Raw genomic sequence first — 57,671 nt, forward strand, 5'->3', positions numbered from 1 at the left:
ACTGGAGCTATATTAATAAACGGTACATATGGGCTTGAAGAAATACCTGTCCATAAAGCCACGTTATTTACACCAGACATTCTTGAAGATCCAACTCCCATTGTTCCTTTGTCTGCAATTAACATTACACGTTTATTAGGATGCTTTTCTTTTAATGCTAATAATTCTTGTTGCATTTCTTTATTATGCTCAAACATACACTGACCATGTAATTCACGATCTGATCTTGAGTGTGCATCAGCACCTGGAGATAATAAATCTGTAGAAATATCACCAATACCAGCAACAAAAGTTACAATTTCTATTTCTTCTTCAACTTCTGGTAATTTTGTAAAGAATTCTGCTTGAGCATAACTCTCTATTAATTCTTTAGCAATAGCATTACCTGCTTTGTATGCTTTTTCTAATTTCTCTGTATCTGCTTCGTATAAGAAAACTTGTGTTTTTAATACTTTAGCTGCTTCATTTGCGATAGCAATATCACTACCTAGAGCTAAGTCTAACAAAGCTTCAACAGAAGGACCACCTTTCATATGAGATAATTGCTCAAAAGCAAAAGCAGGAGTAATTTCTTTTACTAGTTCTTCTCCTAAAATAATTTCTTTTAAATACTTAGCTTTAACACCTGCAGCACTAGTTGTTCCTGGTAAAACATTATAAATAAAGAATTTAAGAGATGCTTCTCTATATTCATTATCTACATCTTTTATCTGATCAATAAGAGCGCTTGTTAATTCAGCACTATCAATTGGCTGTGGGTGTAGCCCTTGACCTTTTCGGTCTTCTATTTGCTTAAGGTAATCTTTATAAATACTCATGTAGGAAATCTTTAATTACAGAATCTTTTAAATTTAAAAAAAATAAAAAATTACAGTAAACGTTTTTTGTTAATTTTAGTCTGACAAACTTACATTTTTTATCTTAATTTTAAAAGATAAATAATAGATTGCTCTAATTAATGAATAAAAAAAAATTATTTAAAAAATTGTTGAATTAAATTCAACAAAAAGAGGGTAATACAATAAAATAATGAAAGGTTCATAAAATTATAGTAGCAGACTAATAAGCCGAATTCTGTCCCTTAAAAGGTTCTTATCATTTATCTAGTTCTAAAATTACTTTTAGAATCTATCTGCCTACCCTTTAGAATCGAGCGAGTAGCTCTCAAGTTCTAATATACATGGCATTGCACCTCATAGAGTTTACCTGGTTTCACTACAGCCTAACTGTACTTGCTTTCTGTTGCACTTGTCCTCAACTTACGTTGGACGGATGTTATCCGCTATGATACTCTTTGGTGTCCGGACTTTCCTACTTATTAAAATAAGTCGATAAGATAAGTCTGCATTTCCTATAATTTATTTAACTTCTTTGTCATAAAAAAACCCACTCAAAATTTGAGTGGGAAAAATTGCTATGAAAAAGAAAAAGTGTTGCTGATAAATCAGCAACACTGCAAATATATATTAAAAAGCCTTATAAAAAAATAATTCCATAAAAAAATGGCTTTTTTTTATTATATCTTAACATATGTTTAAGAAAACATATCTTTTACTTTTTCAAAAAATGACTTGTCAGATTTGTTTGGACTTGGCTTAAAGTTTTCATTATCAGCCATTTTCTCAAAAAACTGCTTTTGTTCTTTATTTAATTCTTGAGGTGTCCATACATTAATATGTATTAAAAAGTCACCATTTCCATATCGTTCAATACTAGGTAAACCTTTTCCTTTTAATCTTAAAATTTTACCAGATTGGGTACCTGAGTCTATTTTAATCTTAACTTTTCCTGTAACAGTTTCTACTTCTTTACTAACTCCTAAAACAGCTTCAGAAAAGTTTACATATAAATCATAATGAATATTTGTACCTTCTCTTTTTAAAGTATTATGTTGAATTTCTTCAATTAAAACTAATAAATCTCCAGCAATAGAATTCTTACCTGGAGCTTCATTTCCTTTTCCTCCTACTTTTAATTGCACGCCTTCTGTTACACCTGCAGGAATATTAATAGATACTGTTTCTTCTTTTGTTATTAAACCTTGAGCATCTGCTCCATTAGGTTTACTATTTATAATTTCTCCAGCTCCAGAACAAGTACCACAAGTTGTTGCAGTTTGCATTCTACCTAATATTGTATTAGTAACACGCATTTGTTGTCCAGAACCATTACAAGTAGAGCATGTTTTATACGTTACTCCTTCTGCTTGAACTTTTCTTCTAACTTTTACTTTCTTTTCTATACCTGTAGCAATTTCTTCTAAAGTAAGCTTAACACGAATACGCATATTACTTCCTTTAACTCTGGCTTGACGTTGGCCTCCACCACCAAAACCACCAAAGCCACCTCCAAAACCACCTCCTCCAAAGATGTCTCCAAATTGGCTGAATATGTCATCCATATTCATACCTCCACCACCAAAACCGCCTCCACCTTGAGGGCCATCAAAAGCTGCATGACCATATTGATCATAACGTGCTTTTTTGTTTTCGTCGCTTAAAACCTCATAAGCTTCAGCTGCTTTTTTAAAGTTTTCTTCAGCAGTTTTATCATCTGGATTTTTATCTGGATGATACTTAATTGCCATTTTTCTATATGCTTTCTTAATTTCTGATTGAGTAGCAGATTTAGAAATACCTAATATTTCGTAAAAGTCTTGTTTTGCCATTTTTATTTCAATTATCAATTAACAGTAATCAATGATCAATGGTAATTGTAAAATGTTAATTGTAATTATTTACTGTCCTATTACCACTTTTGGGTAACGAATAATTTTATCTCCTAATTTGTATCCTTTTTCAACACAATCAATAACTTTACCTTTTAAATCTTCTGATGGTGCAGGTATTTGGGTAATTGCTTCATGAATTTCTGCATCAAAAGTATCTCCTTGCTTTGTTTCAATTCTTGATAAACCTTTTTGCTCTAAAGTGTTGTAAAATTTATTATAAATTAATAAAACTCCTTTTCTTAATTCTTCTGCTTCTTTGTCTTCTTCTATATGTGACAAAGCACGCTCAAAATCATCAACAACTGGCAGTAAAGATGTCATTACTTCTTGACCTGCTGTCTTAAATAATTCTACTCTTTCTCTAGATGTTCTTTTTTTATAATTTTCGAACTCAGCAAATAAACGTAAAAACTTGTCTTTTTCTACTTGTACTAACTCTTCTGCTGTAGGCTCTTCTTTTACCTCTTCTTTTTCAACCTCTTGATTATCTTCAGTTTGTACAGCTTCTTGTTCGTTTATAATTTCTTCTTCTTTTATATTATCTTTCTTACTCATTATCTTGTAATCGTTAAATTGTATACAATTTATAGGCAAAAATGTTGCCAACAAAAAAATAGTGTCAAATTGACACTATTAAAACTTCTAAATTTTTACATGAGACCAATTCTCACCTGATTTTATTCTATGAATTTGCATATCTGAAACCCCAAATCTTTTGGCAATCATTGTTATTCTTGTTCTATTATTTTTAAGTTGTCGCTTAATAATTCTTACCTTTCCTTCTGTTAGTTTCCCAATATTTCTACTTCTTTTTTCTACTATTTCTTTCCAATTAGGGTTACTAAATTGATGTAATTCTTTTTCACGTTTTGTTACCCATTTTAAATTTTTGATATGATTATCTTTTTTGTCATAATTCAAATGAATAACAAACTTTTGATCATCATTATCTTTTTTAATAAAATGTTCTGCTACTAATTTATGTACATATCTAGCTGTTGTTTTTCCGTTTACTTTTTGCTTTAAAGATATTGACACATAACCATTTGTTAAACATTCTTTTTTTAAAAAATGCTTATTTTTATTTTTAAAATTTATAACTCTTCCGTAGTTAGATATTTTAAACTTTTCTTTTTCTGAAATTTTTTCATCAAATTGAATGTCTTTCCATTCTTCATTCCATAAATTTCTAATCATATTTTAAAAGTTAAATTAAAAAAAAATTAATTCAACTTTTTCATAGCTATTATTAAATAAATCAAATTTATTTAATCTTCAATTCTTTCAATTTTTGCACCAATAGATTTTAAACGAGCTTCAATGTTTTCATAACCTCTATCTATTTGCTCAATATTATTTATAATACTTGTTCCTTTTGCAGATAAAGCTGCTATTAATAAAGAAATACCAGCTCTAATATCTGGTGATGTCATTTTAGTTGCTTTTAATTGCGACTTAAAATCATGACCAATTACAGTTGCTCTATGAGGATCACAAAGAATAACTTTTGCTCCCATATCTATTAATTTGTCAACAAAAAACAAACGGCTTTCAAACATTTTTTGATGAATTAAAACAGTTCCTTTTGCTTGTGTAGCTATTACTAAAACTATACTTAATAAATCTGGAGTAAACCCAGGCCAAGGTGCATCTGCAACTGTTAAAACAGAACCATCTATATAATTTTGAATTTCATAAGATTCTTGTTCTGGAATGTAAATATCATCACCTTTTTTCTCTAATGTAATTCCTAATTTTCTAAAAACATTTGGAATTTGTCCTAAATTATCCCAAGATACATTTTTTATTGTTAATTCAGATTGTGTCATAACTGCAACACCAATCCAAGAACCAATTTCAATCATATCTGGCAACACATTGTGTTCACATCCACCAAGAGAATCTACTCCTTCTATTACTAATAAGTTAGAACCAACTCCCGAAATTTTTGCTCCCATAGAATTCAACATTTTTGACAATTGTTGAATATAAGGTTCACAGGCTGCATTGTAAATTTTAGTGGTTCCAGTTGCTAAAACAGATGCCATTAATATATTAGCAGTACCTGTAACAGAAGCTTCATCTAACAACATTTCTACTCCATGAAGTTCTTCTGCTTCAACTCCGTAAAAATGTTCTTCTTTATTGTATCTAAATTTTGCACCTAATCTAATAAAACCTTCAAAGTGTGTGTCTAAACGTCTACGACCAATTTTATCTCCTCCTGGTCTAGGTATATAACCTCTTCCAAAACGAGCTAATAACGGTCCTACAATCATAATAGAACCACGTAATGAGCTTCCATCTCTCTTAAAATCTGCTGATTCTAAATATTCTAAATTAACTTCATCTGCTTGAAAAGCATAAGAATTACTACCTAGCTTTTCAACTTTTACACCTAATTCACCAAGTATAAAAATTAATTTATTTACATCTATAATATCTGGAACGTTGTTTACTACTACTCTTTCTGGAGTTAATAAAACCGCACAAAGTATTTGTAAAACTTCATTTTTTGCTCCTTGAGGAGTTATTGTTCCGTTTAATTTATGTCCTCCTTCAATTTTAAATGATGCCATAGACTAATATCTTTTTCTGTTTTTGTTTTTATTTTGGTGATTATGATGTGGTTTTTTATGATTTTTAGAATGATTCTGGCCTTGAGAATTTCTTTTTCTTAAAAGGTTTTTACTTTCAGAAAGTTTTTCTTCAGAATTTCTTAAATCTAATTTCCCATCTGACAAATCATATAAGTGGTTAAAAATTACAGCATCATCTACTGTATCTTTGTTCCAGTTTAAGTAGCATTTTTTCATATGATTTGCAATGGTAAAAACCAATGCTTCTTTTTTATCTCCATCTTCCCAACTCAAGGCTATATCTATCATTGTTTGAATATTGTTACCATAATAACGATATCTTGATGCTGATTTTGGATATGCTAAACCACTTGGTTTTTCTTGCAATTCTTCTCTTGATGGCTGAGGATAAGGAGATTCTGCATCTAATTTAAACTCAGACATGATGTATAATTGATCCCAAAGTTTGTGTTTAAAATCTGGAACATCTCGTAAATGTGGTTGTAAATTACCCATAACATCTACTATAGCTTTTGCCATTTTATCTCGCTCTTCTTTTGTTTCTAAAGCAACACAATGGTCTACTAATTTTTGTATATGTCTACCATATTCTGGTATAATCATTAACGGTCTTTCTGAATTGTATTCTAAATCGAATGTCATTTATTTATTTTTGAAGTGTGTTCGTAATTATTAAAAATTAATTTAATAATTAAGGTCTAAACTGCATTAGACCAGACAAACTAATGTCTATTTTTTTAACGTTGCAAAATAACATTTTATTTTGAGTAATTAAGATGATTTTTAACCAATCACTTTTAATTTTGCAAATTGAAGTAAAAGCTTCTTTTTACCTACAGTTCCAAATTTAATTTCTGCTTTTTTATTTGGCCCATTTCCTTCTAAAGCTATTACTTCTCCTGTACCAAATCTATTATGTTCTACAATATTACCTACTACTATTTTACCATCAAATAAATTAGCTTTTGATGTTGCTTGCGAAACTTTTTTTAAGTTTTTAGGAATGATAATTTCTTTCTTTTTCTTTAAATCACGTTCCATTTTTTTACGCTGAATCGGTTTTTGAAAACGAATTCCTTTTGGAGCATCATCAAAAATACTTTTATCTATAAAACTATTTACGGCTCTTTCTGGTACTTTTGGTGTTATGTAATGTAGGTATTTATCATCAATTTCTTCTAAAAACCTACTTGGTTCAGAATCTACTAATTTTCCCCATCTATAACGTGTTTGTGCATACGTTAAATATGCTACTTTTTCGGCTCTTGTTAATGCTACATAAAAAAGTCTTCTTTCTTCTTCTAATTCACTTCTTGTGTTCATACTCATTGCAGAAGGAAATAGGTTTTCTTCCAAACCTACTACATACACATATAAATACTCCAATCCTTTAGATTGATGAATGGTCATTAAAGAAACACTTGGTTTTTCATCATCTTTTTTAGCGTCAAAATCTGTTGCAAGAGCAACATCTTCTAAAAACGATGTTAAAGAAGCATCTTCTCCTTGTTCTATTTTATCTGTAATAAAGTCTTTAATTCCGTTTAAAAGTTCTTGAACATTTTCTACTTTACTTACACTTTCTGGGGTTCCGTCTTTTTCTAAATCTTTTATTAATTGCGTTTGTTTTACAACTGTTTCTGCAATTTCAAATGCGTTGTTTGTTTGCGATTCTATTTGCAAACGTAAAATCATGTTCATAAAATTCTGTAACTTATTTTTAGTTCCAGAGTTTATTTTTAAATCGATTTTATCAATATATTTTAAAATATCAAAAATTGATTTTTTATAATGATTTGCAGCTATTGTTAGCTTATCAATAGTTGTTGCACCAATTCCACGTGCAGGATAATTGATAATTCTTTTTAATGCTTCTTCATCATTTGGGTTGATTAAAATACGTAAGTAAGATAAAATATCTTTGATTTCTTTTCTTTGATAAAATGAAATTCCACCATAAATTTTATAGTCAATTCCTTTTTTACGTAAAGCATCTTCTATAGCTCTAGATTGCGAATTTGTTCTGTATAATACACAAAAATCATCGGGTGTTAATTGATGATTCATTTGGTTTTCCCAAATAGATTGTGCTACAAAACGACCTTCTTCTCCATCAGAAATTGTACGCATAACATTTATTGCTTCTCCAGCATCATTACTTGTCCAAACTTCTTTATCTAACTTGGTTTTATTTCTTTCTATTACAGAGTTTGCAGCATTTACAATATTACTTGTAGATCTATAATTTTGTTCTAGTTTAAATGTTTTAACATCAGGATAATCTTTCTGAAAATTTAATATATTCTGAATATTTGCTCCCCTAAAACTATAAATACTTTGGCTATCATCTCCTACAACACAAATGTTTTGAAAACGATCTGCTAAAGCTTTTACAATTAAATATTGTGAGTGATTTGTATCTTGATACTCATCAACCATAATATACCTAAATCTATCTTGATATTTTGCCAAAGACTCAGGAAAACGAACTAATAATTCATTGGTTCTTAACAACAAATCATCAAAATCCATTGCTCCTGCTTTAAAACACCTATCTACATATTCTTTATAAATATTACCAACTTCTGGTCTGCTTGCATGTAAATCTGCTTCTTGCAAATCAGAATTATTAAAATAAGCTCTAACTGTAATTAAACTGTTTTTAAAAGATGAAATTCTACCTAAAATCTGTTTTGCTTTGTATTGCTCTTTGTTTAAATTCTTTTCTTTAATAATTGCAGATATTAATCTAACAGAATCTTGTGTATCATAAATAGTAAAATTGGTTGGAAAACCTAATTTATCTGCTTCAGAACGTAAAATACGAGCAAAAACCGAGTGAAAAGTTCCCATCCAAAGATTTTTGGCTTCACTTACACCTACTACTCCAGCAATTCTTTCTTTCATTTCTCTTGCTGCTTTATTAGTAAAAGTTAGCGACAAAATATTAAAAGCATCTACACCTTGTTGCATTAAATGTGCAATTCTATAAGTTAACACACGTGTTTTACCAGAACCTGCACCTGCAATAATAATCATAGGTCCGTCTTTTTGTATAACCGCTTGTTTTTGAGCTTCGTTTAAAGTATTTAAGTAAGTATTCAATTGTATATTTTGAAAGAATTTTAAAACGTGAAATTAACAAATCTATGTGCTTATATATTAAAATTCATTTTTTTTTATTCACAAGTTATCCATTAAAAATTCGTCTTAAAACCCGAATACTTAAAAATTCGTCTTAAAACCCGAATATTTATAAATTCGGCTTAAAACCCGAATATTTTTATATATTTGTAAAAACAATACAAATGACCAGTATAATAACAGGTGATATTATCAATTCTAGAAATATAGATTCCAATATATGGATACCTTTATTAAAAGAGGTACTAAACTCTGTTGGTAAAACTACTAAAACTTGGGAAATTTATAGAGGCGATAGTTTTCAAATAGAAATAGAAAAAATTGAAGATGCATTATTGTTTGCCTTTAAATTAAAAACAGTTTTAAAGAAAGTTAAAAACTTAGATGTTAGAATTGCAATAGGAATTGGCTCTAAAAATGACAATTACAATAATATAACAGAAGCAAGTGGAGAAGCTTTTATAAACAGTGGTAAAGCTTTTGACGTTTTACTAAAAAAACAACGTTTAGCAATAGCTTCTACAAACCAAGAATTTGACACAATACTAAACACAAGTTTAGCTTTGGCTTTATTAATTATGGATAATTGGACTGTAAATTCGGCTACATTTGTTTTAAAGTATTTGAATAGCCCAAATACTTCACAAAAAATGATTGCTAAAGAATTAAATATTTCTGAAAGTAGTGCAAGTGAACGAAGAAAAAGAGCAGGTTTAGATGAAATTTTGCAATTAGAAAAATTATACAGACAATTAGTAAAACAAAAATTCATCAACTAAATATGATTCTTTTTTTAAAATTTTTATTAGCACATATTTTAGGTGATTTTGTTTTTCAACCAGAAAAATGGGTAAAAAACAAAGAAGAAAAAAAGATAAAATCTTCTAAACTTTACTATCATATTGGTTTACATGCAATATTTTTAGCCATAATACTTCAATTTAATCTTAAAGAATATTGGTTAGGATTTTTCTTAATTATCGTTTCTCATTATTTAATTGATATTCTTAAATTATACTTTCAAAAGAAGAAAACAAAACGATTTTGGTTTTTAATAGATCAAATATTACATGTTTTCATGCTTTTTGTTGCAACTACAATTTACACAAATTCAAAAATTTCAATTGAAAATTTAGTTACTGATAAAAACCTATTATTAATCATTTTTTTACTATTAGTTAGTTCTGCTTCTGCAATTATTATAAAAATAATTATTACACAATGGAACCCTGAAAGTAAAAAAGAAAATGATGATTCTTTAGCAAAAGCAGGACGTTATATAGGAATTTTGGAGCGTTTATTTGTATTTACATTTGTAATTACAAATCATTGGGAAGCAATTGGTTTTTTTCTGGCAGCAAAATCTGTATTTAGATTTGGAGATTTAACATCATCTAAAGACAGAAAGTTAACAGAATACATTTTAATAGGAACTTTATTGAGTTTTGGGTTGGCTATTTTTTTAGGAATTTTATATTTGTACACACTAAATTTACTCTAATATATGGAAGACAAATTAATAGAAAGTATTGCTTATATATTACCTGCAATAGTTACAGGTTTAGTTGCCTTTTACATGTTTAATGGGTTTATAAAACAACAAAATTCAGAAAAAAAACTAACACTTTTAGCTGATAGAAAAAAAGAATCTTTGCCTATTAAATTACAAGCTTATGAGCGAATGTTATTGTTTTGTGAACGTATAAATCCGATAAAAATATTGGTTAGAGTAAAACCAATATCAGAAAATACAAACGATTACTTACAGCTTTTAATAGCAAGTATAGAACAAGAATTTGAGCATAATATGGTACAGCAAATTTATATTTCTGATGATTCTTGGACAGCAGTTTTAGCAACAAAAAATGCCATTATAAACAAATTAAAGCAAGTGGCTGAAACTTCTGAAAATGCAAATAAATTTAGAGAAAATGTAATTATAGAATATTCTAATACATTACCACCAACAGATACAGCAATTTCATTTATTAAAAATGAAGTTAAAAAATTATTATAATAAAAAAGGCTCTCAAATGAGAGCCTTTTAATTTTCTTTATACTAACAATATTCCCTTAAAATAAATTTTACTTTTAATTGAAATAAACTTTACCAGGTATTAAACCAACAGTAAATTCTTTTAATTCTAAGTTTGTAGATGCATCAAATATTTTTAAACTACCATTAGATTGGTAATCTTTAGCATCTGTTACATAAATTTTTCCATCATTTACAGAAAAACCATAAACTGTTGTTGTAATAACTTCAGTAGTTGGAATTTGAGTTGAATTTTCTTCCATTTTATAAATTTTAGAAGAAGTAGATAAATAAATTGATCCATCACTAAAACTCATACTATTTGGATGAAATTCAGTATTAAAATTAATTGTAGATTCAATTTCATTTGAAGAAGTATTAATACGTACTAAACTACCTAAAACCTCTGTAGGATTCCAAGATGTAACCGCTTTTCCTTCGCAAGAAACTACTAATCTTCCACTATTATCAATAAACATTTCATCTGGTAAAGTACCTACAGAAATATTTTTAACAAATGCATCTGTTTCTGCATTTATAACAGATACAGAACTACCTGTTCCCCAACCTCCTTTATGCGAAACATATAAAGTATTACCATTAGCAATTATTTGCTCTGGTCCTTCAGAAACAGAAATTGTAGAAGTAACTGTATTTGTTGATAAATCTATTACAGCTATAAAATCGTCTGTAGTATCAGAACCAGCACCCCAGTTAGTTACATAACCTTTACCATTTGCAAAAGCAATATATCTTGGGTTATTTAAATCAGAACTAATTTCTGTTATTTTTTTCATAGTATATCTATCTGCAACAGAAATTTTATTAGCAACATTTGCTATTAAATATGCATCATCTCCATTAAAACCAATAGATTGTAATACTGTACCTATATTAGCACTGTTAACTTTATTGTAAATTGCTTCTTCTTCTGTTAAATAGTCGTTTGAAATATAATTTACTGTTCCTGTTCCTCCAGAAAAAGCTCCTTCATTAGATACTAAAATTCCATTATCATAATCACCTTTTGGTAATTCTGGTTCATCGTTTTTACTACATGATGCAAATAATACACCTGAAAGTGCTACTAAAAAAATTGTTTTTTTGATATTCATTACTTTTAAAAATTAAAATTTGTTGTTATTTGATAATTCACCCCAGGCATAGGCCTGCTTAAGGTATTCTGATAATATTTATTGTAGATATTATTTATTTTAAAACCAATTATAGGTTTGTTTTTTAGAAAAGGTAATTGATAATTTACTCCCAAATTTGCTACTGAAAATGATGGTATTGTATTAACTAAATACTCTACATTTCCATTAAATAAGTGTTGATAATAAATTTTAAATTCTTTAAAAGAATAATCGAATAAAAAGTTTGCCCTATTAATAGGTACAGAAATTAATCTTTTATTAGTTTTTAAATCTTTAGCATTAGTATACGAGTAATTTGATTGTAAGCTAAAGTTATGATCACCTAAAGATTTCTTGAAGTTTAACGCTAGTTCTAAACCAATATTTTTTGCACTGTTTACATTTAAAGGACTCCAGTTTCCTGTTTGGTTTGGTACCCATTGAATTAAATCTGATGATTTAATATAAAATCCATTTAAGCTAACAGATAGGTTTTTAAAAGTTAGAGAATTTCCAATTTCAAACTGATAAGATTTTTCTGGTTTAAGATCTAAATTGCCTCCAGGTTGCCAATACAAATCATTAAACGTGGGTATTCTAAAATTCTTAGAAGTATTAAAAGATATGATGTAATGTTTATTTATTTTTTGTTCAATTCCTAATGAATATAACAGAGGAGAATTAAACTCTTTTAAAAACTCTTTTCTAAACTGAAGACCGTAACTTAATTTTTTTGATAACAAATGATTGTAAGAAAATATCGCAGAAAAAACATCTCTTTTATTAGTCGAAAAACTTGTACCTTCTGCTTTTGTTGTTTCAAAACCTAAAATTCCATTTAATTGAATTTTTCTAGATATGGAGTTATTATAATCTAGTTTTAAAATCTTTCTTTTTGCAGATCCTATAGAAAAAATAGCTTCGTTTGTATAATCATCAAAGAACTTATACTCATCAAAAATATATGCAAACCTAGTATTCAAAGATTCTTTAGGCGAAAAATAATGAACCCAATCTACAAGGTTTTTAAGACTAATATCTTTATAAGAATCGTTAGATGGCGCATTTAAAGTTCTTGATAAATTTCTATCTGAAAAAAATGAGTTTGAGAATATTTTTAACTCATTATTACTATTTAATTTATAACCAAAATTAACATCAAAATTATAATTGTAAAAAGAGCCGTTTTCATTAATTAAGTTTGAATTTAAATATTCAAAATCATTATCAGAATTATTATAACCTACACCTAATTTTAAATAACTTTTAGCGTTGGCTTTCTTAAAGTTATAACTAAAATGAGAAGTATTAAAACTTCCATAATTTAATAGAATTTGATGATTTTGTTGCTTTAAAAATTCAATTGTATTATTTAAATAAACAGTACCTCCTATAGCACCACTTCCAAAGAGCACACTTCCTCCACCACTTCTTACTGTAATATTATCAAAAGAATTTGAAGAAATCGTATTAAAATCTGTTTGACCATTTAACTGAGAATTAATATTTATTCCGTTCCAAATTACAGCAGTTTGAGAAGCATTGGTTCCTCTAAAAGAAGGAGATGAAACCATACCCAATCCATTTTCTTTAAAATAAATGAACGAATTAAACTTTAAAATATCTGTTAAAGAGTTTATATTTCTACCTATTAAACTATCTGAAATTTTAGTTTTAAAATACCCTTTAGAGAAATCTTTTACTTTAGAAATTGGCAAGAAAATTTCATCTAATTTTACAACAACAGAATCTTTCTGTGCAACTAAATTCACAGAAATTAAAAAACATAAAAAGGTTACATATTTTTTTACCATACCTTAAATAACTTTTATCCCGAAAGTTTTTAAAAATTTAAATATCTGGCAGGTTTCCTGACTTGCGTCTTGTAACAAACCTTCCCATTTAAAAAAACAGTGGTTAAAGAATTAGTTACAAGCGTTATAGCTTACAGTTGCGGGTACAGTTCTGGTTTTTAACCAGATTCCCTTTTAATTTAATGCAATTTGATTATTACATTAAAACCAATATCGGTACAAATATATATGCATTCTTATTAACAATCTAATAAAATCGTACACAATTTTAATATCTTTAAACTCTAATTATTTTTAAAATATATGAGAATAGAAAATGATTTAAAATTAGGTTTTAAAGATGTTATGATTCGTCCAAAACGATCTACTCTAAAATCGAGGTCGCAAGTAAATTTAGAAAGAGAATTTACCTTTTTACACAGCAATATAGTTTGGAAAGGAATACCAATTATGGCTGCTAATATGGATACTGTTGGTACTTTTGAAATTGCAAAAGCTCTAGGTAAACATAATATGTTTACTGCAATACACAAACATTATACTATAGAAGAATGGAGAGATTTTGCAAGTAAAGCTGATGAAAAAATTCTAAGAAATTTAGCAGTTAGTACTGGTACAGGAAAAAATGACTCTAATAAAGTAAAACAAATTTTAACAGAATTTCCATCTATTAATTTTATATGTATTGATGTTGCCAATGGATATTCTGAACATTTTGTAAATTTTGTTCAGAAAATGCGAAAGAATCATCCAAACAAAGTAATAATTGCTGGTAATGTAGTTACTGGTGAAATGGTAGAAGAATTATTATTAGCAGGAGCAGATATTATTAAAGTTGGTATTGGACCTGGTTCTGTTTGTACAACTCGTGTTAAAACTGGTGTTGGTTATCCTCAATTATCTGCAATTATAGAATGTGCAGATGCTGCTCATGGTATGGGAGGTCAAATAATTTCTGATGGTGGATGTAAAACACCTGGAGATATTGCAAAAGCATTTGGAGGTAGTGCCGATTTTGTAATGTTAGGAGGTATGCTTGCAGGTCATAAAGAAAGTGGAGGAAACTTAATTGAAAAAGACGGAAAAAAATATAAGATTTTTTACGGAATGAGTTCTGAAACTGCTATGAACAAACATGTTGGCGGTGTTGCAGAATATAGAGCTTCTGAAGGGAAAACTGTTGAAGTTCCTTATAGAGGAAAAGTTGAAGATACAATTATAGATATTTTAGGAGGAATTAGATCTACCTGTACATATGTTGGTGCAAGTAGACTTAAAGAATTAACAAAAAGAACTACTTTTATAAGAGTTCAAGAACAAGAAAATCAGATATATTCTTAATGAAAAATTTAAAAATTATTTATGCCATTTTAATCTTTACTTTAATTTCTTGTAAAAAAGAAGTAGCTAAAACTGTAAGTATAAATAAGACCGAAAGTAGTATTAAATATGCAAAAGGATTTGATATTATTAATGAAAACGGAATTAAAAAACTAATTATAAAATCTGCATATCAGAATTCTAAAGAAGTTACTAAATACTCCATTTATCAAAAAAATTCAAAAAAAAACATTAAAGAAACTCAACTAAGTATTAAAGTTCCTATAAAGCAAATAGTTGTTACCTCTACTACTCATATACCAATGGTAGAGTTGTTAAATGAAGAAAAGGCTATTGTTGGTTTTCCTTATTCTAAATATGTTTCTTCAAAAAAAACACGAAAACTCATAGATTCTGGTAAGATTAAAGAAATTGGAAAAGAATCTTCTTTAAATACTGAAATTTTATTGGACTTAAATCCAGAATTGGTTGTAGGATATAGTGTTTCATCTGCAGATAAAACTTTAACCACTTTAAAAAAATCTGGAATTAATGTTATTTATAATGGAGATTGGTTAGAAGAAACTCCTTTAGGTAGAGCTGAATGGGTTAAGTTTTTTGGAGTTTTGTTTGATAAAGAAAAACAAGCAGATAGTATTTTTAAGGTAATTGAATCTAATTATAACGATGCCAAAAATATTGCTTTAAAATCTGAACAAAAACCTACCATTCTTTCTGGTGCAATTATGAGTAAAGACATTTGGAATTTACCTGCTGGTGAAAGTTTTGTTGCTCAATATTTAAAAGATAGCAATCTAGATTATCTATGGAAAAACTCTAAAGGAAAAGGTAGTCTTTCTTTAAGTTTTGAGAGTGTTTTTGACAAAGCTAAAGAAGCTAATTTTTGGATAGCTCCTGGTTACTTTTCATCAAAAGAACAAATGTTAAAAAGCAACAAACTTTACAGCCAATTTGAGGCATTCAAAAAAGATCAAATATTTACACCTTCAACCAAAAAAGGGGAAACTGGTGGAATTATATATTATGAATTAGCACCTACAAGACCAGATTTAGTTTTAAAGGATATCATTAAAATTACAAAACCTAATTTGTTACCTAATTACCAATTAACTTTCTTTGAAAAAATGAAATAAAAAAACCTTCAATATTAAAAATACTGAAGGTTATTGATAAAAAAATTGGAGGAATTATAATGTTTTAACTTTTTATCAAAAATAAATATAATCCTCTATATTAAGAGTTTTACCTAGGGTAGTTTATGGGTAGTTTTACCTAAACTCCCTATTGTTATTATACTTTTTCAAGCAATACTGCTTCTTTTCTACTTTTTATATTTAGTTTTTCATATATATTTTTTACATGAAATTTAACTGTATTAATAGAAATATTTAATTCATTTGCTATTTCTTTATTTGTTTTAGATAGTACAATTAAATCAAAAATTTCTTTTTCTCTTAAACTTAAATCATCTATAAAACGTCTTTTATTTTCTTCTGCTGAATTAGATTTGTTAGTTAGATTTTCAGAATATTTAATAATTTCATCTTTCATAAAACTATTTTCTTTAATTAAAACATCCATTCTATATAAAACCGCAATAGAAAGAATAATCATTTCAATAAAAGCACCAATTTTAATACTTACAGCATCAATATTTATTATAGAAATTCCTAAAAATTTTAATACAAAAAAATCGATAGCAGAAATTAGTATTATTGCATCAGCAATGACAACAATTTTTGTATAGAAATTTTTATTAAATAATAAAATACCACAAATCCAATAAAGAGTTATTAAAGAGAAAACAAATAAATTTAAACCCAATAAATAATAATAGTTTTTAAATATTAAATATAATATAGCAGTTACAACTATGCTTACTCCAAAAATAAAAGTGAGTCTTTTTAATCTAGGAAAATAAGTATCTAAAAACAAATAACTTACTGCAAATTTAGATGAAAAGAAAGCCATTAAAAGGTAATTTGCAACCATTAAAAATTCATTTAAATTTCCAAATATGTTATAAAAATTCAACATTCCATCCATGGTAAAAATACCAAAACATAAAGTTGCTTGAAAAAATGAATAATAAATAAAAACTTTATCTTTAAATAAAAAGAAAAAAATTAGATTGTATAAAATTATTAAAAAGGAAAAGCCATAATAAAAACCATTAAATAAAAGGTTTTTTTTGTCTTTATAAAAAGAAGCTCCTAACTTTTTAACTTCAATAGGTATATAGGAATGTAGTTTTGGTTTTACTTTTACATATAAATCATATTTTCTTGAAAATTGATAACTCAAATACCTTTGATTTGTTATTCTATCTAACTTTAAAGTATCTTGGTATAAATCTGCTTCATGATACCTATCATAAAGAAATTTAAAAATATAAACAGAGTCTGTATTATCTGCAGGAACTTTAAACCAATAAGTTGCATTATCATAACCTTCTCTAATATCGTCTTTTAAGACGGAAAACTTTTCCTTCTTAACATCTGCAAGAGAAAGAACGTTATCAGCATCTTTAAAAAAATAAATTTCTTCTTGAGAAAAGACTACAAATTGACAAAAAAGAAATAGTAGGGTAATTCTAAATCTCATTAAATAATCTTTATATAGTGATACACAATATTTAGCTTTAAATTATAATATTCTAAAGATAAAAAAATAATCGATACTATAAAAAGTGTAGTTTATTTAGTTACAAGATTAAAAGCTGCAGTTGCATGAATTTTAGTGGTATCAAATACAGGAACAGAAACATCTTCTTGCTTTATTAATAAAGGAATTTCTGTACAACCTAAAATTACACCTTCTGCTCCATTTTTTAATAATTTATCTATTATTGAAAGGTATTGTTCTTTAGAAGATTTTTTTATTTCTCCAGCTGCTAATTCATCATAAATAATTCTATGAATTTCGTTTCTATCTTCTAACTCAGGTATTACAGCTTCAATACCAAAAGAATTTAAAATAGTTACAAAGAAATCTTTTTCCATTGTATATTTTGTACCCAATAAAATTACTTTTTTCAGTTGCTTTTTAAGAATACTTTTAGATGTAGCTTCTGCAATATGAATTACAGGAATTTTAACTACATTTTTTACAGCCTCTATACACAAATGCATAGTATTTGCACAAATAAGTATACAAGTTGCACCTGCGTTTTCTAAATCTTTGGCAGCATTTGCCATAAGAACATTTAATTGCCCCCAATTAGATTCCTTTTGTAATTTAGATATTTCTCCAAAATCAAAAGAATTAATAACAACTTTAGCAGAATGAGGTTTTCCTAAAGAATTTGCATTCAATTCGTTTAAAATACGGTAATATAAAATGGTAGATTCTGGTGTAATACCTCCAATTAATCCTATTTTGTTCATAATAATTGTATTATTTCCACTTCCATGTTATTTCATTAATATAACCAACTTTTAAATCTGAAAATATTTTTTTAAATTCTTCTTGATTTTGAATACAATGTTTTGGAATTATTAATGAAATATCAGTTTTAAATTTTATAAAAAAATGCGATTTAATTTCTATCAATTCTTTAATTTCAGAAGAATTAATTTTAGTTTCAGATGAAACATCTTTACCATAAATATGGTTTCCTTTAAATATAAGCTCTACTTCTTTATTGATTCTATTTTTATAATTTTCTTTAATATATTTAAAAAAATACTTTTTATATCTCCATTTAGAATACACTGGGTAGAATAAAAACCATAGAATTGACACTATTGAAAAAACAAAAACTATAGTGATATCATTATTTTGATAACTTAAAAAAAGACCAATTAAAAAATATAAAATTGGTATTGAAACTCTAGAACGAAATCTTTTCTTTTTATGTAATTGAGATTTTGATGAAGTATAAAGTTGATATTCTAAAAAATCAGATAGAGAGAGATAATATTGTAACTTCAATTTATAAATTGTATTTAATTATTCTAAAACAAACTCTGTTGAGTATCATCATCAGTATTCTCCTTTTTTTTCTGAATTGCCTTCTTCAAAAGTGCTTTCTTTTTATCTTCTTTATCTTGTATTTCTAAAGTTGATGATTTTTCTATAGTTGGTATATCAATTGGTAATTTTTCTTCAACAATTTCTTCATCTACAACCTCTACTTCTTCAATTTTTTCTTCTGGTTCTTCATAAGGCAGTGATTCTAATAAATTAACGTTCTTAATTTTATCAACCGTTAATTGATTTCCTTGAGCCTTAATACCTTTTACTGCAATAAAATCTTCAAAATTAAGCTCTTCATTTTCTAAACTTCTTTTAGAGTATTGTACCTCTGCAATTGGTCTATAATCTGTAGCTATAATTTCTAATTTAGATTTGGCGTGTTCAGAAATAAAAGTTTCTTCTTTTTCTGGAGTCTCAATTAAAAAACGTTTTACATAATAACGTTCTTTTTCTCCATCAAAATAAATTGCAGATAATGGTTTGTTTGGTTTCCACTTTTCTAGCACAATCATATCATCTTCAAAATGCATTGCTAAATCTGGTTTTACAGCTTTTGCTTTTCCACTTTGAGTAACAATAAGTAATTTATCTTCTGCTCTAAATTCTCCTAACAACTCCCCTCTTTGGTCAACATTTAAACGTTGTACAGCATCATCAAACCAAATTTTACGAGGTTTTAAAGTGGATACTCCAGCAGATTTAAATTCTACTTTTCTAATAGGAAATTTAGAAATAGTATTACCTCTAACACCTCTTCCTTTTACAGCTAAATCTGCAAAATCTATATCCCATTTTAACTTTTTAACAGAACCAACAGATCGTAAATTAATGGTTACAACTTCTGCTTCTCCATTAGGGTTTGCAGTAAAATACAATACCTTAGAACCTTTGCTACCATTAGTTAAATCGTATTCTTTATCACGTGTAACAGCAGTAACATTAAAACGTTTCATATAAGAAGGTCCTTTAGTACCATCTTTATACATAAAATTATAAACCGTTCTTTTGTCTTTCTTTTTAAAGACAGCAACATGTATAATATCTTTACCTACAAAAGTTTTAGAGTCTATTTTTGTTACCATCATTTTACCATCTTTTCTAAAGACAATAATATCATCAATATCAGAACAATCACAAACAAATTCATCTCTTCTTAAAGAAGTTCCAATAAAACCTTCCTCTCTATTTACATACAATTTTGCATTATTCATGGCAACTTTAGAAGCTACAATATCATCAAAAATTCTAATTTCTGTTTTACGTTCTTTTCCTTTTCCGTATTTTGTTTTTAGAGTTTTAAAATAATCAACTGCAAACTCAATTAGGTTGGCTAAATGATGTTTAACTCCTGCAATTTTATCTTCTAAACTTTCAATAAATTGTTTAGCCTTATCAATATCAAATTTTGATATTTTCTTAATTCTGATTTCTGTTAAACGTGTAATATCTTCTTCTGTAATTGCACGTTTTAAATGTTTAATATGCGGTTGTAAACCTTTATCTATAGCTTCAATTACTCCTTCCCAAGTTTCTTCTTCTTCTATATCTCTATAAATTCTGTTTTCTATAAAAATTCTTTCTAAAGAAGAAAAATGCCATTGTTCTTCTAATTCGTTTAACTGAATTTCTAACTCTCTTTTTAACAATTCTACTGTTAAATCTGTAGAGTGTTTTAGTAACTGAGAAACCCCTAAAAATACGGGTGTATTTTCTTCAATTGTACAACATAAAGGAGAAATCGAAGTTTCGCAATTTGTAAAAGCGTATAATGCATCAATAGATTTATCAGGAGAAACATTTGGTGGTAAATGCACTAAAATTTCTACTTCTGCAGCTGTATTATCTTCAATCTTTTTTATCTTAATTTTACCTTTATCATTGGCTTTTAAAATACTATCAATTAAAGACGATGTTGTTGTAGAAAACGGAATCTCATTAATAACCAACGTTTTTTTATCTAGTTGAGAAATTTTTGCTCTTACTCTAACCTTCCCTCCTCTTTTTCCATCATTATAATTGGTAAAATCTGCAATTCCACCTGTTAAAAAATCAGGAACAATCTTAAAGCTTCTACCTTTTAAATATTTTATAGAAGCATCAATTAGTTCATTAAAGTTGTGTGGCAATATTTTAGTTGATAAACCTACAGCAATACCTTCTGCACCTTGTGCTAATAAAAGCGGAAACTTAACAGGTAAATCTATTGGTTCTTTTCTTCTACCATCATAAGACAATTTCCATTCTGTAGTTTTCGGATTAAAAACAACATCCAAAGCAAATTTAGATAAACGTGCCTCAATATATCTAGAAGCAGCAGCTCTATCTCCTGTTAAGATATTACCCCAGTTTCCTTGCATATCAATCAGCAATTCTTTCTGACCAATTTGTACCATTGCATCAGCAATAGATGCATCTCCATGAGGATGATATTGCATGGTATGTCCCACAATATTTGCTACTTTATTGTAACGCCCATCATCTAAATCTTTCATAGAATGCATAATTCTACGCTGCACAGGTTTTAATCCGTCTTCTAAAGAAGGTACTGCTCTTTCTAAAATTACATACGAAGCATAATCTAAAAACCACTCTTTGTACATTCCTGTAACTTTGGTAATGGTTTCTCCTTGAGGATTTTCGCCCTCATTTATCAATTCTTCTTCGTGTTCGTTTTCGTTTATTTCTTCACTCATTTAAAAAAACGTTTATTCGTTTAAGAGTTTATTTTTTATTTTTTGGCGTTTTAACAGGCTTTACGTTATATCTTTTTAGTTTTGTTCTCGATACAAATTTGTTCATTCTTCACAAATTCACTCAAACTGACAACTAAAAAGGATGCCACTTCAATCCTTAACGCATGCATATTTGCCAACTATTCTTTTTAATCAGAATCTTTTTTATCTTTATTTTTAATCTGTAATGAAATAATTATCATTATTCCTGCTAATACTCCAAAAAAAGCACCAGAATTCTTTTTACTTGATAAATCACTCCAATCAATTTGAAATAACCAAAACAGACTAAAAGCTAAAAATAAAACAGAAAATATATTCTTAATTAATTTTGTGTTATACTTCTTCTTCAACATAATCTAGTTCTACTTTTAAGTTCTCAATAATAAATTTCTGTCTGTCTGGTGTATTTTTTCCCATATAAAACTGCAACATTTGTTCTATAGACATTTCTTTGTCTAACATTACAGGGTCTAAACGAATATCATTTCCAATAAAATGCACAAATTCATTTGGCGAAATCTCACCCAAACCTTTAAATCGAGTTATTTCTGGTTTTCCTCTTAATTTTTCTATAGCTTCTCTTTTTTCTTCATCAGAATAACAGTAAAAAGTTTGTTTTTTATTTCTTACTCTAAAAAGTGGCGTTTCTAAAATATACAAATGCCCTTCTTTTATCAATTCAGGAAAAAACTGTAAAAAGAATGTTATTAATAACAAACGAATGTGCATTCCATCAACATCGGCATCAGTTGCAATTACAATATTGTTATAACGTAAATCTTCTAAACCATCTTCTATATTTAAAGCTGCTTGCAATAAATTAAATTCTTCATTTTCATACACAATTTTCTTACTTAATCCATAAGAGTTTAAAGGCTTTCCTTTTAAACTAAAAACGGCTTGTGTATTTACATTTCTAGATTTTGTTATAGAACCAGAAGCAGAATCTCCCTCTGTAATAAACAACGTAGTTTCTAAGTAATTCTCTTTTTTAATATCACCTAAATGAATTCTACAATCGCGTAATTTCTTATTGTGTAAACTTGCTTTTTTGGCTCTATCTCTTGCTAATTTTCTAATTCCAGAAAGTTCTTTACGTTCTTTTTCTGCCTGAACAATCTTTTTAAGTAACTTATCTGCAACTTCTGTATTTCTATGCAGGTAGTTATCTAATTTTGTTTTTACAAAATCATTTATATAAGTTCTTACAGTTGGTAAATCTCCTCCCATTTCTGTAGAACCTAATTTTGTTTTTGTTTGACTTTCAAAAACAGGTTCCATTACCTTAATTGCAATTGCAGAAATTATAGATTTACGAACATCAGAAGCTTCAAAATTTTTCCCAAAGAAATCTCTAATTGTTTTTACTACAGATTCTCTAAAAGCTGCTTGATGTGTTCCTCCTTGTGTGGTATGTTGTCCGTTTACAAAAGAATGATATTCTTCTGAATATTGTGTTTTACTATGAGTAATAGCCACCTCAATATCATCTCCTTTTAAATGAATTATTGGATACAACATATCATCTTGATTATTGTTATCTTCTAATAAATCTTTTAACCCATTTTCCGAGAAAAACTTTTCTCCATTAAAAATAATAGTTAATCCAGGATTTAGATAAACATAATTCTTAAGCATTTTTGCTACATATTCATTCCTGAATTTGTAGTTTTTAAAAATACTTTCATCAGGAATAAAAGAAACTTTAGTTCCTTTTCTTCTAGAAGATTCTTCTAAAAATTCTTCATTTTCTAAGTTCCCTTGAGAAAATTCTGCTGAAGCAGATTTTCCTTCTCTAGAAGATTCTACTCTAAAATAAGAAGAAAGTGCATTTACTGCTTTTGTACCAACTCCATTTAAACCTACAGATTTTTTAAACGCTTTAGAGTCGTATTTACCTCCAGTGTTCATTTTAGAAACTACGTCAACTACTTTACCTAAAGGTATTCCACGTCCATAATCTCTAACAGTAACTTTGCTTCCTTGTATAGAAATTTCAATGGTTTTACCTGCTCCCATTACATATTCATCAATGGAATTGTCTAAAACCTCTTTTACTAAAATATAAATACCATCATCTGCAGAAGATCCATCACCCAATTTACCAATGTACATTCCTGGACGCATTCTAATATGCTCTTTCCAATCTAATGAACGAATATTATCTTCTGTATATTTTGTTTCTTTACTCATGAAATCTCTTACTGTTAGTAGGTTTGAAGCCTCGCTAAAATAACATTTAACTATCAAAATTAAAACACCTCTGTTAATTAGTTATTAACAGGATTTCAACTACAAAAAGATGTTAAAAATCTATTAAAAATCACAAAATAAAACAATATGTTGTATTTTTAAACATGTGGTTTTTTAAGTCAGTTAATTTACTACATTTGAAGTCTGAATAAAAATAAGACAAAGTGGAAAATACACAATTAGTAGAATTAGCAAATAAATACGGAAGTCCTTTATATGTATATGATACAGATAAAATAGAATCTCAATATAACAGATTAACAAATGCTTTTAGTAGCGTTAAAAATTTGAAATTAAACTATGCTGTAAAAGCTCTTTCTAACGTAAATATTTTAAAATTCTTTAAAAATTTAGGTTCTGGCTTAGATACTGTTTCTTTTCAAGAAGTACAATTGTGTTTAACTACTGGTATAGAACCTCATGATATAATTTTTACACCAAATGGAGTTTCTTTATCTGAAATTGAAGAGGTTGCAAAATTAGGGGTTCAAATTAATATTGATAACCTTTCTATTTTAGAACAATTTGGTCAAAAACATCCAAATACACCTGTGTGTGTACGTATAAACCCACATATTATGGCTGGTGGAAATTCTAAAATTTCTGTAGGTCATATAGATTCTAAATTCGGAATTTCAATTCACCAAGTGCCTCACATTAAACGTGTTGTAGAAAACACTGGTATGAATATAAACGGAATTCATATGCACACTGGGTCTGATATTTTAGATATCGATACTTTTTTACGTGCTTCTGATATCTTGTTTGATGTTGCAAGACAATTTGAAAACATAGATTTTATTGATTTTGGTAGTGGATTTAAAGTACCTTATAAAGAAGGTGATATTTCTACAGATATTGAACAACTAGGAGTGCAATTATCAGCAAGATTTAATGAGTTTTGTGTAGAATATGGAAAAGACATTACATTAATGTTTGAACCTGGTAAATTCTTAGTTTCAGAAGCGGGTTCTTTCTTAGCTAAAGTTAATGTTGTTAAACAAACAACTTCTACTGTGTTTGCACATGTAGATTCTGGTTTTAACCATTTGGTAAGACCAATGATGTACGATTCTTATCATCACATTACAAATGCTTCAAATCCTAATGGAAGAGACAGGTATTATTCTGTTGTAGGGTATATTTGTGAAACAGATACGTTTGCATCTAACAGAAGAATAGCAGAAATTTCTGAAGAGGATATTTTACGTTTCCACAATGCTGGTGCATATTGTTTCTCTATGGCTTCTAATTATAACTCTCGTTATTTACCTGCAGAAGTTATGGTACATAAAGGAAAAGATTATTTAATTAGAAAAAGGCAAACTATAGAAGATATTTTAAACAACCAAGAAGTTGTAGAATTTTCAAATAAAAAAATTGCTAAAACCGAAAAAGTAGAAGCATAAATACAAATGTTAATAACACTTTAAATCCATCAAAAAAAGCTTATTTTTTGGTGGATTTTTTTTACTTTTACTTAACAAACAAAAACACAATTAAACATGAAAATATTAGGAATAGGTAGCAACTACGTTACTGATTTAAAAGACATTGAAGAAAAAAAGAAAGGCAAAAAATTTATTTTTTCAAAACCAGAATCTAGTTTGGCAGTAAACTGTGATGTTGAATACCCAAGTAGCATTACTAACGAATTGATTTACGAAGTAGAATTAGTGGTTAAAATTGGTAAAGAAGGTAAAAACATTTCTAAAGAAGAGGCAAACTCTTACATTTCAGAAATTGCTGTTGGTATCGATTATACTGCTACTGATATTCTTAAAAATGCAAGAGAAACAAAACACCCTTGGGAATTTGCAAAAGGATTTGATGGTGCAGCACCAATTTCTAGTTTTAAACCAGTTTCTGATTATAATTTAGAAGATATAGATTTCGACTTAAAAATTAACGGAGAAGAAAAACAAAAAAGTAATACAGCATACATGATTAACGATTTTGCTGATATTATTGTGTTTATTTCTGAATACATGACCTTACAACCAGGTGATTTAATTTTTACAGGAACTCCTGCTCTTGGTAAAGGTGAAATTTTTAAAGGAGATCATTTACAATGTTCTGTAAATGGAGAATTGTTGTTAGATTTTAAAATGATATAATCTTTTTTTGATGAAAATCAGACTTTCTACTTTTGATGATATTCCACAAATTGAAATCATAATTAATGATGCTAAAACGTATTTAGCATCTTTAAATATTGATCAATGGCAAAATGGATATCCAAATGCTGAACAAGTAGAAAATGACATTAAAAAAGGTGAAAGTTATGTGGTTGTTAATGATGAAAACAAAGTGATAGCAACATCAATGTTTACATTAAGAAAAGAACCTACATATAAAGAAATTTTTGACGGAAAATGGCTTGTTTCTGAAGATGAAATTTATGGTGTAATTCATAGAATGGCTATTAAAAAAGAATTCAGAAAATTAGGTTTAGCTACTTTTTTGTTTGATGAATTTCATCAGCAATTAAAAGATAAAAACATTCAAAGTTTAAAGATTGATACACATGAAGATAATCTTGGAATGCAATCATTAATCAAAAAACTGGGTTACAAATATTGTGGAATTATCTACACCAGTTACAACGCAAAAAGATTGGCTTTTGAGAAAGTTGTTTCTTAGAAAACATCTCGATACAAAATTCTAGAAAAAAGAATTTCACTCGATGTGACATTACGTGAGTTTCAGAACTTAACAATAAAAATATGCTGTCATTTCGAGTGATTTTTTGACGAAGGAAGAAAAATTGTATCGAGAAGTTTTATTTTCATCCTACCCAAACACAAAATAAAAGTATATTTACAACCTCATAAATTCATTTTTATGAGGTTTCTTTTTTAGATAAAATTCAAAAATAAATGCAATTACTCCAATATATAACACACCAAACACAACTTTCATCAAAATCTGTAGAAAACACTATTTCTCTTTTAAATGAAGACGCTACAATTCCTTTTATAGCAAGATATAGAAAGGAAATGACAGGTAATTTAGATGAAATTGAAATTGGTGAAATTGTAAAATTTAAAGAACTTTTTGAAACATTAGATAAACGTAAAAAAGCAATTTTAAAGGCTTTAGAAGAACAAAATGTATTAACACCAGAGTTAGCTCAAAAAGTAAACAATTCTAAAGATTTAATTGCTTTAGAAGACTTGTATTTACCTTTTAAGAAGAAACGAAAAACCAAAGCAGAAACTGCTCGTTTACAAGGGCTAGAACCGTTGGCAAAAATGATAATGAGTCAACGTGTTAATGACTTAGAATATACTGCTTCAAAATACACTTCCAATGAGGTTGAAACTATAGAAAATGCCTTAGAAGGTGCAGGTTTTATAATTGCAGAATGGATTAATGAACGTACAGACATAAGAAATAACATTCGTTATCAACTAGAGCGTTTTGCACAAATTTCATCTGTAGTAATTAAAACAAAAAAAGACGATGAAAAAGCACAAAAATTTAAAGATTATTTTGATTGGAGTGAATCTTTAAATAGAATTCCTTCTCATAGATTTTTAGCAATATTAAGAGCAGAAAAAGAAGGCTTTATTCGTGTTAAATTAGAAATCGATACTGAAAGAGCACTTCAAAAAATGGAAGACAGAATTATTCGTTCTCAAAATGAGTGTTCAGAGCAAATTCAATTAGCTATAAAAGATGCTTTCAAACGATTATTATTCCCTTCTTTATCAAACGAAACTTTATCTATTGCTAAAGAAAAAGCAGATGAAGCTGCAATATTGGTTTTCTCTAAAAATTTAAAACAATTATTGTTAGGTTCACCTTTAGGTGAAAAACGAGTTTTAGCAATTGATCCTGGTTTTAGATCGGGTTGTAAAATTGTTTGCTTAAATGAACAAGGAGATTTAGAACACAATGAGACAGTTTTTCCTCATGCTCCTCAAAATCAATCTTTTGATGCTATTAAAAAAATAAGTTCTTTGGCTGAAGCTCATAAAATTGAAGCCATTGCTATAGGAAATGGAACTGCATCTAGAGAAACAGAACAATTAATCAAGAAAATTCAGTTTAAAAATAAAGTAGATGTTTTTGTGGTAAGTGAAGCTGGAGCTTCTATTTATTCTGCTTCAAAAATTGCGAGAGATGAATTCCCAAATTACGATGTTACAGTTCGTGGAGCAGTTTCAATAGGAAGAAGATTACAAGATCCTTTAGCTGAATTGGTAAAGATTGATGCAAAATCAATTGGAGTTGGACAATATCAGCATGATGTAGATCAAACAAAACTTAAAAAATCTTTAGATACAACTGTAGAAAGTTGTGTAAATACTATTGGTGTAAATATTAACACTGCTAGTGAATCTTTGTTGAGTTATGTTTCTGGAATTGGGCCAAAATTAGCAGAAAACATTGTGAATTACAGAAACGAAAATGGTTCTTTTTTATCTAGAAAAGACATTAAAAAAGTACAACGTTTAGGAGGAAAAGCTTTTGAACAAGCTGCAGGTTTTTTAAGAATTAAAAACGGAAAAAATCCTTTAGATGATTCTGCTGTGCATCCAGAAAGTTATGCTTTGGTAGATAAAATTGCCAAAGACAACAATAAAAAAGTATCAGAATTTATTGGAAATTCAGCGTTAATTCAGAAAATAAATCTTAAAAATTATATTACAGAAACTGTTGGTTTACCAACTTTAGAAGATATTGTTAAAGAATTAGAAAAACCAGGAATAGATCCAAGAAAAAAGGCAAAAGTATTTTCTTTTGATAAAAACATTAAAACAATTTCCGATTTAAGAATTGGTCAATTACTACCAGGAATTGTAAATAATATCACCAATTTTGGTTGTTTTGTAGATGTTGGCATCAAAGAAAGTGGCTTAATTCATGTTTCTAATTTATCAGATACTTTTGTAAAAGACGTTAATGCCATTGTAAGTTTACAACAACAAATTGTTGTAAAAGTTTTAGAAGTTGATGTGGTTAGAAAACGAATTCAATTGGCTTTGGTGAAATAATTTTTTTATTACCTTTAAATATGACTAAAAAAGAAAAAACAGATTCTTGGGATGACTTAAGTGATTTTCAAAAGAATGAGATTCAACAAGAGGTTAACGAATTAAATAAAAAGAAAAAAGTTTCTTGGGAAGATGTTAAAAAAAAGCTTTCAAAATTAAAATAAAGTGTAAACCTTTCATGTTTTTTTAAAACAAAAAATAAAATGAAAAATTGATATTGTGAAAAACACATTCAATTGATTTTATTCAATATTGTATGATGAATCAAGAAGAAAAAAATAAAAGAAATAGAAAAAAAGCAGACTTAACTACTTCTGAAAAATTAAGTTTCTTTTTTATGCCTTTTAATTTAGGAACAAGATTATCACCAACAAAAGATTTTAACGATACTGAAATTGAACGTTTTGAAAAATACGGGTTTGAACAAAAATTAATTGATGCTAGAAAATTTAAATATTATGGCTTTGCTTTTTATATCTTTTTATTTTTAATTTTCTTACTTTCGACTTCTTAAAACTTAAAAATATTGAAAGTCTGTATTGCCGAAAAACCAAGTGTTGCAAGAGAAATTGCTAATATTCTAGGAGCCAAAACAAAACGTGATGGTTTTTATGAAGGTAATGGCTATGCAGTAACGTACACTTTTGGGCATTTATGCACTCTTTTAGAGCCTAAAGATTACAAACCTCATTGGAAAAGTTGGGATTTAAACAATCTACCAATGCTTCCAGAACGATTTGACACAAAAGTTACAGGAGATGCAGGAATTAAAAAGCAATTTAATATTGTAAAATCTTTATTCGAAAAAGCAGACGTTATTATAAATTGTGGGGATGCTGGAACAGAAGGAGAATTGATTCAAAGATGGGTAATTAACCAATGTAATTATAAAGGGAAAGTACAGCGTTTATGGATTTCATCACTTACAGAAGAAGCTATAAAAGACGGATTTGAAAACCTAAAACCTGCAGAAGATTATGACAACTTGTATTATGCAGGTTACTCTAGAGCTATTGGAGATTGGTTGTTGGGTTTAAATGCAACTCGTTTATACACCGTAAAATTTGGAGGTTTTAAACAAGTTTTATCTGTTGGTAGAGTACAAACTCCTACCCTAGCAATGTTGGTAAATCGATTTAAGGAAATTAGAGATTTTAAACCTCAACCTTATTGGGAATTACAAACCACATACAGAAATACACTTTTTAATTATGAAGATGGGCGTTTTTTAAAACAAGAAGATGGACAAGTTTTAGCAGATAAAGTTGCGCAATCTGAATTCGAAATAGTTTCTGTTACTAAAAAGAAAGGAAAAGAATATGCTCCAAAACTCTTTGATTTAACAGGTTTACAAGTATATTGTAATAATAAATTTGGGTTTTCTGCAGATGAAACACTAAAAATTGTACAGAAATTGTATGAGATGAAAGTAGTTACATACCCTAGAGTTGATACTACATTTTTACCTAATGATTTGTATCCAAAAATTGCAGGAATTTTATCAAAATTAACTAAATACTCAACTTTAACACAACCACTTTTAGGTCAGAAAATTAAGAAAACAAAGCGTGTTTTTGACGATAAAAAAGTAACAGATCACCATGCAATAATTCCTACAGGAATTCAAGGAAACTTGCAATACAATCAGCAACAAGTTTATGATATTATCACTCGTAGATTTATAGCCGTTTTTTATCCTGATTCTGATGTTTCAAACACTTCTGTAATAGGAAAAGCAGCAGACGTACCTTTTAAAACAACTGGTAAAGAAATTATCAATAAAGGCTGGAGAATTGTTTTTGAAAAAAAATCACAAGAAAAAGAGATTTCTCCACAAGGTCGAAATGACAAAAATAGTTCTAATGTCATTTCGAGTGAAACCGAGAAATCTCAAAATAAAAACTTGTTACCCAATTTTATTAAAGGTGAAAAGGGAGCACATGAACCTTCTTTTTTAGAAAAAGAAACGAAACCTCCAAGAAATTATACAGAAGCTTCACTTTTACGAGCTATGGAAACAGCTGGTAAACAAGTTGATGATGATGAAATGCGAGAGTTGATGAAAGAAAACGGAATTGGAAGGCCATCAACCAGAGCAAGTATTATTGAAACTTTATTTAGAAGAAAATATATAGAACGTAAGAAAAAACTGGTTTTGCCTACACAAACTGGTATCGATTTAATTAATATTATTGATAACGAATTATTAAAATCTGCAGAACTTACTGGACGTTGGGAAAAACGTTTGAAAGAAATTGAAAGAGGAGATTTTAATGCAGGTACATTTATCAACAACATGAAAAAAATGGTTGATGAGTTGGTCTATGAAGTACGTTCTAATAAAATTAAAAAAAGAATATCTTCCAATAATGTCAGTTCGAGCGCAGTCGAGAACTCAACAAAACAGAAAACCAAATCAAAAAAACAAGTAGCAGGAAAAACTTGTCCTAAATGTAAAAAAGGACATATTTTAAAAGGTTCTTCTGCTTTTGGTTGTTCTGAATATAAGAACAATTGCAATTTAAAAATTCCGTTTGAAATTCATGGAAAGAAAGTTTCTGAAAATCAGATTATAAGATTGATAGACAAAGGATGTACAACCAATTTAAAAGGTTTTCAAACTGATTCTGGTAAAGTTGAGGGGTTAATTCGTTTTGATGATAATTTTGCTTTAAAGCTGGAACCTAAGTTAAGTGTCACTTCGAGCGCAGTCGAGAAGTCTCCAGAAAACACAAATGAAAGCGATAAGATTTCATGTCCAAAATGTAAAAAAGGAACTATTTTAAAAGGAAAAACTGCCTATGGTTGTTCTGATTATAAAAATGGTTGTGATTTTGTTTTTACATTTGAAAACATTAAAAAAATTGCAAACGGACAACCTCTAACAAAAGAATTGGTTTTGAAAATTATTTCAAATTAAATTACTTTTTTAGTAAATTTTGTATGCATTTTACCAAAAAGTATACAAGTTTCGAAATTCTGTATAAATAACTACCATACTTCTAACCGAACTTTGCCTTATAATTATAACATTTGGCAATAATGAAAACAAATCAATTTGGTAAAAACGGTTGGACTCCTAATAGAATAGAGAACTTAAATGGTAAAACTTTTGTAATTACAGGAACTACTAGTGGAACAGGTTTTGAGGCAGCAAAAATATTACTCTCTAAAGGGGCTAAAGTGGTGATGTTAAATAGAAACCTTAAAAAATCTCAAGACACCATTTTAACTTTAAAACAAGAACTTGGCAACTCAATTGATGTTCTAACAATAAAAATGGATTTATCAGAACAAGGTTCTGTAAAAAATGCAGCTGAAGAAGTACTAAAAACAGTTTCAAAAATTGATGCACTAATTTGCAATGCTGCAATTGCACAAGTACCTAAACAAACACTTACTGTAGATGGTTGGGAAAGTCAAATGGGAACTAACTTCTATGGAAATTTTACGCTGCAAGCTTTACTTTTTCCTTTAATAGAAAAATCTAAAGGACGCATTGTAACAGTAGGTAGTTTAGGATATGATATGGGAATTAAAACTATAAAGTTTGATGATTTAAATTGGGATAATGATTACACTCCAAACAACGCTTATAGCCAAAGTAAATTAGCCCAAATTATGTCTATTTACGAATTACAAAGCAGATTAAAAAAGTCTGGTAATACAAATGTAAAAGCATATGCTTGTCACCCTGGGTCATCAAGAACTAATTTGATAAATACAAGTGGTAGTTTTTTAATGAAATTTATCTTTAATTTAATGAAATTATCTCCATTAACACAATCTGCAGAAAAAGGTGCTTATCCTCAGTTGATGTGTGCTACAGAAGCTGATTTAGATGAAAGCGGATTTTATGGTCCTACAGGAAGAAATAATTGGACAGGTCCTGTAGGTGCTCATGAGTTAAAACCTCATGCAAAAGATAAAATGATTTCAAAAAAATTATGGGATCTATCAGAAAAAGAAACAGGAATTAAATGGAATTTATAAATTAGCAATATGCAACACTTTAAAACTTTAGTTTCTTATTTTGATTATTTAGGTTTACCAAGACCAGAACATCCTATGTTAAGTGTTTTTAACTCAAAAGGCAATGGTTTTTTACCATGTCCAAGAGAAAGTTCGCCGCCAATTACTAATAATTGCTATACCATTAGTTTTAAAAAATTTGTTGAAGGAAACTTAAATTATGGACGCACAAAATATGACTTTACAAATGGAGTTTTATTTTTTATTGCACCAAGACAAGTTTTGCAATGGGATAAAAGTGTTGTTTTTGAACAAGAAGGATTTTCTATAAATTTTCACGAAGATTTTTTAAAAGGTACAGAATTAGCTCAACAAATAAAAAATTATGGTTTCTTTTCTTATTCTGTAAATGAAGCACTTCATCTTTCTCCTAAAGAAGAAAAACAAATAGAATCTATTGTAACAAATATTGAAATCGAATACCAAAATAATCAAGATGCATTTAGTAAAGAAATTATTATTTCTCAGTTAAGCGCCTTATTAAAATATGCCAATCGATTTTACGAAAGACAATTTATCAATAGAAAAGAAGTTTCTAATGACTTATTAGAAAAGTTTAATAAAGTTATTATAAATTATTTTGAATCAAAAGAACTACAAGAAAAAGGTATTCCTAATATAGAACAAGTAGCAAATAAATTATTGGTTTCTCAACGTTATTTAAGTGATACATTAAAAAAAGAAACTGGTAAAACAACGATGGAACACATTCATTTAAACTTAATAGATATTGCTAAAAATATTTTATTAAAACCGAATAAAAGTGTTTCAGAAGTAGCTTATGAATTGGGTTTTGAATATCCAGCTTATTTTTCAAGATTATTTAAAAAGAAAGAAGGTATAAGTCCTACTAAATATAGAGAATTATATAAAATGAATTAAAATTATGAATATATTAAATACAGCAACAGATTGGGCAAAAGCAGAACTTTTTTCAACACCTTTTTTTATTCTTTTTGGTGTAGCTTTTATGGCTGCTAGCTTAGGTTTTTGGCAATTAGGAAAAACAGTTATAGCAAGAGCTTACATAGTACCAACTTTAGTAGCTGGAGGTTTACTTTTAATAATTGGTTTGGGATTATTTTTTACTAATAAAGCAAGAATTACAGAATTTGAAATTGCTTACAATAAAAATAAATCTGAATTTATAAAATCAGAAATTGAACGATCAGAAAGCACTTTAAAAGAATACAATACTGTAGTTTTTAAAGCAATTCCAATTATAATAATTGTAGCTGCTTTATTCATTATTTTTATAGATAAACCTCTTTGGAGAGCAATTAGTATTACAACAATTGCAATGATGATAGTTATTTTATTAGTTGATGGAACTGCTTACGCAAGAATTAAAAACTATAAAGAGCAATTAGAATTACAAAATAAATAAGAAGGTTTTAATCAATCATATTTTTAATATAAAACTTTTCTACCTTTTCTCTAGCCCAAGGTGTAGTTCTTAAAAATTTTAAACTAGATTTATAAGTAGGATTGTTTAAAAAAGCTTTAATTCCAAGAGAATAACCTAATTCTTCCCAACCATATTCTAAATATAATTCTTCTAAAATAGTTGCTAATTTTACACCATGAAGTGGATTATTGGGTTGTTCTTTACTCATTTTATATATTCTTATTTAGCATTTAAACTATTTATTAAATCTTCTCTATAATTTTTAACCAAAGGTATTTTTATATCTTCAATAAATAAAAAATTAGTACCTATACTTTCTATTTTATTACAATTAACAATATAAGATCTATGAGTATTTAAAAAAAGTTTTATTGGTAAGTCTTTTCTAATTTCTTTTAAAGAATTTCTAATCAGGTATTTTTTATTTTTTGTATGAATTTCTAAATAATTACCATCTGATTTTATAAAAAGTAAATCAGCATAAAAAATTTTAACTAAAGCTGTACCATCTTTTATAAATAAATGGTTTTTATCTTGATAATTTTTATTTTGATGAAAAGATTTTCTTTGATAATTTAAACGTGCAATCTCTACTACAGCATACAAATCATCTTTATTAAAAGGCTTTTGTAAATAACCAAAAGGCTGTTCTTTTTTAGCTAAATTTACAGTAGAAACGTCTGCATTAGAAGTTATAAAAACAAAAGGAATGTTTAAAGTTTTGTTTATATAATTAGCTAGTTCTATACCATTTTTTCCACTACCTAAATTTATATCAATTAAAACAATATCTAACTTATTATGTTGCAAAAAATGAACAGCTTCATTATAATTTCTAGCCATACCAAGAATGTTATAATTTAACTCTTGGAGCATTATAGACATCATTTCAGAAATGATGAGTTCATCTTCTACTATAAGAATATTCAATTTAATTTTTGATTTTTACAAATCAAATATAATGAAGAAAGATGACTTTTTTTTATTCTTATATTCTAAGGTGGCAAAAAGTTGTTTTGCTAAAATATTTACAAGTCTCATTCCCAGTGACTTAGAATTGTTAAATGAGAAGTTATTTTTTAAACCATCACCTGTATCATAAACCTCTACTGTTAACTTATTTAAATTTTCATTTAAAATAATGCCTATTTCGCCTTCTGTTTTATTTTTAAAAGCATATTTAAAAGAATTTGTAACTAATTCAGTAATTAACAAGGCTAAGGGGATGGCTTTATCTATATTTAAAAAAACATTATTATGAGTAACTATGCAATTAACATCTACTTCTTTAGAAAAAAAACTATTTGACAAAGTTGATATTAGTTCTTTACAATACAGACCAAAATTAATCCTACTCATATCTCCTGTTTGATACAGTTTTTGATGTACCATAGCCATAGAGTTAATTCGATTCTGACATTCTTTTAAAAAGTTTTCATCCTCATTATTTTTTGTTTCTTTTTCTTGTAGATAAAATAAGCCCGATAAAATTGTTAAGTTATTTTTTACTCTATGGTGTACTTCCTTTAAAAGTACTTCATTTTGTTTTAAACTTTTTTCTAAATGAAGATTTTTATTATTTATTTCATCTTTTTGCTTGGATAATTTTTTTGCGTTTTTATAAAAAATAAATAAACCAACAAATAATAAAATAGAAACTCCAAAAATTACATTTTTAATAAAAGTTTCTTTTTCTTTTGCTTTTTCAATTGATAATAATTCAAACTTTTGTTTCGCTAACAATTTGTTTTTCTCAATAGTTTCATATTCCACTTCAATTTTTAAAGCATTTTCTTGCTTACTTTTTTTAATATTGAAATAGCTTAAATATTTACTAACCCTTTCTGATAAAAAAGCCTTTTTATAATTACCAATAGCACTATATTCTTCAGCTAAACGTCTATTTCCAGATTCATAAATCCATGAAATATTATGATCTATTGCATATTGAATACTTTTGTTTAATAACAAAATTGCTGCATTATGCTTTTTTAAAACCATTAATTCTTTTGCTTTATTTATATAAGCTAAAGCTAAACTTTGTTTATCATTTATTTTTTCCCACGCTATAATTGCTTTATCATAGCTTTCTGAAGCTAGTTTTTTTTGTCCAGAATGAAAATAAGCATAACCCAATTCGTTATAAGAAATTCCTTTAGAGTCATTATCATTAGATTTTATATGATTTAAAGCTATTTTAGAATACTTTATTGCATTGTTAAAATCTAAAAAAGTATTTTTTAATGAAGCAAATCTTTGATTCCATTTTACAAGTACAATCGAATCTTTATATTTACTATTATCAATCAGGTTTTTAGCTTTTAAAAAATATTTTTCAGCATTTTCTTCAGACATTAAGTTGGTATATAAATCTGCTAATTGTATTGTATAATAGATTATAGATGAAGTATCGTTTTGTTTTTCAGCATATTTTACAAGCTCATGTTGGTATTTTAACTGACTGTCTTTTACATTATTAAAAGACATTTTTTGTATTACGTTTTTATAAGCATCATAAACTTCTTGCTTATTAAAAGAACTCTCATTACTAATAATGTGTTGAGAAAGTGAATCTTTAGAAAATGATGGTTTATTAGTATCTACTTTTTTTATAAACGAAAAGGTAGATTTTAGTTCCTTGTCTCGTAAAATTTTTTCTAAGATTTCTTGTGCTTCTTCATAATGATATATAGCTTTTTCAGGATTTTTTACGATATAAGTTTTTGCCTTATCATAATGTTTATGAAAAAGGGTTTTTAAGCTATCATTTGGGTTCTGACCAAAAAGAGAGTTTGTTATAAAAACAATAAATAAAACTTTTATAAATTTCATTAATACTCCTTTATTTTATAACTATTTTTTTATCAGTCATTCCTAACTTATTTTTAATTTTCACTAAATATACTCCTTTACTTAATTGAGGAATCTGAATTTCTGAATTATTTTGTTTTAATAACTTAGAATTAAATACTCTTTTTCCATGTAAATCATATATATGCAAATCGTTTTTATTTAGACTTAATCCTTTAACTGCTAAGATATTGTTATTTCTTAAATAGATTTGAACTCCATTCTTTTCATCTGTAGCAATTCCTAAAGATTTTGCTTCAGTAATGTGTAAATAAAATTGTCCAAAACCGTTTAAATCACTACTTATAGTCCTTGTAAATTTTGATGTTTCAGAATTAAAAGTAAAAAATTCATTATTAACTCTATCTTCTAAAGTTAATGTTACTGAATTAGGAATATTTATAAGGTTTAAAGCAAAACTTAATTCTGTATTCGCTTTTGCATTCACTCCAATTGGAATTTCTAAATCATTAAAATCATTCGTTTTTAAAGATTGTATTGTAAAGTACTCTTTATTATCTCCAGAAACTAACTTTGTAAACACATCAAAACTCGAATTAAAGTTACCTATATCATATCCAGGATCAAAACCTCTTGTTGCATTATCAAAAAATTTAATTGCTGTTTTTACAGTGTAAATTTTATCACTTAAAAGTAACTCAATACTTGGTGAACCAGAATTTGATTTATTAAATTCATTATTAGATGAAGTTTGAATTATTCTTTGGTTTTCTTTAAAAGTTATATTATTTACGCCTTCTTTTGGTCTTATAAAAAAACCTTGCCCAGGTGCTAAAGCTCTTTGAGTTTCATCTATTAAAGTGGAAACTGCATATTTATTTTGAGAATTATCCCATAAATAAATGCCTTTATTAGCATCATTTAGTTTTGTAAAATTCTCATTTATAAAATTTGAATTACTATTCTTATTCATTGGTAAAAATGCAGTAAACGGATTCCCTATTAAGTTCCATTTGTTTGGTAGTACTGTTTTTACAACATCATCAACCAATAAGGAACCAGTAAAAGAAACTTCACCATTTGAACCTCTAGAAATTGAGTAACCTTCACCAGAAATAAATACAATGTTATCTGCCACATTTTCATTAAAGTACTCCCATTTACCACTAACATTTTCATCATTATACCTTGCAATGGCATATTTTTTTACAGCATCATTATTTTTACGAATATCATTAGAAACATTTGTAGCAAAATCTTTTACTTTTTGATTTGCAACTGGTGCAGAAATAACACTCCATTTATTAGCCAATAAACCTCCTCTTTTATAAGTAACATTCCCTGTAGAAGTACCTTTTACTATTAATGTCCCGCTATTTGTTGCAGTAGAATTGACTATTAAATTACCATTGTTTATAAAATTACCATTAACGGTTAATGATTTACCTACAGCAATTGTTGTTGTTGCTCCAGCATTTATATTCAAATCGTTAATGGTAACTACTGAGGAAATAATTGGGGGATTTCCTTGATTTAAAATTGTTACATTACTGTTAGATGTTGGTATAGAACCAGAAATCCAATTAGAAGCATTTTGCCAATTAGCATCTACAGCTCCACTCCAACTTTTAGCACAATTTGTACTAAAACTACTTGCTCCATCAATATTTGTCCAATTTGTAGTACTATAACTTACATCATCTACTTCTATACATAATAAATTTGTATTAGTAGTTGCATTAAAACTAGATAGCGATACATTATTTCCATTTCTAACATCTAAAGATGTTAATTGGTTGTTATGTACATGCAAAGTCGTTAATGCTGAATTATTTGAAACATCTAAAGAAGAAAGTTTATTATTTTGTAATGCTAAGAATAATAGTTCTGTGTTTTGTGAAACATCTAAAGAAGTTAGTTGATTGTCACTTGCAATTAGATGAGTTAAAGCTGTATTTTTTGAAATATCTAAGGAATTTAGTTGATTCCCATTAACAATTAATATTTTTAAATTAGGAAACTTTTCAATTCCTGTAAGATCTTGAATGTTAATGCCATTAATACTTAAATTTATGATAGGTGTTAATTTAGAAGTCTCAACATAATGATCATTAGCAATATTGTTTCCTAAACCATTGGATTCTAAATAATTCTCAAATTCTATATCGGGAACATAGGTTAAAGTAGCATCACAAGATTCAGAATTATACGAACTTGCATCATCTTTTTGTGTCCAATTTAAATCACTATAAGCTGTATTATCTACCAAAACACATAACAAATTAGGATTATTTAGTGCATTAAATGAAGTTATAGTAGCATTATTTTCGTTTTTTACATTTAGTGTTATTAACTTATTATTAGAAACATTTAATAATGTTAAGGCTTTATTTATAATAAAATGAAGTGATTTAAAAGAATTATTTTGAAGTTGTAATGAAGTAAGATTAATATTTTTATTTAAATCAATAATTTGTAATTGATTAGCACTTAAATTAAGATTTGATAAACTAAGGTTGTTTTTTAAATCTATCACAGTCAACAAATTGTTAGAAGCATTTAATGTTTGTAATGCTGTAAAACTTTTGATACCTGTTAAAGATGTAATAGACAAACCAGAAACATCTAAATTAGTTACTGAGTTTACTTTAGATGTAGTTACAAAATTATCATTTGCAATTCCATTACCCATACTAGTTCCATCGCCAATAGCAACAACAGCTCCTGCAGCATTATGAGTTTCTAAGTAGTTTTCAAAATTTTCATCAGGCACATAAGTGTTTGTTGATGAACAGAAGTTACTAAAACTGGCTCCTGCATCTATAACAGCAGGAGTATTTACAGAATTCCAAAAACCTAAATTATCTACTTCTATGCAGGTTAATAAAGGATTTTGGTCTGCCTTCATATATGCAAATTTACTCCTATTCTGATTTTTTAGATTTAAATAGGTAAGTTGGTTTGAACCTAATCTTAAGTCAGTAATTTTTGGATTGTTGGAGATATCAAAACTTGTTAATTGATTTGATTCTGAATGTAAAATAACAAGCTTTCTATTATTATGTATATTAAGATTTAATAATTCATTATTAGAAACATAAAGTTGAAACAACTCTGTATTGTTAGAAATATCAAGAGTACTAAGTTTATTTCCATTAACATCAAGACTAAGTAAAGCTGTACTATTTGAAATATCTAATTTAGTTAAACTACTATTGCCAGTAATATTTACCCAAGTAAGTTTTGTGTTTTTAGATAGATTTAATTCTTTTAAATTAGTATTACCACTACATGTCAGTGTTGATAACTCTGTGTTTTTAGAAAGATCTATATAATTTATACTTGTACTAGAAACATCTAAAGTGATTAAACTTGTAAAATCTTGTATTCCACCAAGGTTTATAATATTAATATCACTTACATCTAAAGAGGTAACGCCACTAATTCTTGAGGTAAACACTTTTTTGTCATTGGCTATTCCATTTCCCATACTAGTAGGATCTCCTAAGTTTACCACATCACCAGCAGCGTTATGAGTTTCTAAATAGTTTTCAAAATGTGGATAATAACTTTCAATTACTGTAGTGTTACAATCTGTAGAAAAAGTTATATCATTAGGAATTGTATAGTTTACTCCTACCCAATTGGTAGTACTATAAGAAACATCATCAACTTCTAAACAAGAAAGAGTATTACCAATACTATTACCTAAATCTAATTTTACAATCTTAGAATTAGTGCCATTTTTTAAATTTACCCCTCTATAATAATTATCCTTTAATACAGCTTCTTCAAGATTTACATTGTTTGAGAGATCTAAATAATATACATAATAGAGAAATGTTGCTTCAAGGTTTTTTAAAGCAATATTCTTTGAAAGATTTATAGAAAAATAGAGTCTAGAACGTATTATTAGATTTTCTAAAAGTACATTATTGCTAAGATCTAAATGATCTGGTTGAGATTGAAAATTAGAATTAGAATTTATAGCATCAGATTCTATCCCAAGAGTCATACCTAAATTTAAATCCGTTAATAATGTATTCTGACTTACATCTAAATAATTTATAAAAGCATTATGCAAATTTAAATTAGTTAATTTTATATTCTTTGAAAGATCTATAGATTTAAAGTTTGTATTTAAACGATCAGGTAATACTGATAGGTTTAAATCAGTTAATAATACATTTTTTGTTAGATCTATTGTAGATAATATATGCCCAGACATATTTAAACGGGTTAGCAAAACATTATTCGTGATATCTAATGTTGTTATATGACTATTTATAATTTCTAAAATAATTAATTGAGTATTACCACTTAAATTTATTGATGAAAAAGAATGATTAGATACAATAAAAGTTTGCAAAGAGGCAAACTTATCAATACCAGTAAAATCATCAATTTTATAAACACCAGATTTACCATTAATTTCTAATTTAGTAACCGCATTTATTCTTGAAGTCAGAACTAAATTATCTCCAACAATATTGTTTCCCATATTATTAGGGCTATTAGGTCCTACATAATTTCCATTTGCATCGTGAGTTTCTAAATAAAGTTCAAAATTAGCATCATTAATAACAGAAGTTTGAGCAGAAATAACTGAACTCATCAAAATAAAAAAAACAAATAGGAACAGGTTTTTAAGTTTCATAGTATTTAGAATTTCAATTCATCAATATTTAAAGAAACAACGATTCTATTATATTTTAAAAATTTTGTGACGAATCGTAAAAAAATGTATTTGAAATTGCTGTATTTTATTAAAACACAAAAAATAGTAGGTACTAAAGTTCTTTTTTAGGTTTCTAATTCTACAATTTTCTATACATTTGAGAAATTTTTTATCAAACAACTAAATCGATTGAGAAGCGTATGAAAAATATTGCATTAAATGATATTCACGTTGCTTTAGGAGCTAAAATGGTTCCTTTTGCTGGTTACAATATGCCTGTACAATATGAAGGTGTTACAGCAGAACATTTAACAGTTAGAAATGGTGTTGGTGTTTTTGACGTAAGTCATATGGGTGAGTTTTTAGTATCTGGAGAAAATGCTTTGGCATTGATTCAAAAAGTAACTTCTAATGATGCTTCTAAATTAGAAATTGGTGATGCTCAATACAGTTGTTTCCCAAATGAAGAAAACGGAATTGTAGACGATTTAATTTGTTACAGAATTAAAGAAAACACATATTTACTTGTTGTAAACGCTTCTAATATTGAAAAAGATTGGAATTGGATTTCTAAATATAATGCTGATTTTGGTGCAGAACTAAGAGACTTGTCTGAAGATTATTCTTTGTTGGCAATTCAAGGACCAAAAGCAGTTGAAGCAATGCAATCTTTGTCTTCTTTAGATTTGACAGAAATTCCTTTTTATAAATTTAAAATTAGTGACTTTGCAGGAATTGAAAATGTAATTATATCTGCAACTGGTTATACTGGTTCTGGCGGATTTGAAATCTACTGTAAAAACTCAGAAGTTAAACAAATTTGGAACAAAGTTTTTGAGGCTGGAGCAGATTTTGGCATCAAACCTATTGGTTTAGCAGCTAGAGATACTTTGCGTTTAGAAATGGGTTATTGTTTGTATGGAAATGATATTGACGACACAACATCTCCTATAGAAGCTGGTTTAAGTTGGATAACTAAATTTACAAAAGATTTTGTAAATGCTGATGCTTTAGCTAAAGAAAAAGAACAAAAACCAGAAAGACGTTTGGTTGCTTTTGAATTTGATGAAAGAGGAATACCAAGACAAGGTTATGATATTGTTGATGGTAATGGAAAAGTAATTGGAAACGTTACATCAGGAACTATGAGCCCTTGTTTACAAAAAGGAATTGGTTTGGGTTATGTACCAAGAGTTTTATCTAAATCTGGTACTCAAATTCATATTCAGGTTCGTAAAAAAGCGATTCCTGCTACAATAGTTAAACTACCTTTTTACAAAGGATAATTATACAATTTTATATAAAACTGTTAAAACCTCACGCTTTGTGAGGTTTCTTTGTTTTAAAGAACTAATTTCGCCTGTTGAAATTTTACTAAAATTTAAAGAATGAATTGTTTATTAACTGGAGGAACAGGAATTGTTGGAAGTCATATTATTTTTGAATGGCTGCACAAAGCTATTGTTGAAAAATCAGTAAATCATCTTTTTGTAATCATTAGAGATAGCGAAAAAACGGCTCAAGAACGTTTAATTGCAATTTTAAAAGATGAATCTCGTCCAGAATTTTTAAATCAATTTACTTTAGAAGCATGTTTAGAAAAAATCACTGTTATTTCTAGTGATTTGGCTTCTATTTCAAAAGAAACTTTAAGTAAATATCAATTTGATACAGTAATACATTGTGCAGGATCTACTAACTTATTAAACACAAACGATTCTAAAGAAAAAGTACACACTCAAAATTATTTAGTTACCCAACAATTATTAAACGAATTACCAAAAAATGTCAATCGTTTTCTTTATATAAGTACTGCATATTCATTTGGAATTCAAGACAATAAAGTAAATGACAGTATAGAAGACTATACTGTTACAGATTTTAGAAATCCTTATGAACAGTCTAAATACGAAAGCGAAAAATTTGTAAAAGAAACCTGTGAAAAATTAGGAATTAAATCTCAAATTTTAAGACCAAGTATTATTTGTGGGCGTTTAATTGACATGCCTTTTTATGAAACTCCAAAGTTTGATGTTTTTTATTCTTGGGCCATATTTTTAGCTAAATATGCAAAAAAAGCAAAAGAAAGTTTTAGAATTTGGGTTGATAAAGAAAGTGGTTTAAACATTGTTCCTGTAGATTTTGTTTCAAAAGCAATATTGCACGCATTTTTAACTCCAAGTATTAAAGAACTAAATATTGTAAATCCTAAACAGATTTTACACAAAAATTATGTGGGTGATGTATTAGAGTCTTTTAACATTAATTCTTACGAGTACGTTACAAACAAACCAGAAAACTTAAATGCTTTTGAGCAGTTATATTACAAAAGTATAGGAGGTTTGTTCGAAAAATATGTTTCTATTCCAGATTTACAATTTCAGTCAGATTTAATCCTTAAATTTATCAATCAATTACAACTAGATATTACTTTAGGAGTTCATGAAAACTTTATGAACTTGATTAATTTTTCTGTAGAAAAGAAATTTAGAAAAAGCTATTAAAAAACTCAAATTTGGATTCATTAACGCAAATAGTTTTAGGTGCAGCTGTTGGAGAAGCCATTTTAGGAAAAAAAATTGGCAATAAAGCCATGTTATATGGTGCAATTGCAGGTACAATTCCAGATTTAGACGTTTTAGCAACTCATTTTACAGATACAGTTTCAGCTTTAGAAGTTCATAGAGGATTTACACATTCTATTTTATTTTCTGTACTCTTTGCTCCTATTTTAGCATTTATTGTAACCAAATATGAAAAGCATAAAAACTTTAAAGATTGGTCTTGGCTTTTCTTTTGGGCATTTATTACACATCCTATTTTAGATGCACATACAACTTGGGGAACACAATTATTTTGGCCATTAGATATTCGTTTGGCTTTTAAAAGTGCATTTGTTATAGATCCTTTATACACATTGCCTTTTCTTGTTTTTTTGATATTAGCAATGTTTCAAAAAAGAACAACCAAAAAAAGGCAATTATACAATAATCTAGGATTAATTATAAGTAGTTCTTATCTAGTTATCACCTTAATTTTAAAGGGTATTTCATATCAAACTTTTACAAAAGAATTAAATTCTCAAAACGTTGAATATCTCAATATAAAGACAAAACCAAGTCCTTTAAACACCATTCTTTGGACTGCTAATGTAGAAACCAAAGATGCTTTTTTAATTGGTCATTCTTCATTTTTTGATAAAAATCCGATTCAATTTTCTAGGTATCCTAAAAATCATCATTTGTTAGGAAATTTAATAAATCACAAAAAAACACAAAGAATGATTGCCATTTCTAAAGGATGGTACACCATAAATAAAATAAAAAACACACTTTATTTTAATGATTTACGCTTTGGTACTTTAAGTATAAAACCCAATGCACAAAACTTTGTATTCAAATATAAAATTGAAATAGATTCTAAAGGAATTCCTCATTTTATTGAAGAACCAAAAGATAAACAAGATGCTAAAAAATTGTTATCTGAGTTGTGGTTAAGAATAAAAGGGAATTAGGACAACAAATTGAATTAAGCACACAAATTTTGCATACATTATAACTTGAAAGTTTAAAAATTGATATTATGATTAAGGTTTTTATAGGAATAGGAGTATTATTTTTTATTGGAGTATTATTTTTTTTGAAAAAGAAAAATCCCATTAAAGAGATTAATAATCAATTTAACTGGGAAACAGAAAAAGAATCATTAAAAACAGAATTATTAAGAATATTAATTAATAATCCTGATTTAAATTATTTGGTTATAGATTTTAATAATTATTACATACAATTTATGGGATTTAAAAAAAGTAAAGAAATCTTCTGTGAATGTGTGAGTAATGAATTTTTAAATGAAAAAGCAAAACTAAATACTGTAAAAATTGACAATATTTTAAAATTAAACTTTGTAAAACCAAATGAAAAAGACAAAGAGGGAAATATATCTCCTAACTATTCAAAATATTACAAGGCAGATCAAATTTCAGATTTTAACGAAATATATCTAGATTTGATTTATTTAATGACTAAAGTTTATGGAATTAAAAATGATGAAATTATCAAAGTAAGGTTTGATTAAAAATCACGTATTTCTACTCATTTCAGACTTCTATCAATTTTATACATTCGAACAGACAATATTTTAACCTCTTAAATAAAAGAAGTATGTTCGAAACAAAAACATATCAAATAGACATAAAAGATAGAGTTCAATTACCATTTAAATTTAATGTTACTAAAATGCTTACGGAAACAAAAGCTTTAGCTACAGAACAATTTGAATATTATAAAGTAATACAATTAAGAGCGCCTGCTCATTTAGTAGATACTTCTTTGCCTTTTCCACCTCCAGCTAAAGATTATGCAGATGGTTCTTGGACTAAATGGCTAAATACTAATTCTTTAGAAAAATCTCCATATTTAAAAAGTATCATTGAAAAATTTCAGAAACACACATCAGTTACTTTGGTTAGATTATTAAGACTTGCACCAAATTCTGAAGTTAAAGAACATACAGATCCTACTTTAGGTTTAGAGGTAGAAAAATCGGTAATTAGACTAACAATACCTATTTTAAATAATGATAAAATGGTTTTTAATTTAAATAAAACTCCTGTTAATATGAAACCTGGTGAATGTTGGTATTTAGATTTAACAAAACCTCATGAAGTATTAAACAACGTAAATGAAGAACGCATAAACTTAACTATAGATATAATTCCAAATGATTGGTTAAAAGAATTAATAAAAAAATCCCAATAATTTCTTATTGGGATTTTTTTTAATTTATTTTTTAAATAATTACACGTTAAATCTAAAGTGCATTACATCTCCATCTTTTACAACATACTCCTTACCTTCTACTCTCATTTTACCAGCTTCTTTAACTTTTGCTTCACTTCCAAAAGTTACATAATCTTCATAAGAAATTGTTTCTGCTCTAATAAAACCTTTTTCAAAATCTGTATGAATTACTCCTGCAGCTTGTGGTGCTGTAGAACCAATAGGAATGGTCCAAGCTCTAACTTCTTTTACTCCTGCTGTAAAATACGTTTGTAAGTTTAATAATTTATACGCAGAACGTACCAATCTAGAAACACCAGCTTCTTCTAAACCAATGTCTTCTAAAAACATTTGACGCTCTTCATAATCTTCTAATTCAGTAATATCTGCTTCTGTACCAACTGCTAAAACTATAACTTCTGCATCTTCTTCTTTTACAGCTTCTCTTACTTTTTCTACATATTCGTTTCCAGAAACTGCAGAATTTTCATCAACATTACAAACATATAACACTGGTTTAGAGGTAATAAATTGTAAAGATTGTACAAATTCAATTTCTTTTTCAGAAAAATCTAAAGCTCTAACAGAAGTTCCTTGCAATAAAGTTTCTTCAACTTTTAATAAAACAGCTAATTCTGCTTGTGCTTCTTTATTTCCTGTTTTTGCAGTTCTTTTAACTCTTTCTAAACGTTTTTGAACCGTTTCTAAATCTTTTAATTGTAATTCAATATCAATTGTTTCTTTATCTCTAACAGGATCAATAGAATTATCAACATGAATTATATTATCATTATCAAAACAACGTAAAACATGTAAAATAGCATCTGTTTCTCTAATATTTGCTAAAAACTGATTTCCTAAACCTTCTCCTTTACTTGCTCCTTTTACCAATCCAGCAATATCTACAATCTCTACTGTTGCAGGTAAAACTTTTTCTGGATTAACCAATTCTTCTAATTTCTCTAAACGAGTATCAGGTACATTAACTACACCTAAATTTGGTTCAATTGTACAAAAAGGAAAGTTTGCACTTTGTGCTTTTGCATTTGATAAACAGTTAAATAAAGTTGATTTTCCTACGTTTGGTAATCCTACAATTCCGGCTTTCATGTAAATAAATTTTGCGAGTGCAAATATAGCCTTTTATTCATAAAAAAACCTCGAATAAATTCGAGGTTTCTTCTAAATAGAATCTATATTAAGATATTCTTATTATTCGTTATGCATAAAACTTTGTTTTGCTAACAATTCTTCTTCTGTTTCTACAACGTCATCATCAGGAACACAACAATCTACAGGACATACTGCTGCACATTGTGGCTCTTCATGAAAACCTTTACACTCTGTACACTTATCTGGTACAATGTAATAAAGTTCGTCAGAAACTGGTTCTTGATCTTCATCTGCATTAACAGATTTTCCACTTGGTAATACTACATCACCACTTAAATCTGTACCATCTGCATACTTCCAATCGTCTGCTCCTTCGTAAATTGCAGTGTTAGGACATTCTGGTTCACAAGCCCCACAATTTATACATTCATCTGTTATTATTATTGCCATAGTTTTCTGTTCTGTTTTTGTACCTTTGCAGTTGCAAAAATAAAGCCAAAATTATTTACAACCAAAATAAATGATTAGTATTCAAAACAGAATTACTGCATTCGCAAAATTAGGACACTTTTTAAGCCAGTTTTCTATCGATAATATAAATAAAATAGATAATATTGAGCATAATGATTTATTTTTTGATGGTTTTTTACATCAAATTAAAATTGCACAAGAAAATAACTCATGGTTTACCAAAGATAATATCTTATTTTCTTTACAAAGTTGGAGTAAATCTCTAACTGAAAGCAATTTAACTGAATTTACAAAAAACATAAATTCAGATACTATTAGTGGTAAAAAAGTTGCTATAATTTTAGCAGGTAACGTTCCTTTAGTTGGTTTTCACGACTTTTTATCTGTTTTAATCTCTGGTCATTCAGTTTTAGTAAAACAATCTTCTAACGATAAGCACATTTTACCCTTTTTAGCTAAATATTTAGAGTATGTTGAGGAAGATTTTAAAGGAAAAATCACTTTTACAGAAGAAAAGTTGTCTAATTTCGACGCAGTAATTGCTACAGGAAGTGATAATACAGCACGTTATTTTGAGTATTATTTTAAAGACAAACCAAATATTATAAGAAAAAGCAGAAATTCTGTAGCAGTAATTACTGGTAAAGAAACAGAAGAGGATTTTGTAAAATTATCTGATGATGTTTTTCAATATTTTGGTTTAGGTTGTAGAAGTGTTTCTAAATTATATGTTCCTAAAGATTATAATTTTGATACTTTTTTTACAGGAATGTATGCTAAAAAAGACATTATTAATAATGCTAAATATGCTAATAATTACGATTATAATAAAGCAGTGTATTTAATGAGCGAATTTGATTTATTAGAAAACGGTTTTTTAATGATAAAAGAAGATGAAAGCTACTCCTCTCCTATTGCCTCCGTTTTTTATGAATATTATGATAACGAAATAGATTTAAAAATAAAATTACATCAAGATAGAGAAAAAATTCAGTGTATTGTTGCCAAAGACTTTATAGAAAATGAAGTTGCTTTTGGGCAAACTCAACATCCAAAGTTAAACGACTTTGCAGATGGTGTAAACACTTTAGAGTTTTTATCTAAAATATAAATTAATAAAGTTGTCATTTTGAACGAAATGTAAAGGAGTAGAAAAATCTATCAGATTTCTCCATAAAGTTGAAATGACAATCTCAAAAAAATTTGAAATTCAATAAAATGAAAAAACATAATTTTAGTGCTGGTCCTTGTATTTTACCAGAGGAAGTACTTAAAAAAGCATCTGAAGCAATCTTAAATTTTAATGATGATAATTTATCATTAATAGAAATTTCTCACAGAAGTAAACCTTTTGTTGCAGTAATGGAAAAAGCACGTTCTTTAGCTTTAGAATTATTAGGTTTAGAAGGTAAAGGATACAAAGCTTTGTTTTTACAAGGTGGTGCAAGTATGGAGTTTTTAATGGTTGCTTACAATTTATTAAATAAAAAAGCAGCTTATTTAAATACAGGTACTTGGTCTGATAAAGCTGTTAAAGAAGCAAAAGCTTTTGGAGAAATGGTAGAAGTTGCATCTTCTAAAGACAAAGGTTATAACTATATTCCTAAAGGATATTCAGTTCCAGAAGATGTAGATTATTTTCACTGTACAAGTAATAATACTGTTGCAGGTACTCAAATTAATGAATTTCCAGAAACTAATGTTCCTCTAATTTGTGATATGAGTTCAGATATTTTTTCTCGTCAACTAGACTTTGAAAAGTTCGACTTAATCTATGCTGGTGCTCAAAAAAACATGGGACCTGCAGGAACAACTTTGGTTATTATTAAAGAAGATATTTTAGGAAAAGTAGAAAGACACATTCCTTCTATGTTAAACTACCAAATTCATTTAGATAAAGACAGCATGTTTAATACACCTTCTGTTTTTGCTGTGTATGTTTCTATGTTAACTTTACAATGGTTAAAAGATTTAGGTGGTGTTAAATTTATTGAAGAAGTAAATAATAAAAAAGCAGCACTTTTATATGCTGAAATTGACAGAAATCCTTTATTTAAAGGAATTGTAGCCAAAGAAGACAGAAGTAAAATGAATGCAACTTTTGTTTTAACTGATGAAAGACTCACAGAAACTTTTAATAAAATGTGGGCAGATGCAGGTATTAGTGGTTTAAATGGTCATAGAAGTGTTGGTGGTTATAGAGCAAGTATGTACAATGCTTTACCACTTTATAGCGTACAAGCATTAGTAGATGTAATGCAAGAATTAGAAAGAACTCAATCTTAAAAATAGTAAATTTTCGAAATAATTTAGATGAAGATATTAGCAAATGATGGAATTTCTGAAAGCGGTAAAGAAGCTTTAGAAAAAGGTGGTTTTGAAGTATTAACTGTAAAAGTAGCTCAAAATCAATTAGAAAATTATATCAATGAAAATAATGTTGATGCAATTTTAGTTAGAAGTGCAACACAAGTTAGACAAGAATTAATAGAAGCTTGCCCTAGTTTAAAGTTAATTGGACGTGGAGGAGTTGGTTTAGACAATATTGATGTAGAATATGCAGAAGATAATGGTTTGCATGTAATTAATACTCCAGATGCATCTTCTAGTTCTGTTGCAGAATTAGTTTTTGCACATTTATTTGGAATGGTAAGGTTTTTACATTCTTCTAACAGAGAAATGCCTTTAGAAGGAGATTCTCACTTTAAAGAATTAAAAAAAGCATATGCTCAAGGAATTGAATTAAGAGGTAAAACCATAGGTATTATTGGCTTTGGCAAAATTGGTCAAGAAGTTGCAAAAATTGCTATTGGTTTAGGTATGAAAGTTTTAGCTACTGATGAAGAAGTAGAAAGTGCTCCTATAACATTAGAGTTTTTTAACGGACAAAAATCTACTTTTACAATTCATACAATAGAAATTGATGAAATATTAAAAGAATCAGATTTTATTTCTTTACACACTCCTGCATTAGAAGAATATATTATTACATCTTCAGAAATAGAAAAAATGAAAGATGGTGTTGGTATTATAAATACTGCAAGAGGTGGTTTATTAAATGAAGTAGATTTAATAAATGGAATTGAAAGTGGAAAAGTACAGTATGCAGGTTTAGACGTTTTTGAAAGCGAACCTTCACCAGAAATTCAATTATTAATGAATCCAGAATTGTCTTTAACACCTCATATTGGTGCAGCTACTTTAGAAGCTCAAGACAGAATTGGATTAGAATTGGCAAAACAAATTCTAGAACTTTTACGTTAATGAGTAACATTGCCCAAAATTTAATATATATAAATCAACAACTTCCTGAAGAAGTAACATTAGTTGCTGTTTCTAAAACCAAACCTATTGTAGACATACAAGAAGCATATAATGCTGGTCAACGAATTTTTGGTGAGAATAAAATTCAGGAAATGGTTGAAAAATATGATGCCTTACCAAAAGATATTAAATGGCATATGATTGGTCATTTACAAAGTAATAAGGTAAAATACATGGCTCATTTTGTAGATTTAATTCATGGAGTTGATAAATTATCAACTTTAAAAGAAATAAATAAACAGGCAAAAAAACACAATAGAGTTATTGATTGTCTTTTACAAGTAAAAATTGCCAAAGAAGATACAAAATTTGGATTTTCACATGATGAAATTATCAATACTTTAAATAGTGATATAATAAATACATTTGAAAACGTTAAAATTGTTGGTTTTATGGGAATGGCTACATTTACAGACAACCAACAACAATTACAAGAAGAGTTTTTATCATTAAAAAAATTATTTACAGAATTAAAAGTTAAAAACACTTCACTTAAAGTATTATCTATGGGAATGAGTGGAGATTTTAAGCTAGCAATAAAAAATGGTAGCACAATGGTAAGAGTTGGTAGCTCAATATTTGGTCATAGAAATTATAATCCTTAAATTTAGGTTAAAGAAAAAGAATTTGTACGCAATTTTAGATATAGAAACAACAGGAGGTAAATTTAATGAAGAAGGAATTACAGAAATTGCTATCTACAAATTTGACGGTCATTCTACTGTAGATCAATTTATAAGCTTGGTAAATCCTGAAAAACCAATACAAGAATTTGTTGTAAGACTTACTGGTATTAACAATAAAATGCTTAAAAATGCTCCTAAATTTTATGAAGTTGCAAAACGAATTATAGAAATTACCAAAGATTGTATATTAGTAGCACATAATACTGCTTTTGATTACAGAATACTAAGTACCGAATTTGACAGATTAGGTTATCAATACCACAGAAATACTTTATGTACAGTAGAGTTAAGTCAAAAATTAATCTTAGACCAACCATCTTACAGCTTAGGAAAACTTACAAAATCTTTAGGAATTCCTATGTCAGATAGACATAGAGCTTCTGGAGATGCTTTAGCAACAGTACAACTCTTTAAATTATTACTAGAAAAAGATACCAATAAAACTATAATTCAAAGTTCTATAAAATACTTTGACAAAAGAAATCATAAACAAAAATTAAGAACTTTGTTAGATGATATTCCTACAGTACAAGGTGTTTATTATGTTCATGATACAAATGGAAAAGTTATCTTTTTAGGAAGAGGAAATAATATAAAATCTGAAGTAAATAAACTTTTTTTAAAGGTTACAAAAAGGGCTATTAAAATTCAAGAAAGAGCAGAATCTATTTCTTATGATGAAACTGGTAATGAGCTTTTTACGAGATTAAAATATGCTGTAGAGTTAGATGTATTATCACCAAAATTCAACTTTAAAAAGAAAGCTAAAACCACTACACAAGACTTTAATAATGAAGATTTTATAATTATAGAAAAAGGGAGAGAAGTAGAAGAACATGCTGTAATTTTAGTTGAACAAAATGAAGTTTTTGGTTATGGATATACCAACTTAAATTTTCAAGAAAAAAAATTAGATATTTTAAAAACTGTATTAACTCCTGTAGAAAATAAAATACAATCTAAAAATATCATCAAGAACTATATCAATAAAAATAAGGTTCAAAAAATTATACGTTTATAAGTATAAAAAATTCTTATTTAATTTCAGTAAACCTATATTTATAAGTAAATTAGCTTTTAAAAAAAGTTACTTTATTAATGAAAAAGATTGCCCTCCTACTCCTACTTTCAACTAGTTTTATTATTGCTCAAAAAAAGAAATCAACTAAAATGGGATTAACCACTTTAGATGAATTAAAAATGACAGTTTATGATAAAGATTCTACTGCAACTGCAGTAGTTTTATATGAACATGCAAATCGTTATCCAGATAAAGCCAATAACGAAATACCAAGAACAGATTATTATTATAGAATTAAAATATTAGACAAAGCTTCTTTTGATTTAGCAAATATTGTAATAGGTATATATAAAGACCAAAGAGTTAAAGATATAAGTGCAAAAACCTATAATTTAACAGACTTAGGTACAATGGATATTTCAACAGTTTTAGAAAAAGATATATTTTCTATTACCGAAAATAAAAACTGGAAAAGTAAAAAATTTACGTTACCTAATATAAAAAAAGGAAGTGTTATAGAATATAAATATAGTATTACATCTCCTTATTTAAGTATAGACGATTGGGTTTTTCAATCTGATATACCCAAAATAAAAAGTGAATTAGATGTTTCTATCTTAGGAAACTATCAGTACAATGTAAAAAAAATAGGGTACTTAAAATTAGATAAAAACGAGCCCTCAGTAGATAAAAAATGTGTCTATGTACCTGGAATAGGAAATGGAGCTTGTGCAGTATACTCTTATGGAATGTATAATATACCTGCCTTTAAAGAGGAAGATTATATGCTAAGTAAGAAAAATTATATGTCTCGTATTTCTTTTGATTTAAAATCGAGAACTAGTTATAGAGGTGAAGTAAAAAATTATACAACAACCTGGAAACAAGCAGACAAAAGTTTAAAAGAAAGTTTTTTCAACAATCAAACATCAAAAAAGAGTTTCTTTAAAAAATCGATTCCAGAAGCAATTTTATTAACAGAAAATAAACTTGAAAAAGCTAAAAAAATATTTAGTTTCATACAAAATCATTATTCTTGGAATGGAAAATTTTGGACCAATGAAGATGCCAAAATCAAACAAGCTTTTCAAGAAAAAACAGGAGATATTGGAGAAATAAACCTGTCTTTATATAATAGTTTAAAAGCTGCTAATTTAGATGCTAATCTTGTAGTTTTATCTACAAGAAACAACGGAATTCCAACAAAAATTTTCCCTGTTATATACGATTATAATTATGTAATTGTTAAAACTGTTATTGATGACAAAGAATACTTTTTAGATGCAACTGATAAGTTTTTACCTTTTGGTGAATTACCTGTAAGAACTTTAAATGGAGAAGCAAGAGAAATAAACTTTAAAGAAAAAAGTACTTGGGTGCTTCTAAAACCTAAATATAAATCTTTAGTTAATGTGGTTGCTAAATTAAATTTAACTCAAGAAGGGGTTTTTGAAGGAAATTTAATAATTAATAAAAGTGGATATTTTGCTAGTAACCAACGTAAAAAAATATCTTCAAGAAGTGAAGATGATTATCTAGAAGATTTTGAAGCAAAAAATATAGATGTAGAAGTTGAAGATTATAATGTAAAAAATCTTACAAATTTAGATAAAACATTAAATGAACTATTTAAGATTAGAATTGAAATGAATGAGGAACTAGGAAATAAAATAAGAATAAATCCTTTTATTTTTGATAGAGTTTCTAATAATCCGTTTAAATTAAAAGAAAGAAATTATCCTGTTGATTTTGCATATTCTAGATATAAAAACTATTACTTAAACCTAGAAATACCAGACAATTATAAAATTGTAAGTTTACCTAAAAAGAAAGCAATATCATTACCAAATAAAGGAGGTAAATTTACACTTAACATTGTACAAAGAAATAACATTATTAATATTTCTAGTAGAATTCATATCAGTAAAAGTATCTTTTCTAGTGAAGACTATTTTGCTTTAAAAGAGTTTTACAAACAAATAATTTTATCTGAAAAAGGAGATATAATTTTAGAAAAAATATAACTTTTTAAATGTTTGAATAAAAAATACGTCAAATGACGTATTTTTTTTTTCTATATTTAGACAGATTTTTGCTTTGTAACTCTAAAACACTTAAAATGAAAAATTTATCTACATTCTTAGTTTGTTTATTTTTTTCTTGTTTATTATTTTCTCAAGAAGAATTTGGTACAGGTTTAAAATTTGATGAAAACTTATATAATGAAATTCCACAATCTGTTCCTATAATTACAAGAAGTTTTACTTCAATGCCATCTTCTTATAGTTTAAAAGGGTATGCTCCTACTCCTGGAAACCAAGGTAGACAAGGTTCTTGTGTTGGTTGGGCAAGTGCATATGGAGCAAGAACCATTGCAAATGCAATAAAAAATGGTTGGAAATACAATACATCTAAAATAAATCAGAATACATTTTCTCCTGCTTATGTATACAATCAAATAAGATATAATGCAAAATGCGAAGGTGCTTATATAGAAAATGCTATGAAGGTTATGAATAGTAATGGTGCTGCTAAATTAACAGATTTTCCATACGATTATAGAACTTGTTTAAAAACACCTTCTAATTATGTAAACAGTAGAGCAAAAGATCATAAAATTTTAAATTTTGAAAGACTTGCAAAATGGAACAACCCATATAATTTAGTGAGCAAAGTTAAAAAAGCAATCTCTCAAAAAAACCCTGTTGTTATTGGTTTATTCCGTTTTTCTAGTTTAAAAACAGATATGAACAATGTGTGGATACCTAGTACAGGTAAATCTGGTCATGCAATGGTTGTTGTTGGTTATGATAATTATAAAGCTGGTGGTTCTTTTGAGGTTATGAACTCTTGGGGAACACGTTTTGGTAAAAATGGTTTTTTCTGGATTAGGTATGAAGACTTTAAAAAACAAGTAAAAACAGCTTATGTTTTAGTAGATAAAAGCAGTAATAACAACGATTCAAATAATAATAATAATAATAATAATAATAATAATAATAATAATAATAATAATAATAATAATAATAATAATAATAATAATTACAACAACACTACTACAGTTAGTAAATTAGGTGGAGAACTAACTTTAAAATTAAGTAATGGTAAAAATATGCCTATTGTTTTAGCAGATGGTGCAACAAGAAATTTTAATATCGTAAAAGCAACTAAAACTACTTATAAAGTTAATAATACCTACACTTCTGGTACACAGTTTAGAATTTACTTAAAAAGCAAACAAAGAGGTTATGTTTATTTAATTGGGTATGGATCTGGAGACAAATCTGTAAATAAATTATACCCTTTTGAAAATTTTAGTGACTATTTTAATTACACAAATAGTGAAATTGCATTACCAAGTGAAGATTATTTTATAGAGTTTGATAACAAACCTGGTAGAGATATTCTTTGTGTATTATATAGTAAAGAAAAATTAAATATAAATGATATTGTTAGTAAAGCTAAATACGGTTCTGGAGATTTTGTCTCTAGAGTAAAAAAAGCATTAAGTACTAAAATGTTTAAAGGAACAGATGTTTCTTTTAGCCAAAACAAAGTATCATTTAATGCAACTTCTAAAAGTTCTTCTGCTAAAGTTGTCCCTATTTTTATAGAAATGAATCACCAATAACAAAATTATGAAAACGCTAAAAAGTATACTTTTTTTATTTTTATTTATTACCACTAGCCTCTTTAGCCAAAATAGTGACCAATACGTTTATCAAGAAAACTTCGATAATAAAGGTACGTGGCCAACTGGTAGTAATGATAACAGATCATTAAGTGTTTTTAATGGTAGATATTATTTTGAACACAAAAGATCAAAAGAATCTTGGAAAGTTTCTACATCTACTTTTAATCTTGACACCTCAAAAGATTTTGATATGGATATTTCTATTCAAAAAATTTCTGGTGTAGATAATTACGGAATCTCATTTTTATATGATTATAAAGATTCTAACAACTATAAAGAGTTTGCTTACACTGCAAATGGTTATTTTAGAGTAGCAAAAAACGAAAGCAGTACTTACACCAACATTAAAGAGTGGACAAAATCTGATAAAATAAAAAAAGGAAATTATAGCGTTAACCAATTAACAGTTTCTAAAAGAGGAAGTACAGTTACTTTTTATATAAACAACTCTAATGTTTATAGTACTTCATTTAAAAGATTTGTGGGTAAACAAATGGCTTTAAATTTATATAGAAACCAAAAAGTTTCTATAGATTTTATAAAAGTTAAGCAAATAAATAATAATACAAATAACAACACATTTACATCAAATAAAACAATTCTTTTTGAAGGCTTTAATAACAACAACAACAATTGGCCAACAAAAGAAGATGGTGACGTTTCTTTAGAAATCAGAAATGGAGATTATATTTTTGATCATAAAAGAGCCAGTGGTGGTTGGTCTTCTACTTTAGTAAATAAAATAAATACTTCAAGAAATTTTAAAATTAGCGCACAAATTAAAAAATTAGCAGGTATACAAAACAACGGTTTTGGGTTAATTTTTGGAAGAGAAGACTCTAATAATCAAAACATGTTTTTTATATCTGGTAATGGTTCTTA

49 protein-coding genes, 1 other RNA gene and 1 riboswitch (2 of these 51 running past the window's edge) are annotated in these 57,671 nt (G+C 27.6%); of the genes, 28 read left to right on the forward strand and 22 right to left on the reverse strand.

Annotated elements, in window-relative coordinates; genetic code table 11:
* The 8 genes from MPF13_RS10260 to MPF13_RS10295 all read right to left on the reverse strand — a co-directional run.
* Window positions 1-818 carry the start of a bifunctional aconitate hydratase 2/2-methylisocitrate dehydratase gene (locus MPF13_RS10260; RefSeq protein WP_249982427.1) on the reverse strand. Its footprint begins 1,960 nt before the window's first position, so 818 of the gene's 2,778 nt are visible here — the first part of the coding sequence; its start codon is at window positions 816-818; the stop codon falls past the left edge of the window.
* Between the two features lie 232 nt (window positions 819-1,050).
* Window positions 1,051-1,346, reverse strand: an RNA gene (gene rnpB / locus MPF13_RS10265) — RNase P RNA component class A.
* 188 nt (window positions 1,347-1,534) lie between these two features.
* A complete protein-coding gene (gene dnaJ / locus MPF13_RS10270) occupies window positions 1,535-2,668 on the reverse strand; it encodes a molecular chaperone DnaJ (RefSeq protein WP_249982428.1) in 1,134 nt (377 codons plus the stop codon).
* A gap of 69 nt (window positions 2,669-2,737) precedes the next feature.
* Window positions 2,738-3,286 (reverse strand): nucleotide exchange factor GrpE, encoded by a 549-nt coding sequence (locus MPF13_RS10275; protein ID WP_249982429.1) that lies wholly within the window; start codon window positions 3,284-3,286, stop codon window positions 2,738-2,740.
* A gap of 87 nt (window positions 3,287-3,373) precedes the next feature.
* Entirely contained in the window at window positions 3,374-3,928 is a 555-nt protein-coding gene (locus MPF13_RS10280) for an NUMOD4 domain-containing protein (RefSeq protein ID WP_249982430.1), read from the reverse strand.
* A 71-nt stretch (window positions 3,929-3,999) separates the two neighbouring features.
* Entirely contained in the window at window positions 4,000-5,310 is a 1,311-nt protein-coding gene (murA, locus tag MPF13_RS10285; protein WP_249982431.1) for a UDP-N-acetylglucosamine 1-carboxyvinyltransferase, read from the reverse strand.
* Window positions 5,311-5,313: 3 nt separating this feature from the next.
* The gene (locus MPF13_RS10290; RefSeq protein ID WP_249982432.1) at window positions 5,314-5,973 is read right to left on the reverse strand and encodes a DUF4290 domain-containing protein; all 660 of its coding nucleotides are present in this window, start codon (window positions 5,971-5,973) and stop codon (window positions 5,314-5,316) included.
* 141 nt (window positions 5,974-6,114) lie between these two features.
* Window positions 6,115-8,436, reverse strand: a complete 2,322-nt coding sequence (locus MPF13_RS10295; protein ID WP_249982433.1) for an ATP-dependent helicase — start codon at window positions 8,434-8,436, stop codon at window positions 6,115-6,117.
* A 203-nt stretch (window positions 8,437-8,639) separates the two neighbouring features.
* Between MPF13_RS10295 and MPF13_RS10300 the strand changes: the two genes are divergently transcribed.
* Genes MPF13_RS10300 through MPF13_RS10310 form a run of 3 tightly spaced genes read left to right on the forward strand, consistent with a single transcriptional unit; the run spans window position 8,640 to window position 10,492 of the window.
* Window positions 8,640-9,254, forward strand: coding sequence for a SatD family protein (locus MPF13_RS10300; protein ID WP_249982434.1), 615 nt, complete (start codon window positions 8,640-8,642; stop codon window positions 9,252-9,254).
* Between the two features lie 2 nt (window positions 9,255-9,256).
* Window positions 9,257-9,976 (forward strand): DUF3307 domain-containing protein, encoded by a 720-nt coding sequence (locus tag MPF13_RS10305; RefSeq protein ID WP_249982435.1) that lies wholly within the window; start codon window positions 9,257-9,259, stop codon window positions 9,974-9,976.
* A 3-nt stretch (window positions 9,977-9,979) separates the two neighbouring features.
* Window positions 9,980-10,492 carry a DUF7935 family protein gene (locus MPF13_RS10310; protein ID WP_249982436.1) on the forward strand — a complete coding sequence of 171 codons (513 nt, stop codon included), beginning with the start codon at window positions 9,980-9,982 and terminating at the stop codon, window positions 10,490-10,492.
* Window positions 10,493-10,566: 74 nt separating this feature from the next.
* Here the strand turns inward: MPF13_RS10310 and MPF13_RS10315 are convergent, their stop codons facing one another.
* Both MPF13_RS10315 and MPF13_RS10320 read right to left on the reverse strand, forming a co-directional pair.
* Window positions 10,567-11,625: a YncE family protein gene (locus MPF13_RS10315; protein ID WP_249982437.1), complete on the reverse strand. Its 1,059-nt coding sequence runs from the start codon at window positions 11,623-11,625 to the stop codon at window positions 10,567-10,569.
* 5 nt (window positions 11,626-11,630) lie between these two features.
* Entirely contained in the window at window positions 11,631-13,460 is a 1,830-nt protein-coding gene (locus MPF13_RS10320; RefSeq protein WP_249982438.1) for a TonB-dependent receptor plug domain-containing protein, read from the reverse strand.
* 29 nt (window positions 13,461-13,489) lie between these two features.
* A riboswitch (cobalamin riboswitch) is annotated at window positions 13,490-13,687 on the reverse strand.
* Window positions 13,688-13,763: 76 nt separating this feature from the next.
* Here MPF13_RS10320 and MPF13_RS10325 point away from each other — a divergent pair.
* The gene (locus MPF13_RS10325) at window positions 13,764-14,801 is read left to right on the forward strand and encodes a GMP reductase (RefSeq protein WP_249982439.1); all 1,038 of its coding nucleotides are present in this window, start codon (window positions 13,764-13,766) and stop codon (window positions 14,799-14,801) included.
* Window positions 14,801-15,934, forward strand: coding sequence for an ABC transporter substrate-binding protein (locus MPF13_RS10330; protein WP_249982440.1), 1,134 nt, complete (start codon window positions 14,801-14,803; stop codon window positions 15,932-15,934). The genes MPF13_RS10325 and MPF13_RS10330 overlap by 1 nt, the downstream gene beginning before the upstream one ends.
* A gap of 157 nt (window positions 15,935-16,091) precedes the next feature.
* On the opposite strand, the gene MPF13_RS10335 is transcribed toward MPF13_RS10330, so the two are convergent.
* From MPF13_RS10335 to MPF13_RS10360, 6 genes are all read right to left on the reverse strand, one after another.
* The gene (locus MPF13_RS10335; RefSeq protein ID WP_249982441.1) at window positions 16,092-17,405 is read right to left on the reverse strand and encodes a LuxR C-terminal-related transcriptional regulator; all 1,314 of its coding nucleotides are present in this window, start codon (window positions 17,403-17,405) and stop codon (window positions 16,092-16,094) included.
* Between the two features lie 92 nt (window positions 17,406-17,497).
* Window positions 17,498-18,187 (reverse strand): aspartate/glutamate racemase family protein, encoded by a 690-nt coding sequence (locus tag MPF13_RS10340; RefSeq protein ID WP_249982442.1) that lies wholly within the window; start codon window positions 18,185-18,187, stop codon window positions 17,498-17,500.
* A gap of 10 nt (window positions 18,188-18,197) precedes the next feature.
* Window positions 18,198-18,734 carry a YcxB family protein gene (locus MPF13_RS10345; RefSeq protein ID WP_249982443.1) on the reverse strand — a complete coding sequence of 179 codons (537 nt, stop codon included), beginning with the start codon at window positions 18,732-18,734 and terminating at the stop codon, window positions 18,198-18,200.
* A 23-nt stretch (window positions 18,735-18,757) separates the two neighbouring features.
* Entirely contained in the window at window positions 18,758-21,472 is a 2,715-nt protein-coding gene (locus MPF13_RS10350) for a DNA gyrase/topoisomerase IV subunit A (protein WP_249982444.1), read from the reverse strand.
* Between the two features lie 188 nt (window positions 21,473-21,660).
* Window positions 21,661-21,867, reverse strand: coding sequence for a hypothetical protein (locus tag MPF13_RS10355; RefSeq protein WP_249982445.1), 207 nt, complete (start codon window positions 21,865-21,867; stop codon window positions 21,661-21,663).
* Complete coding sequence (locus MPF13_RS10360; RefSeq protein ID WP_249982446.1) at window positions 21,848-23,707, reverse strand: DNA topoisomerase IV subunit B; 1,860 nt, start codon at window positions 23,705-23,707, stop codon at window positions 21,848-21,850. Before MPF13_RS10360 ends, MPF13_RS10355 begins: the two co-directional genes overlap by 20 nt.
* A gap of 224 nt (window positions 23,708-23,931) precedes the next feature.
* Here MPF13_RS10360 and lysA point away from each other — a divergent pair, with 224 nt between their 5' ends.
* The 10 genes from lysA to MPF13_RS10410 all read left to right on the forward strand — a co-directional run bounded on the left by lysA (window position 23,932) and on the right by MPF13_RS10410 (window position 34,189).
* On the forward strand, window positions 23,932-25,176 hold the full coding sequence (gene lysA / locus MPF13_RS10365; RefSeq protein ID WP_249982447.1) for a diaminopimelate decarboxylase: 1,245 nt from the start codon (window positions 23,932-23,934) through the stop codon (window positions 25,174-25,176).
* 96 nt (window positions 25,177-25,272) lie between these two features.
* Window positions 25,273-25,884, forward strand: coding sequence for a fumarylacetoacetate hydrolase family protein (locus tag MPF13_RS10370; RefSeq protein ID WP_249982448.1), 612 nt, complete (start codon window positions 25,273-25,275; stop codon window positions 25,882-25,884).
* Between the two features lie 10 nt (window positions 25,885-25,894).
* Complete coding sequence (locus MPF13_RS10375; RefSeq protein ID WP_249982449.1) at window positions 25,895-26,410, forward strand: GNAT family N-acetyltransferase; 516 nt, start codon at window positions 25,895-25,897, stop codon at window positions 26,408-26,410.
* 236 nt (window positions 26,411-26,646) lie between these two features.
* Window positions 26,647-28,770, forward strand: coding sequence for a Tex family protein (locus MPF13_RS10380; protein WP_249982450.1), 2,124 nt, complete (start codon window positions 26,647-26,649; stop codon window positions 28,768-28,770).
* A 20-nt stretch (window positions 28,771-28,790) separates the two neighbouring features.
* Window positions 28,791-28,934, forward strand: a complete 144-nt coding sequence (locus tag MPF13_RS10385; RefSeq protein ID WP_249982451.1) for a hypothetical protein — start codon at window positions 28,791-28,793, stop codon at window positions 28,932-28,934.
* Window positions 28,935-29,029: 95 nt separating this feature from the next.
* Window positions 29,030-29,284 (forward strand): hypothetical protein, encoded by a 255-nt coding sequence (locus tag MPF13_RS10390; protein WP_249982452.1) that lies wholly within the window; start codon window positions 29,030-29,032, stop codon window positions 29,282-29,284.
* Between the two features lie 12 nt (window positions 29,285-29,296).
* A complete protein-coding gene (locus tag MPF13_RS10395) occupies window positions 29,297-31,690 on the forward strand; it encodes a type IA DNA topoisomerase (protein WP_249982453.1) in 2,394 nt (797 codons plus the stop codon).
* A gap of 122 nt (window positions 31,691-31,812) precedes the next feature.
* The gene (locus MPF13_RS10400; protein ID WP_249982454.1) at window positions 31,813-32,763 is read left to right on the forward strand and encodes an SDR family NAD(P)-dependent oxidoreductase; all 951 of its coding nucleotides are present in this window, start codon (window positions 31,813-31,815) and stop codon (window positions 32,761-32,763) included.
* Between the two features lie 9 nt (window positions 32,764-32,772).
* Window positions 32,773-33,684, forward strand: a complete 912-nt coding sequence (locus MPF13_RS10405) for a helix-turn-helix domain-containing protein (protein ID WP_249982455.1) — start codon at window positions 32,773-32,775, stop codon at window positions 33,682-33,684.
* 4 nt (window positions 33,685-33,688) lie between these two features.
* A complete protein-coding gene (locus MPF13_RS10410) occupies window positions 33,689-34,189 on the forward strand; it encodes a hypothetical protein (protein ID WP_249982456.1) in 501 nt (166 codons plus the stop codon).
* 7 nt (window positions 34,190-34,196) lie between these two features.
* Here the strand turns inward: MPF13_RS10410 and MPF13_RS10415 are convergent, their stop codons facing one another.
* Genes MPF13_RS10415 through MPF13_RS10430 form a run of 4 tightly spaced genes read right to left on the reverse strand, consistent with a single transcriptional unit; the run spans window position 34,197 to window position 41,636 of the window.
* The gene (locus MPF13_RS10415) at window positions 34,197-34,418 is read right to left on the reverse strand and encodes a VF530 family protein (RefSeq protein WP_249982457.1); all 222 of its coding nucleotides are present in this window, start codon (window positions 34,416-34,418) and stop codon (window positions 34,197-34,199) included.
* A gap of 11 nt (window positions 34,419-34,429) precedes the next feature.
* Window positions 34,430-35,140 (reverse strand): LytR/AlgR family response regulator transcription factor, encoded by a 711-nt coding sequence (locus tag MPF13_RS10420; RefSeq protein ID WP_249982458.1) that lies wholly within the window; start codon window positions 35,138-35,140, stop codon window positions 34,430-34,432.
* A gap of 15 nt (window positions 35,141-35,155) precedes the next feature.
* Complete coding sequence (locus tag MPF13_RS10425; protein WP_249982459.1) at window positions 35,156-37,042, reverse strand: tetratricopeptide repeat-containing sensor histidine kinase; 1,887 nt, start codon at window positions 37,040-37,042, stop codon at window positions 35,156-35,158.
* Window positions 37,043-37,052: 10 nt separating this feature from the next.
* The gene (locus MPF13_RS10430) at window positions 37,053-41,636 is read right to left on the reverse strand and encodes a DUF8693 domain-containing protein (protein WP_249982460.1); all 4,584 of its coding nucleotides are present in this window, start codon (window positions 41,634-41,636) and stop codon (window positions 37,053-37,055) included.
* Window positions 41,637-41,899: 263 nt separating this feature from the next.
* Here MPF13_RS10430 and gcvT point away from each other — a divergent pair, with 263 nt between their 5' ends.
* The 5 genes from gcvT (at window position 41,900) to MPF13_RS10455 (ending at window position 46,459) form a co-directional block, all read left to right on the forward strand.
* Window positions 41,900-42,985 carry a glycine cleavage system aminomethyltransferase GcvT gene (gcvT, locus tag MPF13_RS10435; protein ID WP_249982461.1) on the forward strand — a complete coding sequence of 362 codons (1,086 nt, stop codon included), beginning with the start codon at window positions 41,900-41,902 and terminating at the stop codon, window positions 42,983-42,985.
* Between the two features lie 102 nt (window positions 42,986-43,087).
* Window positions 43,088-44,203, forward strand: a complete 1,116-nt coding sequence (locus MPF13_RS10440) for an SDR family oxidoreductase (protein ID WP_249982462.1) — start codon at window positions 43,088-43,090, stop codon at window positions 44,201-44,203.
* A gap of 11 nt (window positions 44,204-44,214) precedes the next feature.
* Window positions 44,215-45,213 (forward strand): metal-dependent hydrolase, encoded by a 999-nt coding sequence (locus MPF13_RS10445; RefSeq protein WP_249982463.1) that lies wholly within the window; start codon window positions 44,215-44,217, stop codon window positions 45,211-45,213.
* A gap of 68 nt (window positions 45,214-45,281) precedes the next feature.
* Window positions 45,282-45,776: a hypothetical protein gene (locus tag MPF13_RS10450; RefSeq protein WP_249982464.1), complete on the forward strand. Its 495-nt coding sequence runs from the start codon at window positions 45,282-45,284 to the stop codon at window positions 45,774-45,776.
* Window positions 45,777-45,862: 86 nt separating this feature from the next.
* Window positions 45,863-46,459, forward strand: coding sequence for an aspartyl/asparaginyl beta-hydroxylase domain-containing protein (locus MPF13_RS10455; protein WP_249982465.1), 597 nt, complete (start codon window positions 45,863-45,865; stop codon window positions 46,457-46,459).
* A gap of 39 nt (window positions 46,460-46,498) precedes the next feature.
* On the opposite strand, the gene ychF is transcribed toward MPF13_RS10455, so the two are convergent.
* Together ychF and MPF13_RS10465 are read right to left on the reverse strand one after the other, a co-directional pair.
* Window positions 46,499-47,590 carry a redox-regulated ATPase YchF gene (ychF, locus tag MPF13_RS10460; RefSeq protein WP_249982466.1) on the reverse strand — a complete coding sequence of 364 codons (1,092 nt, stop codon included), beginning with the start codon at window positions 47,588-47,590 and terminating at the stop codon, window positions 46,499-46,501.
* Window positions 47,591-47,692: 102 nt separating this feature from the next.
* Window positions 47,693-48,043 carry a 4Fe-4S dicluster domain-containing protein gene (locus MPF13_RS10465; protein ID WP_249982467.1) on the reverse strand — a complete coding sequence of 117 codons (351 nt, stop codon included), beginning with the start codon at window positions 48,041-48,043 and terminating at the stop codon, window positions 47,693-47,695.
* Window positions 48,044-48,113: 70 nt separating this feature from the next.
* On the opposite strand from MPF13_RS10465, the gene MPF13_RS10470 reads away from it, so the two are divergent.
* The 8 genes from MPF13_RS10470 to MPF13_RS10505 all read left to right on the forward strand — a co-directional run.
* Entirely contained in the window at window positions 48,114-49,175 is a 1,062-nt protein-coding gene (locus tag MPF13_RS10470; protein WP_249982468.1) for an acyl-CoA reductase, read from the forward strand.
* 107 nt (window positions 49,176-49,282) lie between these two features.
* Window positions 49,283-50,350 (forward strand): 3-phosphoserine/phosphohydroxythreonine transaminase, encoded by a 1,068-nt coding sequence (gene serC, locus MPF13_RS10475; RefSeq protein WP_249982469.1) that lies wholly within the window; start codon window positions 49,283-49,285, stop codon window positions 50,348-50,350.
* 27 nt (window positions 50,351-50,377) lie between these two features.
* Complete coding sequence (locus MPF13_RS10480) at window positions 50,378-51,328, forward strand: D-2-hydroxyacid dehydrogenase (protein ID WP_249982470.1); 951 nt, start codon at window positions 50,378-50,380, stop codon at window positions 51,326-51,328.
* A complete protein-coding gene (locus tag MPF13_RS10485) occupies window positions 51,328-51,993 on the forward strand; it encodes a YggS family pyridoxal phosphate-dependent enzyme (protein ID WP_249982471.1) in 666 nt (221 codons plus the stop codon). Before MPF13_RS10480 ends, MPF13_RS10485 begins: the two co-directional genes overlap by 1 nt.
* The gene (locus MPF13_RS10490) at window positions 51,986-53,095 is read left to right on the forward strand and encodes a 3'-5' exonuclease (RefSeq protein WP_349666029.1); all 1,110 of its coding nucleotides are present in this window, start codon (window positions 51,986-51,988) and stop codon (window positions 53,093-53,095) included. The genes MPF13_RS10485 and MPF13_RS10490 overlap by 8 nt, the downstream gene beginning before the upstream one ends.
* Window positions 53,096-53,172: 77 nt before the next feature.
* Window positions 53,173-55,119, forward strand: coding sequence for a DUF3858 domain-containing protein (locus MPF13_RS10495; RefSeq protein WP_249982473.1), 1,947 nt, complete (start codon window positions 53,173-53,175; stop codon window positions 55,117-55,119).
* Between the two features lie 95 nt (window positions 55,120-55,214).
* Window positions 55,215-56,726: a C1 family peptidase gene (locus MPF13_RS10500; protein ID WP_249982474.1), complete on the forward strand. Its 1,512-nt coding sequence runs from the start codon at window positions 55,215-55,217 to the stop codon at window positions 56,724-56,726.
* Between the two features lie 7 nt (window positions 56,727-56,733).
* Window positions 56,734-57,671 carry the 5' portion of a caspase family protein gene (locus tag MPF13_RS10505; protein WP_249982475.1) on the forward strand. The gene runs 3,076 nt beyond the window's last position, so the window shows 938 of its 4,014 coding nt (coding positions 1-938); it begins with the start codon at window positions 56,734-56,736; its stop codon lies beyond the right edge, outside the window.

This window comes from Polaribacter sp. Z022, assembly GCF_023555495.1.
Classification (GTDB): domain Bacteria; phylum Bacteroidota; class Bacteroidia; order Flavobacteriales; family Flavobacteriaceae; genus Polaribacter.

What these genes read in the sequence shown, in the direction of transcription:
- MPF13_RS10405 (WP_249982455.1), top strand. Translation starts at nt 32,773, where the DNA reads ATGCAACACTTTAAAACTTTAGTTTCTTATTTTGATTATTTAGGTTTA.
- MPF13_RS10380 (WP_249982450.1), top strand. Translation starts at nt 26,647, where the DNA reads ATGCAATTACTCCAATATATAACACACCAAACACAACTTTCATCAAAA.
- MPF13_RS10300 (WP_249982434.1), top strand. Translation starts at nt 8,640, where the DNA reads ATGACCAGTATAATAACAGGTGATATTATCAATTCTAGAAATATAGAT.
- MPF13_RS10290 (WP_249982432.1), bottom strand. Translation starts at nt 5,973, where the DNA reads ATGACATTCGATTTAGAATACAATTCAGAAAGACCGTTAATGATTATA.
- MPF13_RS10325 (WP_249982439.1), top strand. Translation starts at nt 13,764, where the DNA reads ATGAGAATAGAAAATGATTTAAAATTAGGTTTTAAAGATGTTATGATT.
- MPF13_RS10360 (WP_249982446.1), bottom strand. Translation starts at nt 23,707, where the DNA reads ATGAGTAAAGAAACAAAATATACAGAAGATAATATTCGTTCATTAGAT.
- MPF13_RS10400 (WP_249982454.1), top strand. Translation starts at nt 31,813, where the DNA reads ATGAAAACAAATCAATTTGGTAAAAACGGTTGGACTCCTAATAGAATA.
- MPF13_RS10315 (WP_249982437.1), bottom strand. Translation starts at nt 11,625, where the DNA reads ATGAATATCAAAAAAACAATTTTTTTAGTAGCACTTTCAGGTGTATTA.
- MPF13_RS10410 (WP_249982456.1), top strand. Translation starts at nt 33,689, where the DNA reads ATGAATATATTAAATACAGCAACAGATTGGGCAAAAGCAGAACTTTTT.
- MPF13_RS10425 (WP_249982459.1), bottom strand. Translation starts at nt 37,042, where the DNA reads ATGAAATTTATAAAAGTTTTATTTATTGTTTTTATAACAAACTCTCTT.
- MPF13_RS10275 (WP_249982429.1), bottom strand. Translation starts at nt 3,286, where the DNA reads ATGAGTAAGAAAGATAATATAAAAGAAGAAGAAATTATAAACGAACAA.
- serC (WP_249982469.1), top strand. Translation starts at nt 49,283, where the DNA reads ATGAAAAAACATAATTTTAGTGCTGGTCCTTGTATTTTACCAGAGGAA.
- murA (WP_249982431.1), bottom strand. Translation starts at nt 5,310, where the DNA reads ATGGCATCATTTAAAATTGAAGGAGGACATAAATTAAACGGAACAATA.
- MPF13_RS10485 (WP_249982471.1), top strand. Translation starts at nt 51,328, where the DNA reads ATGAGTAACATTGCCCAAAATTTAATATATATAAATCAACAACTTCCT.
- MPF13_RS10320 (WP_249982438.1), bottom strand. Translation starts at nt 13,460, where the DNA reads ATGGTAAAAAAATATGTAACCTTTTTATGTTTTTTAATTTCTGTGAAT.
- MPF13_RS10415 (WP_249982457.1), bottom strand. Translation starts at nt 34,418, where the DNA reads ATGAGTAAAGAACAACCCAATAATCCACTTCATGGTGTAAAATTAGCA.
- MPF13_RS10390 (WP_249982452.1), top strand. Translation starts at nt 29,030, where the DNA reads ATGAATCAAGAAGAAAAAAATAAAAGAAATAGAAAAAAAGCAGACTTA.
- MPF13_RS10370 (WP_249982448.1), top strand. Translation starts at nt 25,273, where the DNA reads ATGAAAATATTAGGAATAGGTAGCAACTACGTTACTGATTTAAAAGAC.
- MPF13_RS10340 (WP_249982442.1), bottom strand. Translation starts at nt 18,187, where the DNA reads ATGAACAAAATAGGATTAATTGGAGGTATTACACCAGAATCTACCATT.
- MPF13_RS10330 (WP_249982440.1), top strand. Translation starts at nt 14,801, where the DNA reads ATGAAAAATTTAAAAATTATTTATGCCATTTTAATCTTTACTTTAATT.
- MPF13_RS10385 (WP_249982451.1), top strand. Translation starts at nt 28,791, where the DNA reads ATGACTAAAAAAGAAAAAACAGATTCTTGGGATGACTTAAGTGATTTT.
- MPF13_RS10455 (WP_249982465.1), top strand. Translation starts at nt 45,863, where the DNA reads ATGTTCGAAACAAAAACATATCAAATAGACATAAAAGATAGAGTTCAA.
- MPF13_RS10280 (WP_249982430.1), bottom strand. Translation starts at nt 3,928, where the DNA reads ATGATTAGAAATTTATGGAATGAAGAATGGAAAGACATTCAATTTGAT.
- MPF13_RS10495 (WP_249982473.1), top strand. Translation starts at nt 53,173, where the DNA reads ATGAAAAAGATTGCCCTCCTACTCCTACTTTCAACTAGTTTTATTATT.
- MPF13_RS10350 (WP_249982444.1), bottom strand. Translation starts at nt 21,472, where the DNA reads ATGAGTGAAGAAATAAACGAAAACGAACACGAAGAAGAATTGATAAAT.
- ychF (WP_249982466.1), bottom strand. Translation starts at nt 47,590, where the DNA reads ATGAAAGCCGGAATTGTAGGATTACCAAACGTAGGAAAATCAACTTTA.
- MPF13_RS10375 (WP_249982449.1), top strand. Translation starts at nt 25,895, where the DNA reads ATGAAAATCAGACTTTCTACTTTTGATGATATTCCACAAATTGAAATC.
- MPF13_RS10450 (WP_249982464.1), top strand. Translation starts at nt 45,282, where the DNA reads ATGATTAAGGTTTTTATAGGAATAGGAGTATTATTTTTTATTGGAGTA.
- MPF13_RS10500 (WP_249982474.1), top strand. Translation starts at nt 55,215, where the DNA reads ATGAAAAATTTATCTACATTCTTAGTTTGTTTATTTTTTTCTTGTTTA.
- MPF13_RS10465 (WP_249982467.1), bottom strand. Translation starts at nt 48,043, where the DNA reads ATGGCAATAATAATAACAGATGAATGTATAAATTGTGGGGCTTGTGAA.
- MPF13_RS10355 (WP_249982445.1), bottom strand. Translation starts at nt 21,867, where the DNA reads ATGTTGAAGAAGAAGTATAACACAAAATTAATTAAGAATATATTTTCT.
- dnaJ (WP_249982428.1), bottom strand. Translation starts at nt 2,668, where the DNA reads ATGGCAAAACAAGACTTTTACGAAATATTAGGTATTTCTAAATCTGCT.
- MPF13_RS10440 (WP_249982462.1), top strand. Translation starts at nt 43,088, where the DNA reads ATGAATTGTTTATTAACTGGAGGAACAGGAATTGTTGGAAGTCATATT.
- MPF13_RS10335 (WP_249982441.1), bottom strand. Translation starts at nt 17,405, where the DNA reads ATGAGATTTAGAATTACCCTACTATTTCTTTTTTGTCAATTTGTAGTC.
- MPF13_RS10480 (WP_249982470.1), top strand. Translation starts at nt 50,378, where the DNA reads ATGAAGATATTAGCAAATGATGGAATTTCTGAAAGCGGTAAAGAAGCT.
- MPF13_RS10470 (WP_249982468.1), top strand. Translation starts at nt 48,114, where the DNA reads ATGATTAGTATTCAAAACAGAATTACTGCATTCGCAAAATTAGGACAC.
- MPF13_RS10305 (WP_249982435.1), top strand. Translation starts at nt 9,257, where the DNA reads ATGATTCTTTTTTTAAAATTTTTATTAGCACATATTTTAGGTGATTTT.
- MPF13_RS10310 (WP_249982436.1), top strand. Translation starts at nt 9,980, where the DNA reads ATGGAAGACAAATTAATAGAAAGTATTGCTTATATATTACCTGCAATA.
- gcvT (WP_249982461.1), top strand. Translation starts at nt 41,900, where the DNA reads ATGAAAAATATTGCATTAAATGATATTCACGTTGCTTTAGGAGCTAAA.
- MPF13_RS10430 (WP_249982460.1), bottom strand. Translation starts at nt 41,636, where the DNA reads ATGAGTTCAGTTATTTCTGCTCAAACTTCTGTTATTAATGATGCTAAT.